Source organism: Tessaracoccus caeni (assembly GCF_029211185.1).
Taxonomy (GTDB): Bacteria; Actinomycetota; Actinomycetes; order Propionibacteriales; family Propionibacteriaceae; genus Arachnia; species Arachnia caeni.
Genome location: NZ_JARGDO010000028.1, coordinates 1 through 45041, shown reverse-complemented (window position 1 = coordinate 45041; position 45041 = coordinate 1). Strand labels below are relative to the sequence as shown.

The 45041-nt window shown below is 64.9% G+C and carries 35 protein-coding genes; 13 read left to right on the top strand and 22 right to left on the bottom strand.

What is annotated here, in order from left to right; all coding sequences use genetic code 11:
* Nucleotides 1-85 precede the first annotated feature (85 nt).
* From P0D62_RS18030 to P0D62_RS18015, 4 genes are all read right to left on the bottom strand, one after another.
* Entirely contained in the window at nucleotides 86-1183 is a 1098-nt protein-coding gene (locus P0D62_RS18030; protein WP_275703924.1) for a restriction endonuclease subunit S domain-containing protein, read from the bottom strand.
* Complete coding sequence (locus tag P0D62_RS18025; RefSeq protein WP_275703923.1) at nucleotides 1180-3627, bottom strand: type I restriction-modification system subunit M; 2448 nt, start codon at nucleotides 3625-3627, stop codon at nucleotides 1180-1182. The genes P0D62_RS18030 and P0D62_RS18025 overlap by 4 nt, the downstream gene beginning before the upstream one ends.
* Nucleotides 3628-3789: 162 nt before the next feature.
* Nucleotides 3790-3957 (bottom strand): hypothetical protein, encoded by a 168-nt coding sequence (locus tag P0D62_RS18020; protein ID WP_275703922.1) that lies wholly within the window; start codon nucleotides 3955-3957, stop codon nucleotides 3790-3792.
* Between the two features lie 99 nt (nucleotides 3958-4056).
* Nucleotides 4057-4638 (bottom strand): HD domain-containing protein, encoded by a 582-nt coding sequence (locus P0D62_RS18015; protein WP_275703921.1) that lies wholly within the window; start codon nucleotides 4636-4638, stop codon nucleotides 4057-4059.
* A 93-nt stretch (nucleotides 4639-4731) separates the two neighbouring features.
* Here P0D62_RS18015 and P0D62_RS18010 point away from each other — a divergent pair, with 93 nt between their 5' ends.
* Nucleotides 4732-6315, top strand: coding sequence for a hypothetical protein (locus P0D62_RS18010; RefSeq protein ID WP_275703920.1), 1584 nt, complete (start codon nucleotides 4732-4734; stop codon nucleotides 6313-6315).
* On the opposite strand, the gene P0D62_RS18005 is transcribed toward P0D62_RS18010, so the two are convergent.
* The 3 genes from P0D62_RS18005 to P0D62_RS17995 form a co-directional block, all read right to left on the bottom strand.
* A complete protein-coding gene (locus tag P0D62_RS18005) occupies nucleotides 6312-6710 on the bottom strand; it encodes a hypothetical protein (RefSeq protein ID WP_275703919.1) in 399 nt (132 codons plus the stop codon). The two genes, P0D62_RS18010 and P0D62_RS18005, sit on opposite strands and share 4 nt — an antisense overlap.
* 102 nt (nucleotides 6711-6812) lie before the next feature.
* Entirely contained in the window at nucleotides 6813-7130 is a 318-nt protein-coding gene (locus P0D62_RS18000; protein ID WP_275703918.1) for a hypothetical protein, read from the bottom strand.
* Nucleotides 7131-7174: 44 nt separating this feature from the next.
* Entirely contained in the window at nucleotides 7175-8122 is a 948-nt protein-coding gene (locus P0D62_RS17995; RefSeq protein WP_275703917.1) for an NAD(P)-dependent alcohol dehydrogenase, read from the bottom strand.
* A 56-nt stretch (nucleotides 8123-8178) separates the two neighbouring features.
* Here P0D62_RS17995 and P0D62_RS17990 point away from each other — a divergent pair, with 56 nt between their 5' ends.
* Nucleotides 8179-8850 (top strand): TetR/AcrR family transcriptional regulator C-terminal domain-containing protein, encoded by a 672-nt coding sequence (locus P0D62_RS17990; RefSeq protein WP_275703916.1) that lies wholly within the window; start codon nucleotides 8179-8181, stop codon nucleotides 8848-8850.
* 280 nt (nucleotides 8851-9130) lie between these two features.
* The gene (locus P0D62_RS17985) at nucleotides 9131-9466 is read left to right on the top strand and encodes a helix-turn-helix domain-containing protein (RefSeq protein WP_275703915.1); all 336 of its coding nucleotides are present in this window, start codon (nucleotides 9131-9133) and stop codon (nucleotides 9464-9466) included.
* Between the two features lie 25 nt (nucleotides 9467-9491).
* Here the strand turns inward: P0D62_RS17985 and P0D62_RS17980 are convergent, their stop codons facing one another.
* A complete protein-coding gene (locus P0D62_RS17980; protein WP_275703914.1) occupies nucleotides 9492-12524 on the bottom strand; it encodes a TrlF family AAA-like ATPase in 3033 nt (1010 codons plus the stop codon).
* A 201-nt stretch (nucleotides 12525-12725) separates the two neighbouring features.
* Between P0D62_RS17980 and P0D62_RS17975 the strand changes: the two genes are divergently transcribed.
* Nucleotides 12726-13700, top strand: coding sequence for a DNA-processing protein DprA (locus P0D62_RS17975; RefSeq protein WP_275703913.1), 975 nt, complete (start codon nucleotides 12726-12728; stop codon nucleotides 13698-13700).
* 34 nt (nucleotides 13701-13734) lie between these two features.
* Here the strand turns inward: P0D62_RS17975 and P0D62_RS17970 are convergent, their stop codons facing one another.
* Both P0D62_RS17970 and mobF read right to left on the bottom strand, forming a co-directional pair.
* The gene (locus tag P0D62_RS17970) at nucleotides 13735-14109 is read right to left on the bottom strand and encodes a sulfate permease (RefSeq protein ID WP_275703912.1); all 375 of its coding nucleotides are present in this window, start codon (nucleotides 14107-14109) and stop codon (nucleotides 13735-13737) included.
* Between the two features lie 140 nt (nucleotides 14110-14249).
* Complete coding sequence (gene mobF, locus P0D62_RS17965; RefSeq protein ID WP_275703925.1) at nucleotides 14250-17873, bottom strand: MobF family relaxase; 3624 nt, start codon at nucleotides 17871-17873, stop codon at nucleotides 14250-14252.
* 238 nt (nucleotides 17874-18111) lie between these two features.
* Between mobF and P0D62_RS17960 the strand changes: the two genes are divergently transcribed.
* The gene (locus tag P0D62_RS17960; protein ID WP_275703911.1) at nucleotides 18112-19233 is read left to right on the top strand and encodes a DNA cytosine methyltransferase; all 1122 of its coding nucleotides are present in this window, start codon (nucleotides 18112-18114) and stop codon (nucleotides 19231-19233) included.
* Nucleotides 19234-19260: 27 nt separating this feature from the next.
* Here the strand turns inward: P0D62_RS17960 and P0D62_RS17955 are convergent, their stop codons facing one another.
* From P0D62_RS17955 to P0D62_RS17900, 12 genes are all read right to left on the bottom strand, one after another.
* Complete coding sequence (locus tag P0D62_RS17955; RefSeq protein WP_275703910.1) at nucleotides 19261-20727, bottom strand: hypothetical protein; 1467 nt, start codon at nucleotides 20725-20727, stop codon at nucleotides 19261-19263.
* 5 nt (nucleotides 20728-20732) lie between these two features.
* The gene (locus P0D62_RS17950) at nucleotides 20733-23813 is read right to left on the bottom strand and encodes a type III restriction-modification system endonuclease (protein ID WP_275703909.1); all 3081 of its coding nucleotides are present in this window, start codon (nucleotides 23811-23813) and stop codon (nucleotides 20733-20735) included.
* Between the two features lie 76 nt (nucleotides 23814-23889).
* The gene (locus P0D62_RS17945; RefSeq protein WP_275703908.1) at nucleotides 23890-25635 is read right to left on the bottom strand and encodes an RNA-binding domain-containing protein; all 1746 of its coding nucleotides are present in this window, start codon (nucleotides 25633-25635) and stop codon (nucleotides 23890-23892) included.
* An 8-nt stretch (nucleotides 25636-25643) separates the two neighbouring features.
* Nucleotides 25644-27641 carry a site-specific DNA-methyltransferase gene (locus P0D62_RS17940; RefSeq protein ID WP_275703907.1) on the bottom strand — a complete coding sequence of 666 codons (1998 nt, stop codon included), beginning with the start codon at nucleotides 27639-27641 and terminating at the stop codon, nucleotides 25644-25646.
* 61 nt (nucleotides 27642-27702) lie between these two features.
* Nucleotides 27703-29631, bottom strand: coding sequence for a site-specific DNA-methyltransferase (locus tag P0D62_RS17935; protein WP_275703906.1), 1929 nt, complete (start codon nucleotides 29629-29631; stop codon nucleotides 27703-27705).
* A gap of 18 nt (nucleotides 29632-29649) precedes the next feature.
* The gene (locus P0D62_RS17930) at nucleotides 29650-30315 is read right to left on the bottom strand and encodes a DUF4391 domain-containing protein (protein ID WP_275703905.1); all 666 of its coding nucleotides are present in this window, start codon (nucleotides 30313-30315) and stop codon (nucleotides 29650-29652) included.
* Nucleotides 30308-33598: a helicase-related protein gene (locus P0D62_RS17925; protein WP_275703904.1), complete on the bottom strand. Its 3291-nt coding sequence runs from the start codon at nucleotides 33596-33598 to the stop codon at nucleotides 30308-30310. Before P0D62_RS17925 ends, P0D62_RS17930 begins: the two co-directional genes overlap by 8 nt.
* 4 nt (nucleotides 33599-33602) lie before the next feature.
* Nucleotides 33603-33803 carry a helix-turn-helix domain-containing protein gene (locus tag P0D62_RS17920; RefSeq protein WP_085107820.1) on the bottom strand — a complete coding sequence of 67 codons (201 nt, stop codon included), beginning with the start codon at nucleotides 33801-33803 and terminating at the stop codon, nucleotides 33603-33605.
* Nucleotides 33804-33937: 134 nt separating this feature from the next.
* A complete protein-coding gene (locus P0D62_RS17915; protein WP_275703903.1) occupies nucleotides 33938-35074 on the bottom strand; it encodes an alpha/beta hydrolase in 1137 nt (378 codons plus the stop codon).
* Complete coding sequence (locus tag P0D62_RS17910) at nucleotides 35071-36081, bottom strand: MAB_1171c family putative transporter (RefSeq protein ID WP_275703902.1); 1011 nt, start codon at nucleotides 36079-36081, stop codon at nucleotides 35071-35073. The genes P0D62_RS17915 and P0D62_RS17910 overlap by 4 nt, the downstream gene beginning before the upstream one ends.
* On the bottom strand, nucleotides 36078-36542 hold the full coding sequence (locus tag P0D62_RS17905) for a hypothetical protein (protein ID WP_275703901.1): 465 nt from the start codon (nucleotides 36540-36542) through the stop codon (nucleotides 36078-36080). Before P0D62_RS17905 ends, P0D62_RS17910 begins: the two co-directional genes overlap by 4 nt.
* A 61-nt stretch (nucleotides 36543-36603) precedes the next feature.
* Nucleotides 36604-37035, bottom strand: coding sequence for a hypothetical protein (locus P0D62_RS17900; RefSeq protein ID WP_275703900.1), 432 nt, complete (start codon nucleotides 37033-37035; stop codon nucleotides 36604-36606).
* Between the two features lie 309 nt (nucleotides 37036-37344).
* On the opposite strand from P0D62_RS17900, the gene P0D62_RS17895 reads away from it, so the two are divergent.
* From P0D62_RS17895 to P0D62_RS17860, 8 genes are all read left to right on the top strand, one after another.
* A complete protein-coding gene (locus tag P0D62_RS17895; RefSeq protein WP_275703899.1) occupies nucleotides 37345-38418 on the top strand; it encodes an ImmA/IrrE family metallo-endopeptidase in 1074 nt (357 codons plus the stop codon).
* Nucleotides 38418-39350: a bifunctional DNA primase/polymerase gene (locus tag P0D62_RS17890; protein ID WP_275703898.1), complete on the top strand. Its 933-nt coding sequence runs from the start codon at nucleotides 38418-38420 to the stop codon at nucleotides 39348-39350. The genes P0D62_RS17895 and P0D62_RS17890 overlap by 1 nt, the downstream gene beginning before the upstream one ends.
* Nucleotides 39293-40009, top strand: coding sequence for a helix-turn-helix domain-containing protein (locus tag P0D62_RS17885; protein WP_275703897.1), 717 nt, complete (start codon nucleotides 39293-39295; stop codon nucleotides 40007-40009). Before P0D62_RS17890 ends, P0D62_RS17885 begins: the two co-directional genes overlap by 58 nt.
* Nucleotides 40006-40410 carry a hypothetical protein gene (locus P0D62_RS17880; protein WP_275703896.1) on the top strand — a complete coding sequence of 135 codons (405 nt, stop codon included), beginning with the start codon at nucleotides 40006-40008 and terminating at the stop codon, nucleotides 40408-40410. The genes P0D62_RS17885 and P0D62_RS17880 overlap by 4 nt, the downstream gene beginning before the upstream one ends.
* A 93-nt stretch (nucleotides 40411-40503) precedes the next feature.
* Nucleotides 40504-41391: a hypothetical protein gene (locus P0D62_RS17875; protein WP_013601301.1), complete on the top strand. Its 888-nt coding sequence runs from the start codon at nucleotides 40504-40506 to the stop codon at nucleotides 41389-41391.
* Entirely contained in the window at nucleotides 41388-42389 is a 1002-nt protein-coding gene (locus P0D62_RS17870; RefSeq protein ID WP_188550600.1) for a ParB N-terminal domain-containing protein, read from the top strand. Before P0D62_RS17875 ends, P0D62_RS17870 begins: the two co-directional genes overlap by 4 nt.
* Nucleotides 42390-42425: 36 nt before the next feature.
* On the top strand, nucleotides 42426-43118 hold the full coding sequence (locus P0D62_RS17865) for a hypothetical protein (protein ID WP_034717461.1): 693 nt from the start codon (nucleotides 42426-42428) through the stop codon (nucleotides 43116-43118).
* A gap of 13 nt (nucleotides 43119-43131) precedes the next feature.
* Entirely contained in the window at nucleotides 43132-44742 is a 1611-nt protein-coding gene (locus P0D62_RS17860; RefSeq protein ID WP_275703895.1) for a M23 family metallopeptidase, read from the top strand.
* Nucleotides 44743-45041: the final 299 nt, after the last annotated feature.

Sequence of the window (45041 nt, the reverse complement as noted above, 5' to 3'; positions counted from 1 at the left end):
TCGAGGTTTGGACGTTGAACACCCACATCCTCGCTACTGGGGCCGCGTCCCTTGCGTCCACCACGCCGAGAATCACGCAAATCACCTAGTCAGGCGCCCCTACACACGACTTTGACGGCACCCTGGGGATCGAACGAAGTTGTGACGCGTTCAGAGACGGAAGTGCCCCCACGGCTACGAGCGAACTCAGCGGGTAGTTCACCAGCGAGTAATAGGCGAACCTGGAATCGAGATTCTTGGGGTCGGCTACGAACGCGGCCATATTGTTGTCGATGCAACCAGGAGCAATAAGTAGCCGCTTGCGCTCCAGAAAAACAGCGGCACCAACTTTGGCAAAGATGATCGCGCCTGCCGGAAGCACTGTCGCGCCAAGGGTCGCACGCACTGGCTCCGAGATCCAGTTGTTTGATGAGCGCATGTATTGCTCATTGCCGTCAAGGTTCATGTCAGAGACTTTGAAGAGCGGGAACTCGCCAGAAGATCCACCCTGGTAACGGATTGGGAACCCGGAACCACCCTTGAACGCCCCCGCGTCTCCCGCCGAAATTTTGGCCCAGTCGCCCCTGAATCCGGACAGTCGAGTACGGCCGGTAAGCAGCTCCTGCATGAGCCCCTGCTTGATCTCTCGTTTCTTCGCGATGAGTCGTTCAAGAGAGGCGATCAGGCTGTCAACATCGACGAGCGCGGTCGATATTGCCCGCTGCTCTGCTGAGCTCGGCACTAGCAACGACAATTCCAATAATCGTGACTTCGGGATGTTTTTCATGCTGTTGCTTGTCCCGGTCGCCAACTCTCTGACGCTAGTCGCGACATCGCCGAAGCCCAGCGCATAGTTCAGCCATCGCATGTCCGTCGAAGCCGCTCGTTTGCTGCGCGCGATCCAAAGACGATCAGGCAAGAACACACCCTGCTCGTCGGTCTCCACGTACCCAACGGCGCCCACGAGCGCTGGCGTGTTCATGCGGCTGATAACGATAGCGTCGCGAACCGGCGCGCATTTCGCCCTCGAAACATCAGCGGCGACAATTGCCTTGGTTTCTCGGAAGTCGACTCTACCGTTTGCGACGGCGGAAGTCTTGAGCACAGCAGGGCGGGAGGCGTCTCCATCGCGAGAGCGAACACTGACCCCAGCGGCGAGACCGTCGATCAGATCACTAACCTTCTTCTCTGCCCAGAGCGTCATGACAAGACCCCCATCGCGGCAAGGTGCCTCTCGACCTCCTCGCTTAACGTCTCGATCTCGGCGTCGAGCTGCCCGACCGTGGCCTCGTACCGTTCGGCGAGCGCACGCAGGCGAGCGGTGAACTTCTGAACGGCTGCCACAAGTTCGCTCTCGATGCCTGCCTCGATGGTGGCGCCCCACTTGTCGTCGACGACCAACTTCTTGATGTCGTCGGTGGTGAGCTTGCCGTACTGAGCCAGCGCCTGCTCCTCGAGCTTGGTCGTTGCTTCCTTGACCGCCTTCTTGGCGGCTGCTTCAGCGGCGAACAGGCTGGCGACGTGGTGCAGCGCCTTGATCTCGTCGGGATCGGCTCGCTCGGCCTTGGCGACGCGGAGCCGGTTCTTGACTGTGGTGGCGGTGATCTTGTCGTCCTCGACGGCCTCCCAGAGCAGACCTTCCTCGACCGCGTGCTCTTCGGTGTACTCCTCGACCACCTGGGTCGCGGCTTCGAAATCGGCGGTTAGCTGGTCGAGCTGAGCCTGCTCATTGGCGAAGAACCGTCCGATGATGTAGCTCGGTGGGATGAGGTCCATGACCCAGCGCTTGACGTTGGCTCTGGTGCCGAAGGTCAGATGAGCGTCTTCGTACTTGGTCTTGTTGTTCTTGTCTTTCCAGGTGCGGGCGGCACGAGGCTTGGCTGCGGCGTCCCAGCCTTCGCTGACGATCAGGGCGACGTCGTCGTGCATCGATGCGTTCCAGTAGCTCATCAGCTGCTCGTAGACGGCGTACTCGTCGAGCAGTCTGTGCGAGCGGAAGCTCTCGAGTAGCGACTCGCCGAGATCCGATGACAGGTCGTTCGGTCGGGTCGTCCCTTCGATACCTTCAAGCGCCGCACGGTTGGCTCGCCACCACGATGTGACGAGATCCGTCGTTCCTGCGCTGACCACCGAGTACTGACTGAAGCCGAGCACGGTCGACTCGATGTCGGCCTTGCTGATCTTCAGCTCAGAGTAGCCATCGCGAAGAGGCGAGAACAGTTCCTCGCGCAGGCCGGGGAAGGCGTCCCAGTAGAGCTGCAAGTCGTCGAGGTCTCTGTTCGGGATGCCACCCTGCAGGTGGGCGCGCAGATCCTGGATGTCCTCCGGCTCAGACGAGTCAATGTAGCGAAGGATGTTGAGGTTGTAGTCGTTCTTCGGATTCTCGATCTCACTGTTCGGTACGAAGCGAGAGAAGCGCTCGAGGTCGGTTTGCCGAACGTAGGCATCGACGATCTTGTGCATGTCACGCGGTCGCAGGCGGTTCTTCGGGCCGTCCTTCTCGAAGCCCTTGGAGGCGTCGATCATGAAGATGCCTGTGCGGCTGGCAGCGTCCTTCTTGTCGAGGACCAGGACGCAGGCTGGGATTCCGGTGCCGTAGAAGAGGTTCGCCGGCAGTCCGATGATGGCCTTGATGTAACCGCGCTTGATCAGCTCTTTGCGGATCTGCGCCTCGGTGTTTCCTCGGAAGAGCACGCCGTGGGGCAGGATGACCGCGCCACGTCCGGTCGACTTGAGCGACTTGACCATGTGGAGCAGGAAGGCGTAGTCGCCGTTCTTGTCCGGCGGCGTCGCGAAGCCGTCGAAGCGGCCGTAGCCCTTCTCGACACCGTTCTTCCAGGTCTTGACCGAGAACGGAGGGTTGGCCACCAGGTAGTCGAAGGTGGTGAGTTTATCGCCCTCGCGGAACTTCGGATCGGCCAGGGTGTTGCCCTGCACGATCTCGTGGGTCTCGTTGCCGTGAAGGATCATGTTCATCCGGGCCAGAGCCCAGGTGGCATTATCGTTCTCCTGGCCGTAGATGGTCAGGCCGTTCGGCGCCGCATCGGCCACCTTGATCAGCAGCGAGCCTGAGCCGCAGGTTGGGTCGTAGACCGTCGTCGACTTCGGAGTTCCAGCCGGGATCTGTAGCAGCTGAGCCATCACACGAGAGACCTCCGCAGGCGTGTAGAACTGGCCCTTGCTCTTGCCGGACTGCGTGGCAAAGTGGCGCATCAGGTACTCGTAGGCGTCCCCAAGCAGGTCGTCGCCCTCGGCCCGAGAACCGGTGAAGTCGATGTCCTGGAAGATGCCGATCAGGTTTGAGACGCGATCCTGAAGATCCTTGCCAGACCCGAGCTTGGTCGGGTCATCGAAGTCCGCGTTGTTGATGACACCCTGGAGGCTATTCGCCTCCGCCAACCTGCGGATGGCGACGTTGACCTTCTCACCGACGTCTGGCTTGCCCTTGAGTGTGATCAAGTAGTCGAAAGAGCCGTCGTAGGGCACCTCGATCAGGGCCCAGGGGTCAGCCTTGGCCTTGTCCGAGACATACTTCACGAAGAGCAGCGTCAGGACGTAGTCCTTGTACTGGCCGGCATCCATCGAGCCGCGAAGCTCGTCAGCACTGCTCCAGAGGGAGCTGTACAGGTCTGACTTCTTGAGGGCCACTACCAGCTCACCGCCCTAGACCAAGGGGCTGTTCGAGTGCCTTCGTCGGTTTCGGCTTCGCTGCGCATCCTGCCATGCTGTCGGTCTCCTCAGCGCCACACGGCGCGTCTTAAGTTGTGCCCATAGTGCCGTGTCCTACCCTACCGGCGGTCACCGGTAGCGCTAGGTGCCGCGCCGCTTGGGCAGAGCCGCAGCGCCGAGTATCTCCGTGGGCGCGCCATCCCCGATGTCGGCGGTGACGGGGTCGACCACCTCGGCGGTGACAACGCAGTTGCTACGAGCGACCTGCTCGGGCGCGCGACGGAGCAGGCGCCAGTCAAGGGTGATCACCGGTCGATGGACTCGATCCCCGTGGCCATGTCCCTGCGAAAGGTCGGCGCCTTTCGAGGCTCGGCCGCGGGCGGCCTCGCGCCTCAAGGAGCACAAAGCTCAAGAAGCGTAAGAGGAAAGCTCCCGAGCCAGGTTGCGGCGGGCTTGGTCTTCCCAGAGGTCTCTCGCGAGCGGTGTGACGTAGAAGCGTTCTCGCTGCAGAAACCCGCTCAGGAAGGCAGAGCGACCGAGCCTCCACTGCTCATCCGTGATGTGCGGAAGCTCACGCCGAATGCCCTCCGCATTGCGACGATACGTCTCCCAGTCGGCGCCGAGCGACGAGAGGTCGGCGTCGGATACCCGCGCTCCCGACAAGTCGCCAGGCTCCGGGCGATGGTGAGCGGTCAGCAGCACCAAGCGCGCCACCTCGTCGACTTCATCGCTCGGCAGCCAGCCTGACAACGCCTCCCGGGCGATCAGGGCCGAGGCCTCCTCGTCGGCCGGCGTGGTGTTGGTGTGCACCGCGTCGTGGAACCAGAAGGCGATCTGCTCCAGGCGTTCTCCGCCCAGCGCGTCCAGCGCGGCAAGCCCGTCGATCAGATGCTGGGTGGAGTGGTAATGACGATGTGGCTCCGCCCAGCGGCTCAAGAGGTCGACGGCGACCGGCTCCGGCAGCAGTCCCTGCCACATCGGCTCTCCCATGCCTGCTCCCTCCACGATTTCCGGACCTGTCGGCGTCCAGCGCCGCGCAGTGCCGTATCTTGTTGCCGTTCCGCCCCGTCGATGAGGTTTCCCATGTCTGCGTCCCCCACTCACCGCATTGCGATCCTAGCCAGCAGCGGAGGCAACCTCCGCAGCCACGGCGGCGACGATCCGGCCAAGCTCATCCTGGACGCCAAACGCCAGATCGAGGCCGCCGGGTTCGAGCTGGCCGAGGCACAGTTCGTCGCAGCCGAGACGTCCATGGACTCGGCGAAGGACGAGACGCAGGCGCAGCTCTGGTCGCTCATCGACGGCCAACCTCGCGTGATCGCGGAGGGCAGCCTCGCCGAGGTGAACGAGGCGGCGCGCCTCCTCGACGCTGAGATTGCCGACGCCGTGCGCGAGGACCGGATCGACGGCCTGATCCTCATGAGCTGCGACCCCACCGACACGAACTCCCGAACGATCGAGGCGGCGGTGGCCAAGAACGTTCCGGCGGCCGGAACCGGTGGCACGTCGATCGCCAAGGCCCAGCAGCAGGGCCTGCGCCTCGTCGGAGCCTCCGGAACGACGGGGACGACGAGCGTCACCCGTTCGGTGGCCTACGTCTCCGCTCTGGCGAAGCTCTGGGGCGTGAAGTACCGCCCTGCTCTCGGCGGATCGTCGGCCTCGGTGGCTTCAGGCGATGAGCCGGCGTGGAGGCGGATCAGCATCCGAGGCATCATGGTGGGCGCCATCCCCGCGTTCATCGCTCTGGCACTGCTGTTGGCGGTGAGCAAGATCCCGCTGCTGGGCGGCCTGAGCGAGGTGTTCGACCTGCTCATCGCCTCCCTGCCGGTCGTGGTGGCAGCGGTCGCAGCCATGCGCATCTCCGGGCTCGGCGAGGCCGGCCTGGTCGCGGGGGCTGTGGCAGGCATCCTGTCGGCCCCCGGCGGTCTGCTGGGTGGCCTGGTCGGCGGCATCCTCGCGGGCCTGCTCGCGGCCTGGCTCATCCGGTGGACGCTCGCCCACCGCTTCCCCGCCACGACGGCCAATATCGTCACCGGAGCCATCGCCGGCCTGCTCCCCGGTTTGCTCGTCTACTACGCGCTCGCCCCGTTCACCAGCCTCCTCGGCTCGTGGGTGAAGCTCTCCATCGAGTGGGCGCAGGGTGTGAGCCCGCTCCTAGCCGGCGCCCTCGCGGGGCTCGCGATGTGGCCGGCCATCATCGCCGGGGTGTACCACAGCGTGATCCTGCCTCTGGTGCTGCTCGAAATGGGAGAGAAGGGCCACAGCTTCTTCGGCGCCATCGACATGGTGGCACTGGTCATGGTGTCCTTCGGCATCACCACGGCCAACCTGATCAGGCCTCGGACCACCGGGGAGCGCGCGCTGGCAGCGTCCGGGGCTCCCGTGAACTTCTTCTTCGGAACCTTCGTCGAGGCGGCCTACCCCTTCATGTTCGGCGACCGCCGCATCTTCGGCGTCGCCATCCTCTCGGCGACGGTGGGCGGGCTCGTCGTGGGTGCCGTCGGAGCCGAAGCTACGGCGTACTTGCCCGCATTCGTCGCTCCGTTCGTGTCGACCACACCGGTGGGCATGACGTTGGCGATGCTCGCCGGTTTCGGCACCGCCTTCGCCCTGACGCTGGCGGTCAACCTGGTGCACGCCAGGAGCGCCGCGCGGACCGAAGGCTAGGAAACCAACAGGCCGACGCCCAGCCAGGCGAGCCAACCGCACAAGGAGGCCCACAGCAGGCTGGCGAGGGTGCCGATGATGAAAAGTTCGCCCTTGCGCACGTCGGAGGTGCGCAGCTCCGGGTAGCGACCGAGGGCCTTGATGGCCACCACGATGGCGATCCCGCTGGCCATGCCGGAGACGATGCAGAGATAGACGGCGGCGCGCTCGAGCAGCCCGATCCAGAAGCCGCCCGGAAGATCCTTCTCGGCGTTGAGCAGCCCCGGTACGGTCTTCGCGTCCTCGCCCTGCGGCCCGTCGATGCGCTCCAGCAGCGCCCTGACCGGCCTGGTCCCGGCCCATACGGCCAACGCCGCTCCGACGAGCACCACCGCGATCTGCAACACCAGCGTCATGTCAACACCTCCTGTCCTAACGGTAGACGTCACCACCGACAGTCGGCACGCGCAAGCCGATCATGCAGCAAGTGAGACCACACGCACGGTACGCGTCGCGTATTAGTCCATTCGCCAGGCGTACCAGACGATGAAGCCGTTCAGGCCCAGGCTAATGACAATCAGCAGGTTGTCGAAGAAGTCCTTATACGGGAGGCCCGAGAGATTGAAGATCGCGAGCGCGATTGAGACGCCGATCGTGATCCATTTGAGGGGGCCAAGAGGAGTGAGCAAGGTCGTGAGGATCATTGCGATGGGCGTGAGCATGGTGAGAGCCGCAACGGTCCACATCCAGCCTTTGGCGGGTTCGTCGCCGATATGGCCTGGCGTGAAGCTGCCCGCGAACAGCCTGAGAACGTCGCCGAGCAAATAGATGAGCATGAGGCTCACCCAGCTCCCGGCCAGTACGACGCGGCTCCACGCAATCACTCCCATGGCCGCACGACGACGTTACCTACCTTGCGTCCGGAGTCGACAAGCCGGTACGCGTCGACGATGGCTTTGAGCCCACCGAGTGAGTTCGTGACCGGCTTGAGCGTGCCGTTTTCGAGAAGTCCGAGCAGGTGAACGAAGTCGCTAGCCAACTCCTGAGCGGGGCTGGCGACCACTCGCCCTACCGCCCGCATCGTGCCCCAGAGGTTCGCGGCGGCGAGCACGACAAAACCGTCGGGCTTGGCAAGCCTCAACCCGAGCGCGCGGTCGATATTGCCGACGGCATCGAATACGAGATCGAAGTCTTGAGACAGCAGGTCGAGTCTTTGCACGCGGTAGTCGAGAGTCTTCGCCGCGCCTAAGCGCGCAGCGAGTGCCATATTCGGTTCGCTTGTGACGGCGGTCACTTCGGCTCCGGCGAGTACCGCGAGCTGCACCGCGCTGGTTCCGACTGCACCGCTCGCTCCGTTGACAAGAACCTTGCTACCTGCGGAGACTCGACCTCGTAGAAAATGCATCGCTGTGGAGCCACCGAAAAGCGCCCCGGCTGCATCGATGTGGCTGACGGCCGGAGGCTTCGCTGCAATCGATGTCGCCCTGATGGCTGCGTACTGCGCATGCGCTCCCATTCTCGCCCCATTCATACCGGCAATCTCATCGCCCGGCGAGAACATCGCGACGGCGGATCCGACCTGCTCGATCACCCCCGAGAACGCGGACCCCAATATTGGCCTTCTCGGCCCACGTAGGCCGAAAGCCAAGCGAGCCGGCACCGCGAAGCCACGGGGAAAGCTCGCCCCGCGGATACGCGCATCACCTGCAGTGACGGCGACAGCCTCGACGCGCACCAGCACCTCGTTCGGCTTGATGCTGGGCTCGGGGTGTTCTTTGACGACCGCCACCTCGGGCGGGCCGTAGCGACCGACGACCACTGCTTTCATGACGACTCCATTCGTACAGTTGTAAGTCACTTTACAGCACTGTACCTTACGTATGTATGAACGCCAATGCCGAGTCACTCACCAAGCAGAAGCAGCGCCTGAGCCACGAACGCATCATCGAAGCGGCGGCAGCGGTCGCCGACCGAGGTGGCCTGAATCTTGTCAGCATGCGCACCGTCGCGAAAGAACTCGGCGCAGAGGCCATGTCGCTCTACTATCACGTGAAGAACAAGGAGGCGTTGCTCGACGCACTTGCAAGCTGGGTGGTAGAGCAGTTCTATCTGCCCGACGCAACAAAGAACTGGCGCGAAGAGATGTCACGCAGCGCCTCGTCGCGACGAGAAGTGCTCGCCGCACACCCTTGGGGACTCGGGATGATCGAGTCGCGAAGCAACGCGTACGACACCGTGCTCCGTCATCACGACGCGATCTTAGGTTCGCTCTATACGGTCTTCGACGTCCGGATGGCAGCACACGCCTTCTCGATACTCGACGCGTACATCTATGGGTTCGTGCTCACCGAGGTGAATCTGCCGTTCAAGCAAGGCGAAGGCCACGAGAACGACATGGCCACCGCCCTCAACCTCAGCACGATGCCGAACCTCAAGCGCATGGTGGAGGAACTCATGGTCACAGGCGAGTACTCCTACGAGAGCGAATTTGAAATCGGCCTCGGCCTGATTCTTGACGGGCTTGAGACGCTCACGTCAACAAATGGGAAGCACTGACAAACGCGTCACCAGCAGAACCCAGCCACTCCGGTGCGTCCGTGTCCGCGAAAGTCGACCCCAGGTAGCTCTCACTACGGGGAATACTACTCATCTGGCTGATAGTCGCCGCCCCAATGGATCGGATCGAACGCCGGGGCCAGACTTGGGGTGCCTGACTAGTACGTTCGGCAACTCCGCCCCCAAGACGAAAACCCTGGTCAACCGCCTAGACCGTGGGGTATACGAGGTCTCTCGACGTCCCCAGGATACCGCTCCGAAGGACGATCGTGGCCCTGTTGTGAGGACTGTCGAGACGGCTCAAACTTTTCTCACCGCCGCCGAGGTTGACTCGCTCGTCGGCGACTACCTCGCCGGGATGAGCGTCAAGGCACTCGCTGAGAGGTACGGCATCCACCGCGCCACCGTGTTCGCTCACCTCCGTCGCCGCAACGTGCCGAGCCGCCGACCGGGGCTGGGGATCGATGAGAAGGCAGAGGCCGCGCGCCTCGCCCGAGCGGGCGTCTCGATGCGGGCCATCGGCCGCCGGATGGGCGTGGACCGCAAGGCCGTACGCGCAGCACTGGTCGAGGCTGGCGTCATCACGGACGACGGACCGAAAACTCCTGATCGGTGAGACGCAGGACATGGGAACCAAGGGGTCAGGACAGCTCGGGGAACGCTTCGTACTTGTGTCGCCGGTTGTCGAAGGCCGGCTTGGTTCCTTCGAGAACGTTGAGAGCAAACTTCGCCACGTCGAGTTCAGCGATACTCCCACTGTTCACGGTGAAGCGCCGATCGTTCATTTGGCAGTGAACGATCTGGTCGGCATCGCCCACGATGGCGAGGTTGGCGTTGTGAGTAACGACGATCGTCTGTCGGCGTCCTGCGGCTTCATGAATCGCTGGTACGAGCTTGGACGCGATGGTCTCGTTGTCGAGGTTCTCTTCGGGCTGGTCCAGCAGCAGCGGAGTGGTTCTCCGGTCCACGACGAGGTAGAACAGCGCGAGCACGAGGCCACGCTGTCCGGGTGACAGTTGAGAGAGCGGTAGCCCGTCACCGGTGAGGCCGAAGCGAACCTCCAGCCAGGACAAGTCAAACATGCTCATGAGGAAGTCGTCGATCGTTGTGTTGTTGCGAAGTGCGGCGGCCGGGTTCCGATATTCGCCGCCGGCTTCTCCTCGTTCGTGCTCCAGACGGTCGAATGCCTCTCGAAGTTGAGCAGCGAGCTGGTCCCAGCACGTGTCCTCGACACGCTGGGGCAAGTCGATCAGCCAGTCTGAGAACTCCCCGTTCTTGCGGCCGTCGAGGCCGGCTGCGACGCTCCTCCATCCCGGGAGGATGCGTAGCTCGGCGTTGAACTCAAGTCCCGCGTTCTTGACCACATCAGACTGTGCGATGAATGTGGACGCCGGAGCGTACAGACTCTCAACTGCGTGCAACTGGGCTTCGAGCGCTTCGTGGACTCGACGCGAGCACAGCATGATCTCGTCACGAAGTTCAGACATCTTCGTTGGCGCCTCGTCGATACGGCGCAGCAAGGAGGAGAGTCCTGCGTGAGACTCTTCGTCATCTTCGTCTCCGATGAGCGCCGTCACCCGCTCTTCTGATTGGAGCACGCGCTGTCGAGCTCGTTCACGTGCGCTGTCGGCTGCGGCGAGTGCATCTGCGTTCTCGCGTCTTGCCTGCTCTTGAACTTCGAGGTCTTGGTCCACCTGATCGCGCTCTCGCTTCAGGGCGGCCAGCGACTCCTCCTCCTTCGCGAGCCATGCCTGATATCTCCCGGCGTTGACGGTCAGTTGGATGTAGGGGCTCTCGGTTCCCCCATCGCCGAGAAGTGCTTCGGCCTCGCTGTTCAGCGTGGCAACGTCGGCCTGAATCGCTTCTGCCCGGTGCGCGATTGCTTCCATCCCGCCAAGCCGTTGGCGCGACTTGGCTTGTTGCTGTTCGTTGGCACTTCGGCGGGTCGTCAGTTCTGACCGCGACGCCTCGATCTCCTCACTGCGCTGCATCAGCGCAGTGAGGTGCCCGTCATCCTTGCTCGCAGTGTCGATCTCAGCGAGCGCGGCTTTCGCCGCTTCGAGGTCCTTCTTCGCCGCGTCAATATCCGCCTGCTTGAGGTCCAGACGACTCTGGACTTCGGATGCTTGATTGCTTGCCCGGAAGGCGGCGATCGCAACATAGCCACGCACCGCGGTTCGTAGTTCTGCGCGGAGCCTCGTGAGGTCGTCTTGGGAGGTTCGAGTCTTCTGAGTCAGGAGCGCGTCAAATGTCTTCTCGCCAGCGCGCTCGTCCTCGGGGATGTGAGTGAAGAGGACCGTACGAAGCTCGCGCTCGAACTCGTCGGCATCGTCGGCTGCCGGGTCAAGGTTGCACACTCGCTCGACGAACATCTGTGGCAGGTATTCGACCAGGACGGGAGCCGCGTTGTCGTGTGATTGATTCAGTTGGGCCTGCCGTGCGGTGCCAGTGGCCCAAACGATCTCCGCGCGATACTCCCTGGCAACCTTCTGATTCTGTGCGCTGAGGAACCGAGTGGGGCTCAGGAAGGCGAACTCGCTACTCCGTGAAGAGTTTCCGCCTAGGGCGATGCAGTCGAGGAGTGCGGACTTACCTTGGCCCTTGTTCCCGACTACTGCTACGAATCCTGAGTTGAGTGGGAGGTCGTGGCTGAAAAGGTCACGTTCCTCCTTCTCGGAGCCGACCCGGATTCTCTCGATGAACCGCTCCGGATTCTTCCGCATTCTTGCGAGCGCAGGCGGTTCTAGTCCGACGAAGACACGGCGATCGAATTCTTCAATCGCGTAGGCAAGGCCGGCAAGGGTTGGAGTCGTGTTGAGCCAGGTCTGGCAGGCTCCGAGACGCATGTGCTGATCGGAGCCTGAGAAGTGATGCGCGTCGCTACAGTCCAAGAGTTGGTGTGTGACGTTGCTGTTGCGGAGGTCTTCCACGTCTGCCTGCCACCGGGCCGTGTCCTCGTAGGCGGTGAAGATGAACTGTGCCGAGTTGATGACGTTCTTCTTCGCGGCGATTGATTGGTCGTTCCATTTGATGTCGCGCCACTCGGTCTTGCCGATTCCGATGAGTGAACGACCTTTGAAGTATGAGCCGGCGAGGATCGCCTCGACATCGTCGAGCCCGACGTTCAGGTTGTTGAACCCTTCGCGGAGGTCCGAATCGTAGTTCGATAGGTGCTCAGCCGGGACAGACTCCTTGATTCTGTGGCCGAGGTCAGTTAGGGAGTCCCGCGTGATTACGCCCTGCCAGTTGAGGGAGGCGTGGCTCGGCGCGAGCTTCATCTTTGGCTGGAGTGCGTTGATGAACTGCGCCTGAATCACTTCCGGGTCAAGGTCTGGATCGAAAATGACATGCAGGTTGACCCTCGCCAACTTCCCGTCCGTGCCGCCGAAGTGATCCAGCCTCAGTTCTATCACCGGGAATATCGCTTCGAGGTTCTGGAGGCGTCCGCTCTCTCGGGCTTCGACGACACGCTTGTACCCGTCGAGGAACCAGTAGTCGTTGATGCCGATGACCGTCATGTCCTCCGGCAGAGCCTCAAGTTCATCGATGAACTGGGCCCAGGTCTCGTCCGTGTCGGCACCGTAGTGCTGGACGATCGAGGCGGGCGTGTGTACGTGGAGGTCCCAGATTCGCCACGCCGTGCCGCGTGCACGCTCCAGGCCCGCTGTCGCCACTTGTCATCCTTCCGACCGACTCGAACGTCGGCCGACCCAGGAGGACCGCCGCTACGTGTTCACACCACAAGGGTATCGGGCACCGCCGACACTGCGCTCAGGCCGCGCCGGTCTCACAAGGTCTTCGGCGGGGCCGCCAACCCTGCGTCGGCCGGCGCACCTCGTCGGTACGAGCGCCGAGAGGAACCGATGATGGCCAGCTTGAGTGATGTCGCGAGCGACGAACGCACCGCGAGGATGGTGCTGTCGATGCTAGTCGAACCCAACGACCCGGTGACAGGACGCATCTTGTCCAGGCTCGGAGCAGTCGAAACGCTTTGGCTGGCTGAGCGCGACGGCGCAGTAGTCGGGCTGAGCCCTGTGGATGCGCAGGTCTGGCGCGACCACCTCGGCACGCCAAGCGCAAAGGACCTGACCGCGCGCATCGACCACGTGCAGCAATCGGGCGTTCGAGCGCTCATCCCAGGCGATAGAGGCTGGCCCACCGCCGTCGACGATCTTGGCGAAGTCGCCCCTTACGTTCTGTGGACTCGCGGCGCGTCGTCCTTCCTCTCGCGCCCGGTGAGCGATCTCGTCACGATCACAGGCGCTCGGGCATGCACCTCCTATGGCGAATACGTCGCCGGGGAACTCGCCAGCTCCGTTGCCGCCGACGAACGAGTTGTCGTCGCGGGCGGCGCCTACGGGATCGAAGGTGCGTCACACCAGGCCGCACTCGCCGCGGGTGGTGGCACTATCGCCATCCTCGCCAACGGAGTTGATCGCCCGTACCCGGTCGGCCATCGCGACCTGCTTGATCGCATCGCCGATGTTGGCCTTCTCGTCAGCGAGGTTCCGCCGGGTGCCGTTCCAACCCGACACCGGGTCATCGCCTGCGCCCGACTGATGGCTGCGCTGTCCTCCGCGTCGGTCCTCGTCGAAGCGGGCGCGCGCTCTGGCTCACTGCTGGTTGCCCAGCGAGCCGCCGAACTCGGCCGACGTGTCGGAGCCGTCCCCGGTCCGGTCACGAGCGCCGCGAGCGTTGGGCCGCATCGTTTGCTGCGCGATGGCATCGCGTCCTTGGTGGCAGACGCTACGGACCTTGCCAGGTTGGTGGAACGAGACCAGACGCCGCGAGTAGGGCTCGACATGGAGCATGTCCGCCCTCCTTCGCCCGCTCCGACGCACACGCTGTAGCGCGCCGGTCAGCGGTGGACGCCGGAGTCTGAACTCAGCGAGAGCTTCGAGTGAGCTCACCCAGTGGCGCATCCTCGGAGAGCTCCTGCCGCTGCCGCCGCTGCGCGCGGTACTCACTGGCGCGAGCCCTTACGAGGAGAACGACGCTCACCGGGCCGATTGCCACCATCTTGAGAACGCTCCAGATGCAGAGCAGGACCACGAGGTGGAGCCATCCTGGGCCGCCGTGCTCGATAAGGGTGGTGCACCAGAAGGCGATAGCCAGATAGGGGCCGGCAAGCAGCATCGCTGGCATGCCCCACTTCAGCCCCTTCCTGGTGCGGATCAGGTCGAGCAGGACGTTGCTCGGCATGTAGCGACGCAGGAAGTAGCGGACCTCGGCGCTGGCCGTCCACAGTAGGCGGATCATGATGGGCTCCTCTCAACACGCGAGTCGTTGTCGAGACGGTGCGTGGAGAGTGACCCGAAAGTCTGCCGCAAGCGGCCCAAAGGTAAGGAGAAATCCGCCTCACCTTCAAGGCTACGCCCCAGTCCGGACGTGGGGAAGGGTCAGATGCTGCGCCCAGGCCCGGGCTGGTCGCGCCTGACGGGCTGAAGACCGGCCTCCGCGTGACGGCTCTCGTCGGCGCCGAGCTGACCTACCTTGTCGACCGCGGAGCGCGCTCGCGCAGCGTCGATCTTCTGTGCGGCAGACTCTGGCGCGGTGCCAAGGGGTGTGTCGTCGGTGAGGCGGTAGCGGTCTCGGTAGGCGGCGACCACCCGGGCAGCCTTGCGCCAGGTCGCGGCTCGTCGTCGCTCGGCGGGCGGCGCCCCAAGAGCATTCGTCCACGGCGCGCTCTCGGTCAGCGCGCCATCGAGTAAGGCGTCGGCGCGCGCCTCGATCAGTGCTTCTCGCTCGTCGAGAGCGGCTCGCATCTCGGCGTCGATGACTCCATGCGCCTGCGGGATGAGGCCGGCGATGAGCCGCGATGGCTGGCGGGTACGGCCTGATCCTGCGGGACGCGCGGTCGCCCGCTCGACCCGGTAGTGGAGGACAGCGGCGATGTCGTCGGCGTCGCCGAATCCGCGCGCTGCGACGAGGCGCGGCAGCAGCGCATCGACGTTGTGGTGGTTGGCCTCTGCACGGCGGAGCTCAGCTGCGAGCGGGCCGAACGCTTCGGACTCGATGGCACTCTCGGCCTGTTCGTGGGTGAGCCCAGAGTTGCGAATGAGGGTGGCCCAGCGGTCGTGTTGGGCTGCGGCGGCGATGGTCTCGTACTCGGCAGCGAGCTGGGCGATCGAGCCCCACTGCTCCTGCTCGGCCACGATGGTCTCGTGCGCCGAGAGTTCGGCACCGCTGTGCTGTAGAACGCCGTACAGCACGCTTCGCGCGGTCGCATGCGGGTCGTCGCCGGGGTGTGGCTGCGCGTGGTCGTCGGCGCGGTCGAGGGTCACGTAGGCGTGGTTCGAGTGCCGCCCGCGGGTCATCGCGACATAGAAGGTCTCCCTCGTCGCGGTCGGTTCGACCAACACGTGCGCGGTGTCGGTCGTGACGCCTTGCGCTCGGTAGGCGGTGACTGCGTAGCCGAGATCGACATGCTCGGCCACGTACGAGGCCGGGAGCACGATGCCCCCGCCGAACCTGCGCCAACGCCTGCCAGCCCTGATGGTTCCGCCGTCGCGGACGGTGGTGCCGGTCCCGTAGTCGCGCGCGATAGTGATGGTCCCGTCGTCACCGACGGCGGTGACGGTCCAGATGTCACCGTTGCGCACCCAGTCCCGCCCGGCCAGGGTGCAGAGGTTCCGGTTGTTGCGTCGCGTGATGATGGTGTCGCCTACGCCCGCGGCGGTGCCGTCGCGCAGCTCGACCTCGCGGTCGGGGTTCAGCGTCTTGTTGAGGATCAGGTCGGCACGGGCGCGACCGTTCAGCGTGGTCACGTCCTCATGGGTCTCGGCGATCAGCACCGAGACAAGTCCGGCGTCCCGGTCGGCACGCCAGGCGTTGTAGGCCGCGTCGGTCATCGCCTCGCCGTCGCCCTCCGTGATGCGCTCGTGGGCGAGATAGGTGTCGATAGCCGCCGTGCGTCCGTGGCGTAGCTCCAGCGAGGCGGTCTTCTCCCAGGCGTGGGTGAAACGGTGAACATCGACCAGTTCGGGGGTGTCGACTCGGTCTCGGGCGATCATCGCGAAAGCGCCGCCGGCGTCCACGGATTGCAGTTGGGCATAGTCGCCGACCAGCAGCACCTTCGCGCCCGTTTCCTGGGCGAGGTGGGTGATGCGGTCCAGTGACAGGGTGCCGGCGAGGGAGGCTTCGTCGATGATGACGAGCTGGCCCGCCTCGAAGGTGGTGCCGTGGGTGAGGTGGTTTTGCCACCACTTCGCGGTGTTCTCGGTCTCGATTCCGAGATCGTCGGCGAGGACTTGGGCGGCGACCGCTGATGGCGCGAGCCCGATGACGGAGCCGGGGCCGTGCTCGTGTTCCCATGCGCGGCGGAGCGCGTTCATGGCGGTGGTCTTGCCTGCCCCGGCAGGGCCGACCAGGACATCGAGGAGGCGTCCTGATACCGCGATGCGGGTCAGGGCGTCGGCTTGGTCGTCGCCGAGCATCCGACCGTCCGCGTCGGGGCTGCGCGTGATCTTCTCGACAGTGGCAAGCGGCACCGTCGGCCCGCCGAGGTTGGCGGCTCGTTCGAGGAGTCTGTCCTCGGCCGCGAGCTGGGACTCGGAGGTGAACACGGTCGAGCTCTTCGGTCGGAACACGGAACTGCCGTCGGGCCGACGGAACACGACAGGCGAGGAGGCGAGCTCAGGTGGCGTCAGCCGGAGCGAGACGATCTCGGCGGCGTCGGCGACCATCGCGACGATGGCTTCCCGGTCCTGCATGGTGGCGAACCGCCAGCCCATCGTTTGCCGGGATGCCTCGGCCATGAGATTCCACCGTCGCCAGGTCGAGCGCTTCTCACCGACCACCTCGACGACCGAGCGTCCCAACTCACCGATCACGTCGAGCGGTACGTCGTCGGCCCGCAGGAGCAGCGGCTTGTCGTTGTCGGTGACTTCGCGTGTCCACGTCGTCGCGTCCCGCCCCAGCGTCGTCGTCGCGCGGGTCCGCCACTCCGCAGTGAGATCAGCCAAGGATCGGACCTGCTTCTCGGGTCGCGTAGACAAGGTTGCTTGGGCTCGGAGTTTCATGATGGCTGCCGGTACCGGGCGTCGTCCGTGCGCTGCGATGTACTCGGCGATGAGGCGGTCGGTCTCGGCGTCGATGTGACGGGCGCGGGTCGAGAACTCGGCGATCAGTTCCTCGGGCACTCCAGTGATCGCCCATGCCGGGTTGTGGTCGCGGCCCATCTCTCGGGCCTCCCACGAGACGCCGAAAGTGCGCGTGATGTGGTCGGCGAACACGGCTTCGTGTAGTTCGGAGAGGGCTACGACGGCGGCGTGCATCGGTCGGCCGTCGAGCGAGCGCCATTTCCCATCGAGGACGGTCTTGGCCTTGTTGCTGATGACCACGTGCGTGTGGAGGTGGGGGTCGCTGGCGCGGGAGTCGAAGTGATCGAAGGCGGTCGCGATGAGCCCGGTGACATCGACCTGCGCAACCGCGCCGTCCCCGGCGGTTGCGCCGGTACGGGTGGCTGCAACCTCGCGTTCCATGAACGCAACTACCTCCGCAACCGCTCGATGATGCGCTTCCCCGATGAGTGCCTGGACCCCGGCGTCGGCGACCGCCCACAACACGCTCGCGGACTTCGGAATCGAGAAGGTGAAGTCGAAGCCCGCCACAGCACGCCGCGCACTTCGGCCCGTCTCCTCGGCCACGATCTGCGCGACAGCCTCACCCTTGGCACCAGGTGTCATCGTCGACTCAAGACCTGCGATCCGCGCTTCGATTCGCTGCTCCTGGCTCTTGTAAGTCGGAAAGCCCAGGCCGAGCTTGTCGCCAGTGATCGGATCACAGCCCGTGCCCATCAGGAGCTGGAGCTGGTCTTCTGATACTCGGTCGCCCACCTGAATCTCGCCCTTGCCGAGGGCCGCTACACCCGCGCCGAGCCAGCGACCAGGCGGGGTGCCGTCCTCCATGTAGTAGCGGGTGAGCGGAGTCGAGAGCGGCCTGTCGCCGTCGGCTGCCGCGACCGTCTTGAGCAGGTATTTGTAGCCATCACCCGCCGACATCACGCGCATCGAAACCGTCATGCTCACCTCCGCTCCTGGCGAGCAGGTGAGCACCCGCACCCGGTCACTTCTGAAGCGGTAATGCTCGCTCAACCTCGACCTGCAAGAGGCGTGTGACCTCGGAGGGCGGCCGGAGCTGAGGCCGGAGATGGAGGACCTCGGGCGGCGGCAAGCAGGGGCTCGGCTGAGCAGCGGGCGCGTGTCGGAACTGTGCACCTGACAGGTGACCAGCTCGGCATCAGTTCTCGACGAGGCACGGATGCCGGGGACGACCGTCACCGGAGCAGACTTCATGCACGACCTCAACGCCAGTGGCGACTCAGAACTCAGGATCGGGTCGCTGTTCAGCGGCTACGGCGGCCTCGACCTCGCGGTCGAGCACGTCTTCAACGCTAGGACCGTGTGGTTCTCCGAACTCAACGAGCCCGTCGCCCGCGTCTTCTCGCGGCACTGGCCAGATGTACCGAATCTCGGCGACATCACGGCCATCGACTGGCGCCAGGTCGAGCCCGTGGACATCCTCATCGGTGGATTCCCATGCCAGGACGTGTCCACCGTCGGCAAGCGCGCAGGCCTCGCGCCAGGTACGCGCTCAGGGCTCTGGGCGCACATGGCCACAGCCATCGACGCGCTTCAGCCCGAATGGGTCGTCATCGAGAACGTCCGCGGGCTGCTGTCCTCACCCGCGACACGGCCACCCGCAGAAGGAGACGACCATGAACGACGCAACCACGGCGATGCAACCCCCGACGGCGCAACCCTTCGCGGCGTGGAACCCGACCCGTGGCATCTGGGAGACTACGCAGCTCGACCTCTACGGGCTCTCGGCGCCGTTCTCGGCGATCTGGCCGACCTGCGGCTGGATGCGCGATGGATCGGCCTACCGGCTTCCCTTGTCGGCGCTCCTCACCAACGCTTCCGCATCTTCGCCCTCGCCCGGCGTACTGTTCCGCACACCGCTGGCGACGGACTCCTCGCGCGGCGGGGAAACGCTCGACCAGGTGCGAGCGAGACGAGGGACGATCGCACTGTCGCACCAGATCATCGACTTCGCCCTGCACGGACCGGCTGGCTCACCGAGCAGGAGAGCCGAATCGGAGACCCTGTGGTCCCTGATCGACGGACTGTTCAGCGCTGGGGACGCTACGCCAACGCCATCACCCGCTGGGAACACATCACCGGACGAGCCGGGCCAGCGCCAGCCCTCCTGAACGACGCCGACGGCCCCCGCCCAGCGCCGGCATTCGTCGAATGGCTCATGGGCCTGCCGACCGGATGGGTCACCGACAGCGACGAGCTGACGCAGAATCAGCAGATCACCGCGCTCGGCAACGGCGTGCTTCCAATTCAGGCTGCGACCGCCCTCTCTACGGTTTGGTGAGACGGACCCACGAGCAGTTGAAGCGGCTCAAGCCTTTGATCCCGAGGGCTTGTTGTCTGCGCGGGCGTCGATGACGACGATAGACCTCTCACCGCGGAGATCGAGTTCCTTCAGGACGGCATCGACCTTCGCAACGTCGGAGTCTGTAAAGCAGACGATCATCTTGACCGAGGTGCGAGTGCCGTTGGCCCTCTCGTAGACTGCTACCTGGTTCTGGAGGTTTCGCTTCAGTTGACTGTTGCTGGCGAGCTTGATCTCGATGAGCGATTTGTCGATGGCCCCTTTGCTCACCTTGAAGTCCACTGGCCCGCGCCCGTTGTTTACCTCGCGGTTCACGTCGAACTCGCTTCCGAAGAAGATCAGGCCGAAGAAGAGCTGGACTTCCTTCTCCGTGGCGAGGGGGCGTTCGTGACCGGGCCGGTTGAGAAGTCGGTGACCGTCCTGGTCCTCGATGTACTGCTTGAAGCCGATCGCCCGAGCGAGCGCCTCGTCGTAGCTGTTGACCGGCGTCTGGTACAGCGTGGTGTTGGTACGGATGTCCTCGACGACCTGTTGCACCATCCGCACGAGAACCTCGAAGACCTCCTGCCGCCTCTTGGCACTGAGTCCGACTGCCTGCTCCCCGGTGTTCTCCTTCTGGCGGATGTAGTAGTCGATGACTTCCGGGAACTGGAGGATCGCCGCGGCCGCCAGGTCCGAGTACTCCTTCTTCGTGGGGTTGTCGCTCAACTTCTTGAAGAGGTAGTTGTTGACCTGCGCACGGAGCTGGTCATCCTCGATCGCGTCGGGGATGCTGCTGAACTCGCGCACCAGGTCAGAGCGACTGATCCAAGTGTCGTCCTTGGTGAGCATGTCGGCTGGGGTGAGCAGGACGTAGTCGCCGCGGAGTGCGGGCAGGTCGTACTGGCGCGGTTCCCAGGTCTCCGTCTCGTAGTTGAAGACCGCGCGAGCGACCGAGAACGCGCCGCGCTGTTCGGGCGACAGATGCGCCTGGGCGAACGCCTGCGTGTACTCCAGCAGATAACCCTTGATGAGGTTCGTCGTGAAGTCGCTGATGTTGTCACGTCCGACGCCTTCTTTGATGAGCGCAAGCTTCTCCAGGTGAGCACCCTTGGTGATCGACTCAGACCCGAACCCCTTCAGTATCGAGCCGAGAGAGTTGTGGAGCGCGCGGGCAAAGTCCTTGCCGAGCCCGCTACCCGAGTTGCCGAGCAACGTGAATCCGAGCCAGTTCTGCTTCACCTCCTGGAACATGTACCAGGACTTGATGAGCCCAGGATCGAGGTCGGGGGTCGCCCGGTCGCGAAGGAAGACCAGGTAGCGGATCATTCCTTCGTGAAGATCGCGATACTCCGGCTTCTGGCTGTTGAAGAGGAGAAAGGGGTCGATGAAGAGTGGTAGGTCTGAAGCGAGGCTGATATCGAAGGCGCCGTAGTCCTCCAGAACTTTCGGCGATACTCCGAAATGCTGTGAGAAGTAGAGCTCGATCGTCATCGTGGCTACCCGCCAGAAACGAGCTGCATCAGCTCGGTGTAGTCGGTCACCACGTCGTAGGTGACGTCGTTGCCGTTCTTCTCGCTGAGGGAGGCGAAGAACTTGCGGGCGCACTCGATCTTGGCGTCCTCAACGCCCTTAAGTTGGAGAGTAGACAGCGAGCCCTTCGTCTCAGCGACGAAGTAGACGTGCTTCACGCTGCCCTCGGTGAACGCAATCGCCCAGTCCGGGTTGTAGTCGCCGACGGGGGTCGGGATGAAGAACCCGCGCGGGAGCTTGGCGTAGACGGCGACCTCGTGACTGGTGTCGAGTTCGGTGACGAACTCACGCTCGATCTTGGAGTCGGTGACCACGTAGTCGTAGACGTGCTTCTTCAGCTTCGATCCGGCCTTCGAGAAGTCTTGGGCAGTCTGGTTCTCGGTGAAGATCGCGGAGTCAAAGCGGTCTTCGAGCGCGTCGTAGGCGAGGTGCTCGACGATGACCGTAGCCTTCTGCTCGTTGATAAGCCGGGCCGCCTCGGTGATGAACTGCTCGGGGTTGAGGCGGAACTTGGCGAACGTTCCTGGCGTGACGCCGCGGAGAATCGCAGCGACCGTGCGACGGGTGAGCTGGGTCTTCTCGGTGATCTCGCCCAGCAGGTCGTACTTCACCTGCGAGCCGGCACTCACGATCTCGGTGTGCGTCTGCGTGGTCTGCACCGCAAAGCCGGAGCCGCTGGTCAGGTCGTCCGCCTCCAACTGCTCGCGCTGCTGGCCGGCTTGCACGACGTATTGCAGCGCGGCGACGTTGAGGTGCTTGTCGAGGTGGCCGATCGCCTTGCGGATCAGCTCGCCGGAGTCGAACTCGACCTGGTAGACGGCACGGTGGTTGATCCTGCCCCACAAGGCCTGGAACTCCTTGCGGGCGAAGTTGGCCTCGTTCAGCGGTATCTTCTTCGGCTTGCGGTCGTCGGTGGGCACCGGCAGGTCGAGGTAGAGCACGTCGATCAGCGGCCACACGAAGTCGATCACCGGCTTGAGCACCTCGGACGTTGGCGTGGCGAGGGTTCCGTCTTCCTTGGCCTGCTTGTAGGTGTCGGAGATGGTGTCGTCGTCGTTCACGTAGTCGTTCTTGACCAGGTACTTGTAGAGCGCCTGGGCGACGGCCTCTTCGATGACCGATTCACCCGAGAGCGTCTGGATGGTCTTGCCGACGAAGAACTTGACGCTGGCCTTGCGCGGACGTGCGGCGAGCGACTCGGAGATTTCGCGTTGAAGGCCGGTCACGAAGTCGGTGTAGGACTCGTCGGTGACGACGGTCAACTCGTTGATGTCGTGCACGGTGACGGGGTTGTCCATCCTCTCGCCGTGCTGGTCGACGGCCAGCCGCAGCCCACGTCCGATCTCTTGGCGGCGGGAGACGGTGTTGTCACTCTTCTTGAGCATTCCCATGACGAACACGTTGGGGTTGTCCCAGCCCTCGCGCAGCGCGGAGTGGGAGAAGATGAACCTGACGGGTTCGGAGAACGACAGCAGGCGTTCCTTGTCTTTGAGGATCAGGTCGTAGGCATCGGTGTCAGTGGACTGGCCCTTGTCGTCGCCCCGGCCGGAGACCTTGCCGTCGATCTGGTGCTTGGTCTTCTTGTCGATGGAGAAGTAGCCCTCGTGCACCCGGCGCACATCGTCGCGGCGCAGGTAGCTCTGGTACTCCTCGGTGGCCGCGTCGATGGCGAGTTCGCCGAGCACCTCGTCACGGATCGCAGCGTACTCTTCCTCGAACATGCGCGCATAGTCGCCGAGGGTGTCCTCGCGGCTGTAGTCGCGGTACTTGGCGACCTCATCGATGAAGAACAGCGAGAGCACCTTGATGCCCTGGCTGAACAGCTCGCGCTCCTTGTCCAGATGCGCCCGGACGACCTCGCGAATCTGGATGCGCCGCTTGGTCTCCTCGGTGACATCCCGGTCGGCGAGCTGCCCGGCCACGACCACATCGCCGTTGCTCAGCTCGATCACGTCGCGGTTGGCGTCCACCTCGGTGACGAACAGGCCCTTGTATGCCTCGATCCCGTTGGAGACATCGTGGAGGTTCGCTCCCATGTCGAGGCGCTTGACCTGCCGTTTGATGCCCGAGGCGGTCTGCACCTCGATCTCGACCCGTGCCCGAGGTTTGGCGCCCTTCGTGATCTCGATGGCATCCAGGTACAGGTAGGCGCTCGCTCCGGCGAGCCCTTTCACGGTGAGACCTCGTACGGCGATCTTCTTCACGAGCTTCTGGTTGTAAGCGTCCAGCGCGTCGAGCCTGTGCACCTTGGTGTGATCGATCTTGTGCGTGGCGGAGTACCGCAGCAGCATCAACGCGTTGAACTCCGCCAGTGCTTTGAGCGATTTGTCGGCGCCGATCTTCTGCGGCTCATCGATGATCACGATCGGACGGTTGGCCTTGATCACGTCGATCGGACGACGCGACTGGAAGTCGTCCAGCTCGTCGTAGATGCGGCGCTGGTCCTTACCTTGAGCATTGAACGCCTGGATGTTGATGATCATCACCTGCACCCCGGCATCCGAACTGAACCGCTCCAACTCGTGCAGCTGGGATGAGTTGTAGATGAACGAGCGCGGCTTGGTGCCGTAGAGCTGCTGGAAGTGCTCGGCAGTCACGTCGAACGACTTCTTCACGCCCTCGCGGATCGCGACCGACGGCACCACGATGATGTACTTCGACCAGCCGTACCGCTTGTGCAGCTCCATGATCGTCTTGATGTAGACATAGGTCTTGCCCGTGCCCGTCTCCATCTCCACGTCAAGGTTCGGTGCGCCGGGAGCGGCAGCACTGGAGGCGAGCTTGGCCGACAGCGGGAGGTTCCGCGACCGCTGCACCGCGTGCACGTTCTCCAGCAGTTGCGCTCCCGACAGGATGATCTCAGCGTTGCGCAGACCGGCGTCCGAGCGCTCCTCGGCCTCGAACAGTGCCGGGGCGGTCACGGGGCGGACCTTGCCGGGGTCGATCCGGTAGGAGATGCCGTCATGCTTCGGCTGCCCGGCGAAGGTCTCGACGACAGCATCGACGGCATCAGTCTGGTATTGCTGGACCTTGAACTGGAGCTTCATCGAGTGTCCTTCTTTCTGCAATCGGCGCTGTTCGTCGTCGCTGCTAGAAGGTTGCGGGCGGCGGGGATGCGTGTGTTCACGCTGATCCCGGCCCTCTAGCGGTACCGCCGGCGTCGTCATCCTTCTTGCGCGAGGGCTCGGACTGCGAGCCTTCGTCGCCTGCGTAAGAAAGCTCCCATCGCGGCTTCGTGCGCGTGCCGCGGTTGACGATGACGCCGTGGCGGCGCAGCTTCGTCAGCAGGTTCGTGATCTTGGTTGCCTTCTGCTGCTCGGTGAGCGCTTCGCTGAGCGCTGGCCGGAGCAGCGCCTCCACGTCGCCACGGTCTGCGTGTCCCTGCGCTCGGAGGAAGTCAGTCAGCAGGGCAGCGTAGTGAGCGTCCGCCTGGGGCCGGGTGCGGATGTAGTCGGCCATCGCACCAGTCGCTGCTGCCACACGAGGAGTGATCCGGCGGTGGGGCTTGCGGCCCTCGATCAGGCCGACTCTGCGCAGATGGCGGGCGGCCTTCTCACTGATGTCGAGCCGCTTCTGCACCCGATCCAGCGCAAGCACGTCTTCGAGGGGAAGATCGGTTCGGACCATGAGCAGCTGGGAGTAGGACTCATCGATCACCGCGCCCGGGATGGTGAGCTTCACCTCGCCAGCGGTGCTGAGGTCGTAGTCAGGTAGCGGCAAGAAGCGACGGACCTGATCCTGGACCATGCGGTGGATTCCGTAGCCCATCTGGTCGATGAGGTTCAACTCCGTCATCGCCTCCACGAGGAACGGGTTGCGGTACTGCCGTGGGGTGCGCTCGTCCAGGGCGTAGTCATCGGGTGCGCCGTCGAAGAACTCACCCACGCTCTCGAACACGATGCGGTCGGCATGCTCGGTGACGATGATCCGGGAGTGTCGCGTGTAGTTCTGGTGCGCGATGCAGTTGTAGAGCGCTTCGAGCAGGCTGCGTTCGTCGTACTTGCTGATCTCTCGATAGATCAACTCATTTGGCGGCAGGAGCCGGAGCTGCACGTTGCGGATGCGCTTCGCGAGCGCGGTCGTGTTCAGCAGGAACGGCAGACGGAAGTGCTCGTTCGCCCGCTGCTCACCAACGAGCTTCCAGGTCATCTGAGCCGGGTGCGGGCTCAGCAGGTGCGTGGAGGTGTCGGCGCCGAGCAGAAGGAGCGCGGCTCGCGTGATCTGACCGTCGCGGGTCAACCTCGCCTTGGCCAGGAAGGTCGCGTCATCCCATGAGTCGATGTCGGCGGCCGGGATGCGAGAGGCGTAGCGCTCGGTGAACCCCTGTCGTGCGCGTGCGATCGCCGCTGGATCGAGGTGAGCGAGCGTGGCGTCAGGAACCACGACCGCTGTCCAGTCCGCGCTGATGGTCTGCCGCCGAATCTCATCCAACTTGTCGAGCGAGAGCGGCACCAGGCTCTCGCCGGCGCGAGCTCGGTAGTCACCCTTCCACGAGATTGGGATGCCGCGGGGCGCCGCTGGCACCTCAAAGAGGACCACACGCTTGCCCGAGTGCGTGACCTCGTAGACCTCTCGCACGGTCAGGCCTTGGTCGATGGACTGATGGATGTGGTGCTTCAAGGTCTGACGCTGCTGCACATCGATGAGATGCGTTGTGCCCACGACCTGCCGAGCGTTCGAGACCCCGAAGACGAGCCACCCCGAGGCGAGTCCGCGTAGGTTCGCCTCGTTGCTCAGTGCCGAGATGTACTCACCTGTCTTGTCCGCAGAGAACTGCCGCGCAGCCTCCTTGAACTCGACAACCTCGTTCTCCCAACCGGCCAACAGCCGGTCGAGGAGCTCGGTGAGTTCGTCGTTCGTCAGGGTCATGTCGTTCCTCAGATCGTCCTTACCTCAGTCGCGGGCGACACCTCACGGAACACCTGCTCGGCGTTGATACGTGCAGCGTCTGTGGCGAAGCCTGAATCCAGGAAGACAGCCCGTAGAGGCTGCCGCCTCGCGACCTCACTGATGATGGTCGGATTGATGTCCCCGGAGAAGCAGGCGACGAGGGCTCCCTCGGCCACCGAAAGGATTTCACGGCCGTCAACTTGTTCGACGACGACGGGTTCGCTCAGGTCCAAAGCCCAGTCGATCAGCACTTGGAACAGCAGGTCGTACGCGTCACGATCCGATCGGACGCTGTTGATCGCTCCGGACAGCATGTCCTGCGAGAGGCCGTCGGGGACCGCCAGGGTGTCGACCAAGTTCGAGCTGTCAACTCGCAGCACGCGGAAGCCGCTATCCGCCAGCAGGTCGCCCGCAAACTTCTCGTGCGCGAGCCGCATTCGCTGCTTGGTGATCTCAGCAACGGTCGCCGGACGGCCGAGGCGCTTGAGATGCCGGATCGCGTTAGTGGTGATCTGCTTCGCCGCCCCCTTGGCCGTCTTGAGAGACTCGTTCAAGTCCTCGGCGACCTGGATTCCGATGAAACGGCATGACATCGACTCAGCGCCGTTGAGCTCGAGAACGGCCTGCATCGCCGATCCGGAACCCGCGAACATGTCGAGCACGATGTCGTCGCCAGACACGCCGACTGCGCGATAGATGTCCCGGAGCAGAAGCTCGTCCTTGGGGTTCGTGAAGACCTTCTCGCCGAATAGCGTGGCAAGCCGCTTCGAGGCCGCGCGGCCATCTACGTAGCGGATGCTCGTGAGGCTCTGGTACTCGGTGTTTGCGAGATAGGTCTTGTTGTTGGGGACTGTTGTCTCATCGGGGCCGAAGTGGACGCGACCGTCAGCTATGCGCTCGCGCATAGCTGACTCGGGGTATCGCCAGCCGGTGGACGGCATCTTGACCGTTCTCCCCGTTACCGGATGGCTGACCTCATAGACGTACTGCCCATCATTCGGCCCTGCGATGTTGTCTGGGAAGTAGACGCCTCGCGCGTCCATCCAGGTGTAGTGCTTGCTAGCCGAAACCGGGTCGCTCGCAGGGAACTGCTTGAACCACGCTTTTGCCTCGGCGTTGATAGCTGCCCAGTCGTCGCCGTGCTTCCTCCGGAACCCGTCGAATGCTGCGTATATCTTGTCGAGTCCCTCCTTCTTCTCAACCCAGTCACCGGCGTTGGCCTGCCGGTTCTTCACGAAGAAGACGATGTACTCATGCTGGATTGAGACGTAGGCCTGGTCGTTCTTGCTGCTGTTCTTCAGCACGATCTCTCCGACGTACGATGCGTCGCCGAGCACTTCCTCGCCCAAGCGGACGAGACTGGCGTGCTCGTTCTCGTCGATAGAGACGACAAGCACGCCATCGTCGGTCAGTAGGTTCCTGGCCAGCTTGAGTCGCGGGTACATCATGCTCAGCCAGTCAGAGTGGAAGCGACCGTTTGCCTCGGTGTTCGCGACCAGGCGCTCGCCGCTCTCCAGGCTTTGGCCTGAGCGGGCGAGGTACTCGGCGCTCGACTCGGCGAAGTCATCGTCGTAGACGAAGTCGTTTCCCGTGTTGTACGGCGGGTCGATGTAGATCAGCTTGACCTTGCCGAGGTACGACTCCTGAAGCAACTTAAGCGCCTCCAGGTTGTCACCTTCGATGAAGAGGTTCTTCGTTGTGTCGAAGTCCACCGACTCCTCACGCACCGGACGCAGCGTCTTGGCGATCGGCGTGTTGGCGGCGAAGGCGGCGGCGCGCTTACCGGGCCATTCGAGTTGGTAGCGCTCCTGTCGTCCCTCGACTACGTGGTCCGAGAGCTCTTGCCTAAGCAGGTCGAAGTCAACGGCGAGGGTCACGTTGCCCTCCGCGTCTCTCGATTCGGTGATGACCTGGGGGAACAGGTCGGCGATCCCCTCGACGTTGCGAGCAGTGAGGTCGGGTGTGTGCAGGGTGCGCTTCTCCATTACGCACCACCGACCAGCGAGCGACGGTCATATCGTCTTGACCTCAGTGTGTGGCGAGCGTTCACTGAACACCTGCCCGACGTTGATGCGCTCCGCGTCGTCCGCGAAGTCTTCGTCGAGGAACACGACACGAAGCGGCTGACGCTCCGCGATGGCTGCGGCAGCCCGAGAGAGAGAGAGAGAGAGAGAGAGAGAGAGAGAGAGAGGAATCGCGCGCCTCACGCGGGCGTGTGCACAGCATCAACGCACCCTCCTCAACGTCGTACACCTCGAAGCCATCAACAGTCTCCTTCTGGATCGGCATCGTGAGTTCCAAGCCCCAGTCGAGAAGGACCTGGAACAGGAGGTCTTCGCCTGTGCGGTCAGGTTTCACGCTGCCGACAACGTCGAGCAGGGCTGTCTGCACGAGCTCGTCAGCGGTGATGGACGTGTCGGCCAGGTTCGTTGTGTCAACACGGAGTGCTCTGAAGCCGACGTCGACCGTGCCTTCAAGCATGCCGGCTTCGCGCTTGAGCGTGACGCCGGCGCGACGGATGCGCTCTTTGGAGAGCTCGGCGACGGTCGCAAATCCCGCCGAAGCCGCTTCTGACTTTTCGTCAGTCTGTTCATCGAGTTGGATCATGATGAAGCGACGTGTCCCGCCATCCCCAAGGTTGGCATCGAGAACCGCGTGCGCCATTGACGAGCTTCCGGCAAAGAAGTCGAGCACGGTTCCGCTGGGACCGCAGGCGATATCTACGATGCGCTTCATGAACTCGGGCGACTTGGGGAAGTCCATGACGGCACTGCCAAACAGTTTCTTGACGGACTTGCGACCGTAGTCGTTGGAGAACTCGGGGTCGAGCCAGACCGACTTGGCCAGCGTCTTCGCAACCTCACCGTCTGCGCCGTGGAGGTAATCCTTCCGGAACACCCGCCAATCGTCGCCACTACGTTCGGCGAGTAGAAGTGCCTCTTCGGTGGCCACCTTCTCTCGGCTCCAGGTCCAGCACGTCTGCGTACCGTCAGGTGCGTCCGGCATGACTTGGACAGAAAATTCGTCACTGCTGACGGCCGAGACTCTGCCGGAGGAAGGAGAGATGAAGAGCGGGTAGTACAGGTTCGGGCGTGTGTTTGGGTTGAATGCTTGATTCCGATTTCTCAGCCCTAGGAGACGGTATGGGCCGCTTTCGTCCATGCGGTTGTACTCGTCTGCCATGCGACCGTCCTTCTCGACACCGGTGATGGCGTCGCTCAGCGGGTCGCGCACGAAAACGAGGAGAGACTCGTGCGTCTTCGCGATGAACCTGTCAAGGTGTCGCCCACGCGGGTTTACCTGGATGGCGAGTTGAGCGATGAAACTTCGGGGACCAAACACCTCTTCCGCGAGCTTCCGAAGGTTCGCGCTCTCGTTGTCATCGATCGACATGACGAGTACCCCGTCGGCTGCCAGGAGGTTTCGCGCCAACTTGAGGCGCGGGTACATCATGCTCAGCCAGTCAGAGTGGAATCGACCGTTGGACTCGGCGTTAGCCGTTAGCCGTGCGCCGGAGTCGCCCATCTGACCGGATCGAACCAGGTACTCCTCGACTGACTCGGCGAAGTCGTCGTTGTAGACGAAGTCGTTGCCGGTGTTGTAGGGCGGGTCGATGTAGATGAGCTTGACCTTGCCGAGGTACGACTCCTGAAGCAGCTTGAGTGCGTCAAGGTTGTCGCCCTCGATGAAGAGGTTCTTCGTGGTGTCGAAGTCCACCGACTCCTCACGAACGGGACGCAGGGTCTTCGCGATCGGCGCGTTCGCCGTGAAGGCGGCGGCGCGCTTGCCGGGCCAGTCGAGCCGGTAGCGCTCCTGTGGTCCCTCGACGATGTGGCCGCTGAGTTCCTGGCGCAGCAGGTCGAAGTCGACCGCTCGCACGGGGCTGTCGTCGGCGTCGAAGGTCTCGGTGACCACGTTGGGGAACAGCTCGGCGATCTTGTCGATGTTGGCCTGCGTGAGGTCGGGTGATGTCATGCGTAGTCTCTCCACGGGTTACCTCTGCTGTTCCAGTTCGTGTTGCTTCGTCTTGAGTGTGCGTCGGAGCTCGACCTTTCGGTTGAGCTGTGGCTCAGTGCGGAGCTTGCGCTCCAAGGACGCGACCTCACGTTCGAGTTTGCGCACCGTGGCCAGTCTCTCGGCGACGTCTGACATTTCCTCGCCCGGGCGTGCGGTGATCGGCGTGAGTGGCTGCAGGAGGGCGGCATAGAGGGCGGGCAGCGTGATGGCCGTCGGCAGGGCCTGCCGGCTCGTGTCTCCTGGCTGCCAACCGGTCGAGTAGTAGGCGCTGAGTTTCGGCGTTCCGGCCCCGAGCTGCTTGTGCGCCGCGACCGTCCGAGTCTCGGGTTGCTCGGCGCGGTGGCGCGTGATCTCGAAGATGATCGGGAACGGGATGGCCTTGTCGATGGCGCCCAGGACGGCTTCGCTCACGTCGTCATTCTTTACGTCGATAGTGAAGACCTGCACCTCTGGCACCGTCGGGGTACCGGGCACGTTGATCGTGGCCTCGGCGAGTTTGTAGGCCCAGGTGATGCGTTGGACTTCGGTGATGAACTTCTCTCGCACAGCGGTGGTGACGGTGCCGTGCTCGTAGAACTTCTCTTTGGGCACTCGTCTGCCGAACTTCGCTGCCTCGGGCCAGCGGTAGAGGATGTCAGTCATCGGCACCGCCTTCGGTGGGGTCTACGACGGCGATGAACGCGGTGAGCTCGAAGTCGTCGAGGCCGGCGATGGTTTGGGTGAGGGCGGTGGTGCTGCCGCCGGTGAAGAGGCTGTCGATGTCGCGTTCCTCGGTGACATCGATCATCGAGTGGATCGCGTCGGTGAGCAGCGCCGAATACTTGCCCATCTGCGCCCCCTCGCTAGTCGCGGCGTTGAACACGCCGACGACATCGGTGGCCGGCTCTTCATAGGGTCGGCAGCCGGCGCGCAGCAGGTCGAGGAGGTGTTTGGCTTCGGTGTGGTTCGCGATGACCTCGCCCTGGTCGTCGAGGTAGACGAGGTAGTGCGGGTGGAGCCGGTTGCCTCGGTTGCCATCCTTGCCGGAGAACGCAGCCTCGTCAGCGGTGAGGTTCCGGAGGGAGAAAATGACGCCGGGTCGTAGTCCCTTGCTGGGGTCGGCTGGGATCACGGCGTGGAGCCCACGGGGTGCGGTATCGAGGTCGCCGTGTTTCTTGATGTAGCCGAGCAGGTCCATGCGGAAGTCGTTGAGGCCGAGGTCGGTGATCGAGACCCCGGTGCGGACATCTTCGAGCTCGATGACCTCGTCTTGGAGCTTGCGGAGCTGTTCCTTGCGGAAGGCGGCGTCGGAGTCTTCAAGGGTGAGGACGTTATCGTCGGCGGTGCTCGCGAGGTCGGCGATGATCATGCGGTTCTCGACGCGCTCCTTGAGGTTGATGTACTCGTCGAGGGAGATGTCGGGCCAGAAGTTCACGAGTTGAATCTGGCCGTTGGTAGAACCGATGCGGTCGATGCGTCCGAAGCGCTGGATGATGCGCACCGGGTTCCAGTGGATGTCGTAGTTGATCAGGTAGTCGCAGTCCTGGAGGTTCTGGCCCTCGCTGATCACGTCGGTGCCGATGAGCACGTCCAGCTCGCGCGTCTCGCGCGGCATCGTGAGGTGGCGCTGCTTGGAGCGCGGCGAGAACAGCGACATGACCTGCTGAAAGTCGAAGCCCGTGCCGAGGGTCGTCTTCGCTCCGTGGCTCCCGCCGGTGATCACCGCAGTGTCCAATCCGACCGCAGCGAGGGTGGGCGCCAGTTCGCGGTAGAGGTAGTCGGCGGTGTCGGCGAAGGCGGAGAACACGAGCACCTTGCGGTTGCCGTCGTTGATCGGGTGCTGGGCCTTGTCCTGGATGAGCTGCTTGAGCTTGCGGAGCTTGAGGTCGTGCTCGGGGGTGACCTTGCGCATCTCGTCGAGGAGCTCGCGCAGGGTCCCGCGGTCGTTCCATAGGTCGCGCTGCCAGGACTCGATGTCGAGGTCGTCAAGGTCGATCTTGATCTTCTCGCCGAAGGAGAGCGCCTCGATGTTGGCGTCGTCTTCGTCATCGACATCGAAGTCGAGGCCCGCGAGTTCGGGGCTCAGGTCCGCGAGGTTGCCCGCGTGGTTGCTAATGCGCCCGAGCGTGTGGGTCACGGAGCCTTCGATCTTCGCCAAGGTGAGGCGGAACGCATCGACCGAGCTCTCCAGACGCTTGAGCAGGTTGACGGTCATGAGCTTCTTCAAGCCCTGCTCGCGGCCTGCCTGCCCGAGGTTGGAACGAGCGCTGCCGGCGGTGACGTTGTAGAGGTCTTCGTACTTGGAGCGCCGACTCGGGAACACGTAAGCGAGGGGGGTGTAGACGGCCAGGGTCAACGCCTGGAGCTGCTCGAAGATGTCGTTGAAGCCGGGCACCTCCGGGAGGTCCGTGAGTGGCTCGCGGATGGACAACGGTGGGCGTCGCTCTGGGAATGCCCCGATCTCGGTGGTGTCGTAGAACGCCTGGATGTGCTTGCGGGATCGGGCGATCGTCACGGAGTCGAGCAGCTCGAAGAAGTCGAAGTCGAGCATTTGGAGGATGCGGTCGGTGGTGCGCTGCTCGGGGTCGAGCTTGGACCACTCGTTGAACACGCGCTGCGCGTCGGAGAACACCTTCTCGACCGTCGTGGACAGGCTCAGGTGCTGGGCGAGGTTCTCCGACTCACCCTCGTAGGCGAGCTGGAGTTGGTTCTTGAGGTCGTTGAACCGGTTGTTCACCGGGGTGGCCGACAGCATCAGCACCTTGGTCTTCACGCCCTCGCGGATGACTTGGCGCATGAGGCGCTGGTAGCGCGACTCCTTCTCCTCGGCGTAGTCGGCGTTGCGGAAGTTGTGGGACTCGTCGATCACCACGAGGTCGTAGTTGCCCCAGTTGATCCGATCCAGCCGCAGGCCGAGCGACTCACCCTTGGTGCGAGAGAGGTCCGTGTGGGCGAGCACGTCGTAGTTGAACCGGTCGGAGGCGAAGATGTTGGTCGTGAGGTTGGCGTTGTAGTTCGTCCAGTTCTCGGCGAGCTTCTTCGGGCACAGCACCAGGACGGACTTGTTGCGCAACTCGTAGTACTTGATGACGGCGAGCGCGGTGAACGTCTTGCCGAGGCCCACGGAGTCGGCGAGGATGCAGCCGTTGTAGGTCTCCAACTTGTTGATGATGCCGGTGGCGGCATCGCGCTGGAAGTTGTAGAGGCTCTGCCAGACCTTCGTCTCCTGGTAGCCGGTGCGGTCGTTCGGCAGCACGTCCTCGTTGATGTCGTCGAGGAACTCTGCGAACAGGTTGTAGAGGATCAGGAAGTAGATGCGTGCCGGCGAGTTCTCGGTGTACACGCTGGCGATGTGGTCGTGGACGGCCTGGGTGACATCGCTGACCTGCTCGGGATTGTTCCAAATCTGGTCGAACAGCTGCATGTACTGCTCGGTCATCGGAGCCTCGTCGAGCCGGTTCACGAAGCTCGACACGGCGTTGCCGCGTTCGTAGCCGAGATCGGCGGTGGTGAACCCCTGGAGCTGGGTGTAGGCGGCCTTGTCATCGACGACCGCAAATTGCTGCATCGGGTTGCCCGTGGCGTTCGAGCGGAAGGTGACTTTGCGGCGAACCCAGTCCGCGCACTCTCGTGCGATCGCGCGCTGGGTGAGCTTGTTGCGCAGCCTGATCTCGAAGTCCGACCCGGCCAGGCTCGACTCGGCCTGCCCGCCGGGGATGAAGAACTCGCGGCGCTCCTTGCGGAGCTTGTCCGTCACCTTCTCGGTCACGAACGACGGCGAGGTAAAGATGAACTCCAGCTCGCTGACCTTCTCAAGCTCCTTGCGAAGTGCCTCGAACGCGAAGATCGAGAACGTCGAGGCAGCGATACGGACCTTCGAGCCCGGCGCGATCTCAGCTTTGAGATCGTCACCCAGCAGGTCGGAGACGTTGTTGATGATCCGCACGTGACTACCCGGCATCCTCGTCGTGAGTCGAGGATGAGGCTCCGCCTCGTCGCACCCAGTCGTCGATCTCGCTGGCTTGGAACTTCCAGAGGCGTCCGACCTTGTGGGCGGGCATGGCCTTCTCGGCAATCCAGGTGTAGACGGTGTCTTTGGTGACCCCGAGGTGGGCGGCGATATCGTCTGCGGACAGCCACGGCTCAGCCACGTTGATCCTCCCTCGCTCTATGGCCAGGCAGGCCAACACTCACGATGATACCGGCGGAGGTACGGCTTGAGTTGGGTTTCTCCGGGCGTGGCCGAACGAGACCGGTGCGGAGCGTGGTCGCTCCGCTCGGCCAATCAGGACGGGACTCGCTTCTTGAGCCAGGTCGTCACTGCGTCCTGCCACCGGTTGGGGTCGGCGTTCCAGCAGAGGGTGTGGCCGGCGTCGAAAGTCTCCAACTCCACAAGATCGGGGCGCGCGTCTCGGAGTGCTTGTGAGAGTCGGATCGGTACGGAGTCGTCTCGGGTGCCGTGGAGGATCAGGATCGGCGTGCTGAGGTCGGCGGCTCGGGATGTCCAGTCGAACGAGCGGAGCGGGATGCGGCCCGGCAAGCCGACTGCGCGAGCCAGCGGGGCGAGGGTGAGCCACGGGATCGCGAGGTACCCGACTGCTGCGGGTACTCCGCTGCGAACGCAGTTGGCCTTGATGACCTCGGCCCAGTTGAGGACTGGTGAATCGAGGACGAGCGCGGCGATCAACCTCTCGTGTCGAGGCCGGTCGGCGAGCTGGAGTGCGATCGCGGCACCCATCGACCAGCCGAAGAGCACGATTCGTTGGGCTCCTCGTCGGACGGCGTATCCGATGGCTTCGTCAACGTCGCTCGTCTCGGTGTGGCCGAGGGTTGATCGGCCGGTGGCGACTCGTGGCCCTTCTGCTGTGTTGCGGTAGCTGACGACCAGTGAGGTGTAGCTGAGCTCGGTTGCGGCGAGGGCGCCGCGGAGGGTGCCGGCGCGGGTGCTGCCGAGGCCATGGATAAGGATTGCCCACGTGGCGGGGTCACCGTCGATGCGCCAGGCCGGAGACGGCCCTGCCGGGATGGTCATGGTGATGTCGCGTGCGTGGAGTCCGGCGTCGGCTGGGGTGGCGTAGTAGATGCCACTCCACGAAGCGCGATCGCCGACCCCTGGCGTGAGGCCGGGTGTGGTGCCCGTGACTCGTCGAGCGACACGCGTGGGTCCGCGATCAATGATCTCGGCCGAGAGTTGCGCCCAGCCGCCGTGCTCGAACCAGAGGTTGTAGATGCCGGGCGCAGTGGTTTGGTCAGTGCGGTCGAGCACGATCAGGCTGCCGCCGTCGGCGTGCTCGACTCCTCGGATGGCGAGGTCGAACGTGCGTGGGCCGGCGGGTGCGGTGAGTCGCCTTGTGATGACCCACCCGGCCCCGGCGGCCGCTGCCGTCGCGATCCCGCCACCGAGGGCGATGCGGCCGATCACGACTCCCGCTCCGCGACGTAGGGACCGGGCAAGGCCCTTGCGACGGCGCTATCGCTTCCGACGAGGTGGCTCTCGGCGCGTTCGAGCAGGTCTCGGTCGTCGGTGCTGATGTCGAAGGTGATGCGGGGGTCGATCATCGCGTCGCGGATTTCGACGATCACGCGGTGTAGGTGTCCTTCGGGGTCTTCGCTGTTGGCGACGAGGGGGTCGGCTTGGCTCAGCCCGGGCCGTGCGAGCGTGGCCCGGTGCCAGAGCGGCTCCAACTGCGCCGCGAAGGAGATGGTGTGCCGCCGTCGGGCGTGGTGCTGGGCGCGGCGGACGGCGGGTTGGACCGCGAAGCCGGCGCAGAGGAACACGAAAGTGAGGACCGACAGCGGATCGTAAGCGGGCTGGATGGCGTGCATGAGGTCGAGGTGGCCGGTGGCGTGGGCGATGTCCAGGACGATCACGGCGAGGCAGAGCGCGACGCCGAACGCCGATCCCAGGCTCAGCAGCACTGCGGGAAGGCGTTGGATGCCGGTGCTGTGGCGATACTGCCGTAGGGCGAGGACGAGCATCGTTGCGATGACGAGTGCTCCGTAGCTGAAGTTGATGATCGAGTAGACCGCTGCTGCGGGTTGCGCGCCGAGATCGCTCATGAATCGTGTTGTGGTGGTGCCGCGATCGATGAACAGGAATGCTGCCGTGATCGCGAGTAGCGCGACGAGCAGGACGGGCGCACTGACGGCGGCGCGGACGAGCCTGGGGCGGTACTCGCCGGTCTTCATGACGCCCCGCCCGAGGAAGAAGAGCCCGACCATAAGGAGAGCGTCCGCGATCAGCGTCGCGATGTTCGTGCCGCCGAGGAGCGGATCGACGACCGTGTAGATCCCATCGACGTTCAAGGTCATCGCTAGGGCGATGGTGAACGCGGCGCGGGTGATGCTTCTGTCGGTGCGTTTGCGGCGGAAGATAAGCAGGCTCGCCACGAGCGCCCACATGAGCGTCGCAACGAGCGTCTGGATCATCCGAATATCTCCGAGAATGCCGACTCTGCAAACACTGATCCTCGGATGCCGGCGGCGAGCTTGTCGGCGAGGGACTCGGCGGCGATCTCGTTTTCGCTGTCAAGGTCTTGCCGCCGGAGCAGGCGTCCTCGGGTGTAGGGCGGGATGTTGGGCAGCAGCGCCTCGTCGACGGTGCAGTCATCGCCGTCGCAATGGCCGAGGATCATGTGGGCGAGTTCGTGGAGGATGAACTGCTGTCGGTGGAGTGTCGAGTCGGTGCGGGCGTGGAGCACGAGGTCGTCGGTATCGGTTGCCAGCCAGAGCGCGCAGAGGCCGTCGTGCGTGTCGAGATCAGCCAGTTCAATGACCCGAAGCCTGCGGTGCCGCTGGTCCTGGACAGAGCGGAGGAGCTCGTCGAGGGTGAAGGTGTTGCCGAGCTGAAGGCCCGCGACGGCCGCCGATACGGTCTGTTCGGTATTCACGGTTCGCCCCTTTCAGTGGGGAGCAGCGACCGGTATCGGCTTCGCCTTGCGCGACACCCAGTCAGTGCTCAGACGTTGGTGTCATTTCCTCATCCAGGAACTTAGTGATGGCGTGGAGTGCTTTCGGCGAGATGTCGCCGAGGGTGCGGGCTGCGTAAGACTTGACCTTCGCGGCACGCATGGACCGAACGAGATCAAGTTGCGCAGAGACCTTCTCGGGAGTGGCCGCACCGTCTTCGCCGAGGAGGAAGGCGGCGTCCACGTCGAAGAAAGCGGCGAGCCCCTCGAACACGGCGGGGTCTTGGACGTAGCGGTGGCCGTTGACCATGTACGTCCAGCGCGATCGCGACAGGTTGGTGCCTCGTTCATGGAGGTAGCCGGCGATCTGCGAGTAGGTCGGTTCCGTGCCGGACTCGGCGACGGCGACGTCCATCAGGAGCCGCAGACGCTTGGCGAGGTCTTCGGCCGCAGCCTGGCTCTTGTCTTCGGTCATGACGGTGACCCCCTTCCCTTCGCGACGGGCAAGGCATCCATGTGATCCACCCAGAGGGTGGTTGTGCATGCTCAACCGTAGTCGTTGAGCATGCACAAATCAAGGCTTGCGCATGCTCAACGGTCGATGTTAGAACAGGACTCTGGGACATTTGAGCATGCTCAATCCTCGGTGCCGGTCTCGGGTCGGGCTGCCTCAAGGAGGTGAACGATGTCCAGCTCACGGTCCGGGCGCGGGTGTTCGCGCCTACCTGCCAGGTGTACCGCCGCGCGCAAACTTGGCGCGGCCCGCCGAAGAGGAGTCCGGAGCATGGCATCGAACGAGGACGCCCGCGCGGCAAGGGAAGCGAAGCTCGACGAGCTGCACGAGAAGCTGACCGGCGCGGTCGAGTCGCTGGTCTCGGGTGACGACTGGCGGCAGGCGCTCGCCTTCGCGGCCCGGTTCCGGTCGCGGTCGTTCAACAACACGATGCTGATCTGGGTGCAGCACGAGGCCGCGTTCGAGGCAGGCCGCGTGCCCGAGCCCTTCCCCACCCTGGTCGCCGGGTACCGGCAGTGGCAGGGGCTCGGGCGGCAGGTGATGAAGGGCCAGCCGGGGTACATGATCTTCGCGCCGGTGACGGGCCGGTTCGCCACTGCGACCCCTGCCGACGCGGGCTCGTGGCGACGGCTCGGCCCGCGGGAGAAGCCGAAGGCCGGCGAGGTGGTGCGCTCGCGCATGGTCGGTGCGCGGCCGGCCTACGTGTGGGATGCGTCCCAGACCGAGGGCGAACCGTTGCCGGTGCCGCCCGCTCCGGCGCTGCTGGAAGGTGAAGCGCCGTCGGGGTTGTGGGAGGGGCTGTCCGGGCAGATTCGCGTCGCGGGGTTCGAGGTGCTGCGGGTGCCGCACGAGGGGATGATCTCCGGCGCGAACGGCATGACCGACTACCAGGCTCGCACGGTCGCGGTGCGGGAGAACATGGACCCTGCCGCGCAGGTCAAGACGCTCGCGCACGAGCTGGCGCATGTGGTGATGCACGATCCCGACGATGAGGAGGCGCGGCAGCATCGCGGCATCCGCGAGGTCGAAGCCGAGTCCGTAGCGTTGATGATCGGTGCGGCGCACGGCATGGATACCGCCGGGTACACGATCCCGTACGTCTCAACCTGGGCCGCCCGCGTGGACGGCCAAGAGCCCGTCCAGGTAGTACAGGCCACCGGCGAGCGAGTGCGGAAGACCGCGCTGGCGATCCTCGACCAGCTCGACACGCTCCAAGTCGGCGACGGCACCCCGCCCGGCCTCGAACGCGACACCCCCAGTCCGCGCACCTCCCGCACGCCTGCGGTGGAGGCGGATCGTCCGCGTGCTGCGCCGGTGTCGGCGCTGGCAGGGCGGGGGCTGTGATGCCCGAGCCATTCGATGTCCTGGCGGCGCTCATTCGCGTGGATCGCTCACCACACCTCGCGGTAGCGGCTCGGAGTCTCGCGGCGGCTGGCGTGCCCGTGTTCCCGTGCCTGGTCGAGGGGAAGCGTCCGCTGACCCGCCGTGGGTTCCTCGACGCGAGCAGCGACCCGGAACAGGTTGCCGCGTGGTGGTCGCGCACACCGAACGCGAACATCGGCATCCCGACCGGCGCGGCATCGGGCGTGGTCGTCGTCGATGTCGATGTCCACGGCCCCCGCGACGGCCGCGTGGCGTACCAGCGGGCCACCGACGCGGGGCTCGTCGATGGCGCGGGTCTGCTCGTGCGCACACCCACCGGTGGCGCGCACGTGTACTTCCCGGCGACCCCGGGCAGGGAGCAGCGGTCGTGGCAGGCAGCCGACGTGGGTGTCGATTTCCGGGGCGACGGCGGCTACATCATCGCCCCGCCCTCCCGGCGCATCATCGACGGCAACGTGAGGCGTTACGAGGTCGCCGACATCGCGGCGCACTCGGTCGGCACGGTGGACGCGGCCCGGCTGCGGGACTTCCTGGACCCGCGCCCCGTCGTCCCACCACGCGCCGAGGGCACCGCGATGGTCGTGGATGGGAAGCGGTTGGCGGCGTGGGTCGCAGGGCGGGGTGAGGGCGAGCGGAACCGGGGCCTGTTCTGGGCCGCGTGCCGCCTCGCAGAGAACGGCGTCTCGCCCTCCGACGCGCTCGATGCGCTGGGTGCTGCGGCCCAGTCGGCGGGTCTGGGCGATCGCGAGATCACCACGACCGTGCGCTCCGCCTACCGAGCCACCCAGCCCGCATCCGGAGCCACGTCCATCGACCGGACGCAGAGCGCGGAGCGATGGTTCGGTCGCTCGGCGAGCCCATCGTCCGCAGCGCTTGGGAGGGCTGGGCGGTGATGCGCGAGTCGGGCGGGCGGCGCTGGGCCGCGATGACGGCGGTCGCGGGGACGGTGTTCATCGCCGCCGGGGCGTTCTGGCTGTCGTTCACGTCGCTGGCCGATCTGGCCGCTCGCTCCGGGATCGGGACGGGTCAGGCGTGGGCGTGGCCACTGATCGTGGACGGCATCATCGTCGTCGCGACGGTCGCCGTCGTCGCCCTCGCCGGGCAACGCTCGGCCTGGTACCCGTGGGCGCTGCTGGTCGGCGGCGCCCTCGTCTCGGTGACGGCGAACGCCATTCACGCCGTCGTCGCCGCAGACGCCGACGTGCCACGGATGCTCGCCGCCTCGGTCGCCGCGGTGCCGCCCGTCGTGCTGCTGGCGAGCACGCACCTGACCGTGATCCTCACCCGCACCGCCGACCCGGCCACCGCACTTGCCGCCGCTGCGGAGTCGATGCCTGCGCTGCCGTCTGGCGAGGCGGAACTCACCCGTCGCGAGGACGGTGTGGTGGATCGGCGGGCGCTGGGGTGGGAGCTGCGGGAGGCGGGTTGGTCGAACAAGCGGATTGCCCGCGAACTCGGGGTGCATCCCTCGACCGTGGGCCGCTGGTTCGCCGTCGCGCACCTCACTGACACCACCGACACCGCCGACGAGCGGGAGGAGACGACCCCATGAACACCACCGACAACCCGCAACAGAACGATCCCGCGAGGCCCGATCCCGCACGGCTGGTGCCCGAGGAGCCGCGGGAGCGACCCGAGCCCGTCGAGGCGACGAGCACGCCGGAGGCGGTGCGGGCCGCTCAGGTCGCCCGCGACGACAAGCAGCACGCTCTCGTACGCGGTTGCGGCGTGGAGTGGGTGCGCCCCACCGATCTGATCGCCCGGCACTCGGCGCACGCGGCCGGGCGTGGCCTCGACTTCCAGGCCGAACTCGCTCGCCGCACCCGCACCCCCATCGGTGCCGGTGTTCGTCGTCTCGGGGACCGCGCCCGGCGGTTGCCGCCGATCTCGGCGTTCGGGCGCAGCACCGCGCCCTCGTCGCAGGTGTCCCGCTCCGGGGTCTCGATGAGTTGACGGCGGTGACAGGTCATGGTCGCGACGGCATCGGCATGCAGGACGCGCTCGTGGGAGCGAGTGCGCACCTGCCTGCCAGGAGGTGCCGACACCATGACCAGACCAACCAGCACCAGCACCGAGCAGACGGCCGACGGGGCTGAGGACTTCACCACCGGCGAGGGCCTGCGTGCCCTGCTCAATCGCCTCGCCGAGGGCGGCGAGGATGCCTGGGTTCACGACCCGGTGGCCCGCGACCTGATGGAGTTCGCCGCCGACAAGTACCGCGCGCTCGCGAGGAAACACAGGCTCGACACCTGGGAAGCGGTGACGGCGGCGTTCGACGCGATGCAGTACCGCTCGACCCGTGAAGCCAACGATCCGTGGGCGATCATCACCCACGCCGTGCGGATCACCTGCGTCTACGAGGAACGCGCTCAAGGTCTGCTCTGCTCGGTGCACCAGGCCCGCCGCGCCCACGTCTCGGCGTTCCACGACCCTGAACGATTCTCCGAACGCGACACCGCGCTGGCCGACTACCATCCCGCGTTCCACACCACCGACCTTCGTCCCAGCGACCTCGAACCGGAACCGCGCGACAGTCTCGGGTCAGCGCAAGCGTGCATGTCCGCTGGATCGGCGGCCGAGGACGCCATCGCGATGCTGTGCCTGCTCGACTGGCCGACCGACACGGCGCGTGCCGCTGTCGAGCACGTCTGCGGGGCGTTGATGAAGGCTGGCACCCGCCAGTCCGCCTACGAGGCACTGCGCCGCGATCGGCACGCGCGGGCACTGCTCGACCTGCCGCGCCGCTCCTGGGCCGCGCTGCTGAAGGCGCTGCTCGGGAACCCGCACCCGGCTTACGTGGCCACCAGCAGCGGTCGCGGCATCCTGCTCCGGCTGCTGCTGGGCGAAACGCTCGACCTGCTGCTCCGCGACGACGATCTGATCCTTGCGCTCGCACTGGCCGCTCCGAGTGGTGGAGGCGGTGAGTCGTCGTGATCGAGCCACAGATCGGCAGCATCCAGCTCGACCGCACCGTCGAGTCGATCCTCGTCGGCACCCGGCACCGCGCCGACCTCGGCGACATCGACGCCTTGGCCGCGTCCATCGAGCGCGACGGGCTGCTGCAACCTCTCACGATCACCATCGATGGCGTGCTGGTGTGCGGGGCACGACGGCTCGCCGCGATCAAGATGCTCGGCTGGCGCACCGTCAACGTGTGGGTTCGCAGCGGTCTGTCTGACCGGCTCGGGCAGCTCCTCGCCGAGCAGGACGATAACATGCTGCACAAGCCCTACACACAGCTCGAAGCCGCCGGCCTGTACCGCGAGATCAAGCAGGTCATGGCCGAAGACGCCGCCCGCCGGAAGTCCGCCACGCAGTTCAGCAGCGAGAACCAGCCGGGGAACGACGGTGGTGCAAACTTTGCACCACCGTCGAGCGGGCCACTCGGGAAGACCCGGGAGCAAGCGGCGGCGATGATTCCCGGCGGTGCGTCACACACGACGCTGGAGAAGATCGGCTACCTCGAAGACATCGCCAACAACCCCGCTCAGCCCGAGACGTTGCGCGCCGAGGCCGCCGCCGGACTGGAAAGGATCGAGGCCGGTGACCCGGTGCATCCGATCTACCAAACGATCCGCGACGCCGATACCACCGCGCGGGAGCGGCGCGAGGCCGAGCTGCACGCCCGCGCCGAAGCAGCCGTGGCCCAGGCGAAGTCGATCAAGAAGGGCAAGCGCACCCCACCTCGGTCCCTTCCGGTCGTCACCGACGAAGGGCAGCCCGTCCGCTACCCGGTCCGGGCGTTCATCCAGACCTGGGGCGAGCTGACGAACTGGTGGACCCACTACGACACCGACACCCTCGCCGCCGAACTGACCGACGAGCAGTTCGAGAACTTCCTCGCCACCACCGACGGCACCGTCCGGTTCGCCGACGCACTCCGCGTCGCCCGCGAAGGCACGGCGGAGCCGCCACGCCTCCGCGCGCTCTGACCGCCGGCGTGGGTGCGGGGTGCGCACCTGCTCGGCATGAGCCCTGCATCCACTGACACCCGGAACCGCCGCCGACTCGTCACCCTCATCGCCGCCGGTATCGTCCTGCTGCTCCTCACGGGGGTCGGCGTCTACGGACTCCTGACTGGCCCACGCAACAGCACCAGCACCGATCCCGACCCGGAGCCCGGCCCGGTCACCACGGCACCGCCGACCGTGGAACCGAGCACGCCGCGACCGCCGGGGGTTCCTGCGGTTCCGCGCTCAGCCGATCCCGAGGCATTCGCTCGGGGCGTCGCGTCAACGCTGTTCGCCTGGGACACGGCTTCGGGGCTGTGGCCGCTGGACTACACCTCGGCGATCCTCACGGTCGGTGACCCCAGCGGAGACGAACAGGCCGGGCTGGCCTCCGACGTGGCCGCGTACCTGCCGACCCGCGACGCCTGGATCGAGCTGCGGCAGTATGCCACCCGCCAGCACCTCACCATCGACACCGCGTACGTCCCCGCCGCCTGGGCCGACGCGGTAGCGCAGGCCCAGCCGGGGCAGCTCGCGGCAGGGACGACGGCCGTAACGATCGAGGGCACCCGCCACCGTGCCGGAGTCTGGAACGGCCAACCGGTCACCAGCGAGCATCCGGTCGCGTTCACCGTGTTCGTCGTCTGCGCACCGACCTACCCGACCTGCCACCTGCTGCGGCTGTCTCAACTCGACAACCCGCTGCGCTGAAGAGGTTGGCGTCGTGTTCCGCAAAGCCGCCATCGCAGCCCTGGCGCTGCTGCTCTTCGCCCCCGCCGCCGCACTCCTCGGCATCGGGGTGCTGATGAACCCCGCTGCCGCCTACTGCGCCACCCCTGCCGGTACCGCGAACCTCGGCCCGATCCCGGACTCGCTCACCGTGACCACCACGAACGGCGAGACCTTCACCCTGAATCGTCAACAGCTCACGCACGCGGCAACGATCATCACCGTCGGCAACGGCATCACCGACGTGGGCCGCCCGGGAATCAAGATCGCGCTGATGGCCGCGCTCACCGAGTCCACACTGCGGATGCTCACCAACACCGGCGCATACCCTGAGTCGGCGAACTACCCGAACGACGGCAACGGCGGCGACCACGACTCCCTCGGCCTGTTCCAGATGCGCCCCCAATCAGGATGGGGCACCGTCGCAGAGTTGATGGACCCGCAGTACCAGGCCCGAGCGTTCTTCGGCGGGCCGACCGGACCGAACTACCCCTCGCCACGCGGCCTGCTCGACATCCCCGGCTGGCAACAGATGGACCCCGGCGAAGCCGCCCAAGCCGTCGAGGTCTCCGCCTACCCCGACCGCTACCGCAACTACGCGCCCGTCGCCGACAGCATCCTCGCCGCCCTCACCAACGGCGGCAGCACTCCGGTTGGCGTGGGTGGCCCGGCGGTCTCGTCGTCGCGGGTGGTATTCCCACTGCCCGAGGGCACCTGGGTGCTGTCCTCGCCGTTCGGGATGCGGGTGCACCCGATCACGGGCGAACGAAAGATACACACCGGCACCGACTTCGCCGCACCCGACGGCACGCCGATCCTCGCCGCCGCGGACGGCACCGTCACCATCGCCGAGTTCTCCGGCGGGTACGGCGGCCTCATCGTCATCGAGCACACCATCGCCGGCAAGACCGTCGCGACCGCTTACGCACACATGTGGCAAAGCGGCATCCACGTCCGTCCCGGCGATCGGGTGAGCGCCGGGCAGCACATCGGCGATGTCGGCTCCTCGGGCATGAGCACCGGCGCACATCTGCACTTCGAGGTCCGGCCCGGCGGCACGAACGGTGAGGCAATCGACGCCGCCGCCTGGCTCAACGAGCACGGTGCCGCGAACCTGCCGACGGCGACCAGCGGATCACCCGCTGCCTGCAACAACGCCACTGCGGGGACGCCGGTCGGTGTCGATGGAGACCCCGACCGGCTCGTCGACGATCCCACCAGCTCGGGCAAGATCACCGCCCGCCTGCTCCACCTCTACCAGCAGACCCTCGCCACGTTCCCCGACACCGGCTGGGGCTGCTACTCACCGCGCCCCGGCACCAAGTCCGAGCATCCCCTCGGCAGGGCGTGCGACATCACCTTCGGCAACCGCATCGGCCAGCGACCCAACCCAGAACAGCTCGACGCCGGCTGGAAGGTCACCAACTGGATGAAGGACAACGCCGACGTGCTCGGCGTCGAGTACCTGATCTGGCAAGGCCAAATCTGGTCCCTCGCCCGCGACTCCGACGGCTGGCGACCGTACAACGGCGGAGGCATGCACGACCCCGCCTCCATCACCGGAGGCCACTACGACCACCTCCACGTCACAGTCAAGGTGAACTAGCAATTATTACGTTAGATGTAATCCGCGACGGCCGGAATCGTGCGTATTCGCTGGTCAGGCAAGGGTACCAGGGGTCACTGATCTGAGCCTTGAACCCGGCTCTTGACCAGGGGAAACGCACCAAGTCTTACGTTAGATGTACTTTTCATACATTAGATGTAAGACTGTTGGAGTGGACTTCGAGGACGGGAACCGCGCCGGATCGGTGACGGCGTTGCGGGCGGGCAACGTGGCGTTGCTGCGTCCGGCGGAGCAGGTCTTCGATGACATGCTCACGGGCTGGTCGGCGCAGCAGGTCT

Bases quoted from the DNA above. Each gene is read 5' to 3' on its own strand.
- P0D62_RS18030 (WP_275703924.1), bottom strand. From the start codon at position 1,183: ATGACGCTCTGGGCAGAGAAGAAGGTTAGTGATCTGATCGACGGTCTC.
- P0D62_RS18015 (WP_275703921.1), bottom strand. From the start codon at position 4,638: ATGGGAGAGCCGATGTGGCAGGGACTGCTGCCGGAGCCGGTCGCCGTC.
- P0D62_RS18010 (WP_275703920.1), top strand. From the start codon at position 4,732: ATGTCTGCGTCCCCCACTCACCGCATTGCGATCCTAGCCAGCAGCGGA.
- P0D62_RS18005 (WP_275703919.1), bottom strand. From the start codon at position 6,710: ATGACGCTGGTGTTGCAGATCGCGGTGGTGCTCGTCGGAGCGGCGTTG.
- P0D62_RS18000 (WP_275703918.1), bottom strand. From the start codon at position 7,130: ATGCTCATCTATTTGCTCGGCGACGTTCTCAGGCTGTTCGCGGGCAGC.
- P0D62_RS17995 (WP_275703917.1), bottom strand. From the start codon at position 8,122: ATGAAAGCAGTGGTCGTCGGTCGCTACGGCCCGCCCGAGGTGGCGGTC.
- P0D62_RS17990 (WP_275703916.1), top strand. From the start codon at position 8,179: ATGAACGCCAATGCCGAGTCACTCACCAAGCAGAAGCAGCGCCTGAGC.
- P0D62_RS17970 (WP_275703912.1), bottom strand. From the start codon at position 14,109: ATGATCCGCCTACTGTGGACGGCCAGCGCCGAGGTCCGCTACTTCCTG.
- mobF (WP_275703925.1), bottom strand. From the start codon at position 17,873: ATGACGGTTTCGATGCGCGTGATGTCGGCGGGTGATGGCTACAAATAC.
- P0D62_RS17960 (WP_275703911.1), top strand. From the start codon at position 18,112: ATGCCGGGGACGACCGTCACCGGAGCAGACTTCATGCACGACCTCAAC.
- P0D62_RS17955 (WP_275703910.1), bottom strand. From the start codon at position 20,727: ATGACGATCGAGCTCTACTTCTCACAGCATTTCGGAGTATCGCCGAAA.
- P0D62_RS17950 (WP_275703909.1), bottom strand. From the start codon at position 23,813: ATGAAGCTCCAGTTCAAGGTCCAGCAATACCAGACTGATGCCGTCGAT.
- P0D62_RS17945 (WP_275703908.1), bottom strand. From the start codon at position 25,635: ATGACCCTGACGAACGACGAACTCACCGAGCTCCTCGACCGGCTGTTG.
- P0D62_RS17940 (WP_275703907.1), bottom strand. From the start codon at position 27,641: ATGGAGAAGCGCACCCTGCACACACCCGACCTCACTGCTCGCAACGTC.
- P0D62_RS17935 (WP_275703906.1), bottom strand. From the start codon at position 29,631: ATGACATCACCCGACCTCACGCAGGCCAACATCGACAAGATCGCCGAG.
- P0D62_RS17930 (WP_275703905.1), bottom strand. From the start codon at position 30,315: ATGACTGACATCCTCTACCGCTGGCCCGAGGCAGCGAAGTTCGGCAGA.
- P0D62_RS17910 (WP_275703902.1), bottom strand. From the start codon at position 36,081: ATGATCCAGACGCTCGTTGCGACGCTCATGTGGGCGCTCGTGGCGAGC.
- P0D62_RS17900 (WP_275703900.1), bottom strand. From the start codon at position 37,035: ATGACCGAAGACAAGAGCCAGGCTGCGGCCGAAGACCTCGCCAAGCGT.
- P0D62_RS17895 (WP_275703899.1), top strand. From the start codon at position 37,345: ATGGCATCGAACGAGGACGCCCGCGCGGCAAGGGAAGCGAAGCTCGAC.
- P0D62_RS17890 (WP_275703898.1), top strand. From the start codon at position 38,418: ATGCCCGAGCCATTCGATGTCCTGGCGGCGCTCATTCGCGTGGATCGC.
- P0D62_RS17885 (WP_275703897.1), top strand. From the start codon at position 39,293: ATGGTTCGGTCGCTCGGCGAGCCCATCGTCCGCAGCGCTTGGGAGGGC.
- P0D62_RS17880 (WP_275703896.1), top strand. From the start codon at position 40,006: ATGAACACCACCGACAACCCGCAACAGAACGATCCCGCGAGGCCCGAT.
- P0D62_RS17875 (WP_013601301.1), top strand. From the start codon at position 40,504: ATGACCAGACCAACCAGCACCAGCACCGAGCAGACGGCCGACGGGGCT.
- P0D62_RS17865 (WP_034717461.1), top strand. From the start codon at position 42,426: ATGAGCCCTGCATCCACTGACACCCGGAACCGCCGCCGACTCGTCACC.